Origin of the sequence: Shewanella glacialipiscicola, assembly GCF_023283485.1 — a bacterium.
GTDB lineage: Bacteria > Pseudomonadota > Gammaproteobacteria > Enterobacterales > Shewanellaceae > Shewanella > Shewanella glacialipiscicola.
The window spans coordinates 1-57671 of sequence record NZ_JAKILU010000012.1 but is presented as its reverse complement, the minus strand read 5'-3'; the positions used below and the strand labels follow the sequence as shown (position 1 = coordinate 57671).

At 44.1% G+C, this 57671-nt stretch carries 50 protein-coding genes, 2 tRNA genes and 1 pseudogene (1 of these 53 running past the window's edge); 31 read left to right on the top strand and 22 right to left on the bottom strand.

The window, feature by feature from the left end:
• The 6 genes from L2717_RS10905 to L2717_RS10880 form a co-directional block, all read left to right on the top strand.
• A protein-coding gene (locus tag L2717_RS10905; RefSeq protein ID WP_220773092.1) for a catalase crosses the window boundary here: on the top strand, nucleotides 1-894 show its 3' portion. 564 nt of this gene lie to the left of the window's left edge; only the last 894 of its 1458 coding nucleotides appear in the window; the start codon falls outside the window, past its left edge; the stop codon is at nucleotides 892-894.
• 512 nt (nucleotides 895-1406) lie between these two features.
• Complete coding sequence (locus L2717_RS10900; RefSeq protein WP_220773091.1) at nucleotides 1407-2402, top strand: permease; 996 nt, start codon at nucleotides 1407-1409, stop codon at nucleotides 2400-2402.
• A 9-nt stretch (nucleotides 2403-2411) separates the two neighbouring features.
• On the top strand, nucleotides 2412-2648 hold the full coding sequence (locus L2717_RS10895; RefSeq protein ID WP_220773090.1) for a thioredoxin family protein: 237 nt from the start codon (nucleotides 2412-2414) through the stop codon (nucleotides 2646-2648).
• Between the two features lie 290 nt (nucleotides 2649-2938).
• Nucleotides 2939-3697, top strand: coding sequence for a DUF2927 domain-containing protein (locus L2717_RS10890; protein ID WP_246611733.1), 759 nt, complete (start codon nucleotides 2939-2941; stop codon nucleotides 3695-3697).
• A gap of 117 nt (nucleotides 3698-3814) precedes the next feature.
• Nucleotides 3815-5257, top strand: a complete 1443-nt coding sequence (locus L2717_RS10885) for an MBL fold metallo-hydrolase RNA specificity domain-containing protein (protein WP_220773088.1) — start codon at nucleotides 3815-3817, stop codon at nucleotides 5255-5257.
• 269 nt (nucleotides 5258-5526) lie between these two features.
• Nucleotides 5527-6903: an alanine/glycine:cation symporter family protein gene (locus tag L2717_RS10880; RefSeq protein ID WP_220773087.1), complete on the top strand. Its 1377-nt coding sequence runs from the start codon at nucleotides 5527-5529 to the stop codon at nucleotides 6901-6903.
• An 85-nt stretch (nucleotides 6904-6988) separates the two neighbouring features.
• Here the strand turns inward: L2717_RS10880 and L2717_RS10875 are convergent, their stop codons facing one another.
• Together L2717_RS10875 and L2717_RS10870 are read right to left on the bottom strand one after the other, a co-directional pair.
• Nucleotides 6989-8344 (bottom strand): flavohemoglobin expression-modulating QEGLA motif protein, encoded by a 1356-nt coding sequence (locus L2717_RS10875; RefSeq protein ID WP_220773086.1) that lies wholly within the window; start codon nucleotides 8342-8344, stop codon nucleotides 6989-6991.
• A 469-nt stretch (nucleotides 8345-8813) separates the two neighbouring features.
• On the bottom strand, nucleotides 8814-8990 hold the full coding sequence (locus L2717_RS10870) for a PA3496 family putative envelope integrity protein (protein ID WP_220773085.1): 177 nt from the start codon (nucleotides 8988-8990) through the stop codon (nucleotides 8814-8816).
• Nucleotides 8991-9314: 324 nt separating this feature from the next.
• Here L2717_RS10870 and L2717_RS10865 point away from each other — a divergent pair, with 324 nt between their 5' ends.
• From L2717_RS10865 to rimK, 4 genes are all read left to right on the top strand, one after another.
• On the top strand, nucleotides 9315-11468 hold the full coding sequence (locus L2717_RS10865; protein WP_220773084.1) for a CHASE domain-containing sensor histidine kinase: 2154 nt from the start codon (nucleotides 9315-9317) through the stop codon (nucleotides 11466-11468).
• Nucleotides 11465-11899, top strand: a complete 435-nt coding sequence (locus L2717_RS10860) for a response regulator (protein ID WP_220773083.1) — start codon at nucleotides 11465-11467, stop codon at nucleotides 11897-11899. Before L2717_RS10865 ends, L2717_RS10860 begins: the two co-directional genes overlap by 4 nt.
• A 9-nt stretch (nucleotides 11900-11908) precedes the next feature.
• Nucleotides 11909-13642, top strand: a complete 1734-nt coding sequence (locus L2717_RS10855) for a putative bifunctional diguanylate cyclase/phosphodiesterase (protein ID WP_220773082.1) — start codon at nucleotides 11909-11911, stop codon at nucleotides 13640-13642.
• 160 nt (nucleotides 13643-13802) lie between these two features.
• The gene (gene rimK / locus L2717_RS10850; RefSeq protein WP_220773081.1) at nucleotides 13803-14708 is read left to right on the top strand and encodes a 30S ribosomal protein S6--L-glutamate ligase; all 906 of its coding nucleotides are present in this window, start codon (nucleotides 13803-13805) and stop codon (nucleotides 14706-14708) included.
• An 87-nt stretch (nucleotides 14709-14795) separates the two neighbouring features.
• On the opposite strand, the pseudogene L2717_RS10845 reads toward rimK, so the two are convergent.
• From L2717_RS10845 to L2717_RS10830, 4 genes and pseudogenes are all read right to left on the bottom strand, one after another.
• Nucleotides 14796-15487, bottom strand: a pseudogene (locus tag L2717_RS10845) (TorF family putative porin).
• Nucleotides 15488-15776: 289 nt separating this feature from the next.
• A complete protein-coding gene (locus L2717_RS10840; protein WP_220773078.1) occupies nucleotides 15777-16049 on the bottom strand; it encodes an HU family DNA-binding protein in 273 nt (90 codons plus the stop codon).
• Nucleotides 16050-16196: 147 nt separating this feature from the next.
• Entirely contained in the window at nucleotides 16197-16994 is a 798-nt protein-coding gene (locus L2717_RS10835) for a response regulator (RefSeq protein WP_220773077.1), read from the bottom strand.
• An 85-nt stretch (nucleotides 16995-17079) separates the two neighbouring features.
• Nucleotides 17080-17460 (bottom strand): hypothetical protein, encoded by a 381-nt coding sequence (locus L2717_RS10830; protein ID WP_220773076.1) that lies wholly within the window; start codon nucleotides 17458-17460, stop codon nucleotides 17080-17082.
• A gap of 129 nt (nucleotides 17461-17589) precedes the next feature.
• On the opposite strand from L2717_RS10830, the gene L2717_RS10825 reads away from it, so the two are divergent.
• Nucleotides 17590-18099 (top strand): DUF4240 domain-containing protein, encoded by a 510-nt coding sequence (locus L2717_RS10825; protein ID WP_220773075.1) that lies wholly within the window; start codon nucleotides 17590-17592, stop codon nucleotides 18097-18099.
• Nucleotides 18100-18112: 13 nt separating this feature from the next.
• Here L2717_RS10825 and L2717_RS10820 read toward each other — a convergent pair whose 3' ends face one another.
• Nucleotides 18113-18442 (bottom strand): hypothetical protein, encoded by a 330-nt coding sequence (locus L2717_RS10820; protein ID WP_220773074.1) that lies wholly within the window; start codon nucleotides 18440-18442, stop codon nucleotides 18113-18115.
• Between the two features lie 140 nt (nucleotides 18443-18582).
• Complete coding sequence (locus L2717_RS10815) at nucleotides 18583-18891, bottom strand: hypothetical protein (protein WP_220773073.1); 309 nt, start codon at nucleotides 18889-18891, stop codon at nucleotides 18583-18585.
• 275 nt (nucleotides 18892-19166) lie between these two features.
• Between L2717_RS10815 and L2717_RS10810 the strand changes: the two genes are divergently transcribed.
• Nucleotides 19167-19691, top strand: coding sequence for a DUF3016 domain-containing protein (locus L2717_RS10810; RefSeq protein ID WP_220773072.1), 525 nt, complete (start codon nucleotides 19167-19169; stop codon nucleotides 19689-19691).
• Nucleotides 19692-19959: 268 nt separating this feature from the next.
• Here the strand turns inward: L2717_RS10810 and L2717_RS10805 are convergent, their stop codons facing one another.
• Nucleotides 19960-20268, bottom strand: coding sequence for a prephenate dehydrogenase (locus tag L2717_RS10805; RefSeq protein WP_220773071.1), 309 nt, complete (start codon nucleotides 20266-20268; stop codon nucleotides 19960-19962).
• A gap of 48 nt (nucleotides 20269-20316) precedes the next feature.
• Here L2717_RS10805 and L2717_RS10800 point away from each other — a divergent pair, with 48 nt between their 5' ends.
• The gene (locus L2717_RS10800; RefSeq protein WP_220773070.1) at nucleotides 20317-21219 is read left to right on the top strand and encodes a TraB/GumN family protein; all 903 of its coding nucleotides are present in this window, start codon (nucleotides 20317-20319) and stop codon (nucleotides 21217-21219) included.
• A 17-nt stretch (nucleotides 21220-21236) separates the two neighbouring features.
• Here L2717_RS10800 and L2717_RS10795 read toward each other — a convergent pair whose 3' ends face one another.
• The gene (locus L2717_RS10795) at nucleotides 21237-22010 is read right to left on the bottom strand and encodes a methyltransferase domain-containing protein (RefSeq protein ID WP_220773069.1); all 774 of its coding nucleotides are present in this window, start codon (nucleotides 22008-22010) and stop codon (nucleotides 21237-21239) included.
• A gap of 414 nt (nucleotides 22011-22424) precedes the next feature.
• Between L2717_RS10795 and L2717_RS10790 the strand changes: the two genes are divergently transcribed.
• Both L2717_RS10790 and L2717_RS10785 read left to right on the top strand, forming a co-directional pair.
• Nucleotides 22425-23255, top strand: coding sequence for a MaoC/PaaZ C-terminal domain-containing protein (locus tag L2717_RS10790; protein WP_220773080.1), 831 nt, complete (start codon nucleotides 22425-22427; stop codon nucleotides 23253-23255).
• A 180-nt stretch (nucleotides 23256-23435) separates the two neighbouring features.
• Nucleotides 23436-23765 carry a hypothetical protein gene (locus L2717_RS10785; protein WP_220773068.1) on the top strand — a complete coding sequence of 110 codons (330 nt, stop codon included), beginning with the start codon at nucleotides 23436-23438 and terminating at the stop codon, nucleotides 23763-23765.
• A 110-nt stretch (nucleotides 23766-23875) separates the two neighbouring features.
• On the opposite strand, the gene L2717_RS18140 is transcribed toward L2717_RS10785, so the two are convergent.
• Complete coding sequence (locus tag L2717_RS18140) at nucleotides 23876-24001, bottom strand: hypothetical protein (RefSeq protein ID WP_263187660.1); 126 nt, start codon at nucleotides 23999-24001, stop codon at nucleotides 23876-23878.
• 299 nt (nucleotides 24002-24300) lie between these two features.
• On the opposite strand from L2717_RS18140, the gene L2717_RS10780 reads away from it, so the two are divergent.
• The 6 genes from L2717_RS10780 to rraB all read left to right on the top strand — a co-directional run bounded on the left by L2717_RS10780 (nucleotide 24301) and on the right by rraB (nucleotide 28913).
• The gene (locus L2717_RS10780) at nucleotides 24301-24591 is read left to right on the top strand and encodes an ABC-type zinc uptake system zinc chaperone (RefSeq protein WP_220773067.1); all 291 of its coding nucleotides are present in this window, start codon (nucleotides 24301-24303) and stop codon (nucleotides 24589-24591) included.
• Nucleotides 24592-24673: 82 nt separating this feature from the next.
• Complete coding sequence (locus L2717_RS10775; protein WP_220773066.1) at nucleotides 24674-25855, top strand: porin family protein; 1182 nt, start codon at nucleotides 24674-24676, stop codon at nucleotides 25853-25855.
• The gene (locus L2717_RS10770; RefSeq protein WP_220773065.1) at nucleotides 25839-26747 is read left to right on the top strand and encodes a metal ABC transporter solute-binding protein, Zn/Mn family; all 909 of its coding nucleotides are present in this window, start codon (nucleotides 25839-25841) and stop codon (nucleotides 26745-26747) included. The genes L2717_RS10775 and L2717_RS10770 overlap by 17 nt, the downstream gene beginning before the upstream one ends.
• A 4-nt stretch (nucleotides 26748-26751) precedes the next feature.
• Nucleotides 26752-27552, top strand: coding sequence for a metal ABC transporter permease (locus tag L2717_RS10765; RefSeq protein WP_220773064.1), 801 nt, complete (start codon nucleotides 26752-26754; stop codon nucleotides 27550-27552).
• 161 nt (nucleotides 27553-27713) lie between these two features.
• Nucleotides 27714-28457, top strand: coding sequence for a 1-acylglycerol-3-phosphate O-acyltransferase (locus L2717_RS10760; RefSeq protein WP_220773063.1), 744 nt, complete (start codon nucleotides 27714-27716; stop codon nucleotides 28455-28457).
• 42 nt (nucleotides 28458-28499) lie between these two features.
• On the top strand, nucleotides 28500-28913 hold the full coding sequence (gene rraB, locus L2717_RS10755; protein ID WP_220773062.1) for a ribonuclease E inhibitor RraB: 414 nt from the start codon (nucleotides 28500-28502) through the stop codon (nucleotides 28911-28913).
• Between the two features lie 80 nt (nucleotides 28914-28993).
• On the opposite strand, the gene L2717_RS10750 is transcribed toward rraB, so the two are convergent.
• The gene (locus L2717_RS10750) at nucleotides 28994-29959 is read right to left on the bottom strand and encodes a sensor domain-containing diguanylate cyclase (RefSeq protein ID WP_220773061.1); all 966 of its coding nucleotides are present in this window, start codon (nucleotides 29957-29959) and stop codon (nucleotides 28994-28996) included.
• A gap of 18 nt (nucleotides 29960-29977) precedes the next feature.
• A complete protein-coding gene (locus L2717_RS10745) occupies nucleotides 29978-30973 on the bottom strand; it encodes a response regulator (protein ID WP_220773060.1) in 996 nt (331 codons plus the stop codon).
• A gap of 592 nt (nucleotides 30974-31565) precedes the next feature.
• On the opposite strand from L2717_RS10745, the gene L2717_RS10740 reads away from it, so the two are divergent.
• Entirely contained in the window at nucleotides 31566-32372 is an 807-nt protein-coding gene (locus L2717_RS10740; RefSeq protein ID WP_220773059.1) for a crotonase/enoyl-CoA hydratase family protein, read from the top strand.
• 26 nt (nucleotides 32373-32398) lie between these two features.
• On the opposite strand, the gene L2717_RS10735 is transcribed toward L2717_RS10740, so the two are convergent.
• Together L2717_RS10735 and rapA are read right to left on the bottom strand one after the other, a co-directional pair.
• Nucleotides 32399-33319 (bottom strand): DUF3530 family protein, encoded by a 921-nt coding sequence (locus L2717_RS10735; protein ID WP_220773079.1) that lies wholly within the window; start codon nucleotides 33317-33319, stop codon nucleotides 32399-32401.
• 158 nt (nucleotides 33320-33477) lie between these two features.
• Nucleotides 33478-36384, bottom strand: a complete 2907-nt coding sequence (gene rapA, locus L2717_RS10730; RefSeq protein ID WP_220773058.1) for an RNA polymerase-associated protein RapA — start codon at nucleotides 36382-36384, stop codon at nucleotides 33478-33480.
• 403 nt (nucleotides 36385-36787) lie between these two features.
• Here rapA and L2717_RS10725 point away from each other — a divergent pair, with 403 nt between their 5' ends.
• From L2717_RS10725 to L2717_RS10715, 3 genes are all read left to right on the top strand, one after another.
• Nucleotides 36788-38182: a PhoH family protein gene (locus L2717_RS10725; protein WP_220773057.1), complete on the top strand. Its 1395-nt coding sequence runs from the start codon at nucleotides 36788-36790 to the stop codon at nucleotides 38180-38182.
• A 214-nt stretch (nucleotides 38183-38396) separates the two neighbouring features.
• Entirely contained in the window at nucleotides 38397-42113 is a 3717-nt protein-coding gene (locus L2717_RS10720) for a response regulator (RefSeq protein WP_220773056.1), read from the top strand.
• 84 nt (nucleotides 42114-42197) lie between these two features.
• Nucleotides 42198-44600 carry a zinc-dependent metalloprotease gene (locus tag L2717_RS10715; RefSeq protein ID WP_220773055.1) on the top strand — a complete coding sequence of 801 codons (2403 nt, stop codon included), beginning with the start codon at nucleotides 42198-42200 and terminating at the stop codon, nucleotides 44598-44600.
• A 61-nt stretch (nucleotides 44601-44661) separates the two neighbouring features.
• Here L2717_RS10715 and L2717_RS10710 read toward each other — a convergent pair whose 3' ends face one another.
• Nucleotides 44662-46470 (bottom strand): protein kinase domain-containing protein, encoded by a 1809-nt coding sequence (locus L2717_RS10710; protein WP_220773054.1) that lies wholly within the window; start codon nucleotides 46468-46470, stop codon nucleotides 44662-44664.
• Between the two features lie 250 nt (nucleotides 46471-46720).
• Here L2717_RS10710 and L2717_RS10705 point away from each other — a divergent pair, with 250 nt between their 5' ends.
• Together L2717_RS10705 and L2717_RS10700 are read left to right on the top strand one after the other, a co-directional pair.
• The gene (locus L2717_RS10705) at nucleotides 46721-47062 is read left to right on the top strand and encodes a hypothetical protein (RefSeq protein WP_220773053.1); all 342 of its coding nucleotides are present in this window, start codon (nucleotides 46721-46723) and stop codon (nucleotides 47060-47062) included.
• Nucleotides 47063-47163: 101 nt separating this feature from the next.
• Nucleotides 47164-47820, top strand: a complete 657-nt coding sequence (locus L2717_RS10700; RefSeq protein ID WP_220773052.1) for a thiopurine S-methyltransferase — start codon at nucleotides 47164-47166, stop codon at nucleotides 47818-47820.
• 732 nt (nucleotides 47821-48552) lie between these two features.
• On the opposite strand, the gene L2717_RS10695 is transcribed toward L2717_RS10700, so the two are convergent.
• Nucleotides 48553-48744, bottom strand: a complete 192-nt coding sequence (locus L2717_RS10695; protein ID WP_076498521.1) for a bacterioferritin-associated ferredoxin — start codon at nucleotides 48742-48744, stop codon at nucleotides 48553-48555.
• A gap of 196 nt (nucleotides 48745-48940) precedes the next feature.
• Nucleotides 48941-49876 carry a D-2-hydroxyacid dehydrogenase gene (locus L2717_RS10690; protein WP_220773051.1) on the bottom strand — a complete coding sequence of 312 codons (936 nt, stop codon included), beginning with the start codon at nucleotides 49874-49876 and terminating at the stop codon, nucleotides 48941-48943.
• A gap of 93 nt (nucleotides 49877-49969) precedes the next feature.
• On the opposite strand from L2717_RS10690, the gene L2717_RS10685 reads away from it, so the two are divergent.
• Complete coding sequence (locus L2717_RS10685; RefSeq protein WP_248938045.1) at nucleotides 49970-50305, top strand: DUF3392 domain-containing protein; 336 nt, start codon at nucleotides 49970-49972, stop codon at nucleotides 50303-50305.
• Nucleotides 50306-50316: 11 nt separating this feature from the next.
• Here L2717_RS10685 and L2717_RS10680 read toward each other — a convergent pair whose 3' ends face one another.
• The 4 genes from L2717_RS10680 to rsgA form a co-directional block, all read right to left on the bottom strand.
• Nucleotides 50317-51039 (bottom strand): glycerophosphodiester phosphodiesterase, encoded by a 723-nt coding sequence (locus L2717_RS10680; RefSeq protein WP_220774732.1) that lies wholly within the window; start codon nucleotides 51037-51039, stop codon nucleotides 50317-50319.
• A 14-nt stretch (nucleotides 51040-51053) separates the two neighbouring features.
• Nucleotides 51054-54257, bottom strand: a complete 3204-nt coding sequence (locus L2717_RS10675) for a mechanosensitive ion channel domain-containing protein (RefSeq protein ID WP_220774734.1) — start codon at nucleotides 54255-54257, stop codon at nucleotides 51054-51056.
• A 256-nt stretch (nucleotides 54258-54513) separates the two neighbouring features.
• Nucleotides 54514-55386, bottom strand: a complete 873-nt coding sequence (gene asd / locus L2717_RS10670) for an archaetidylserine decarboxylase (protein WP_220774731.1) — start codon at nucleotides 55384-55386, stop codon at nucleotides 54514-54516.
• Between the two features lie 62 nt (nucleotides 55387-55448).
• The gene (rsgA, locus tag L2717_RS10665) at nucleotides 55449-56513 is read right to left on the bottom strand and encodes a small ribosomal subunit biogenesis GTPase RsgA (protein ID WP_220774730.1); all 1065 of its coding nucleotides are present in this window, start codon (nucleotides 56511-56513) and stop codon (nucleotides 55449-55451) included.
• 112 nt (nucleotides 56514-56625) lie between these two features.
• Here rsgA and orn point away from each other — a divergent pair, with 112 nt between their 5' ends.
• The 3 genes from orn (at nucleotide 56626) to L2717_RS10650 (ending at nucleotide 57567) form a co-directional block, all read left to right on the top strand.
• Entirely contained in the window at nucleotides 56626-57171 is a 546-nt protein-coding gene (gene orn / locus L2717_RS10660; RefSeq protein WP_076498504.1) for an oligoribonuclease, read from the top strand.
• A 202-nt stretch (nucleotides 57172-57373) separates the two neighbouring features.
• Nucleotides 57374-57449 (top strand) — tRNA-Gly (locus tag L2717_RS10655).
• Nucleotides 57450-57491: 42 nt separating this feature from the next.
• Nucleotides 57492-57567 (top strand) — tRNA-Gly (locus L2717_RS10650).
• Nucleotides 57568-57671 lie beyond the last annotated feature (104 nt).

Here is a 57671-nt window from a genome sequence, read left to right as displayed (position 1 = left end):
TATCGCCATATGCATGGTTTTGGCTCGCATACTTTTAGCTTTATCAATGCTAGTAATGAGCGTTTTTGGGTTAAGTTCCATTGGCGCACTCAGCAAGGCATTAAAAATATGACCGATGCTGAAGCCACAAAAGCGGTGGGTGAGTGTCGTGAAACCCATCAACGCGATTTATATGAAGCGATTGAGCGCGGCGAATTTCCGAAATGGACTTTGTATGTACAAGTCATGCCAGAGAAAGATGCGGCTACCGTACCATACAACCCATTTGATTTAACCAAGGTGTGGCCACACGGCGATTACCCTTTAATTGAGGTCGGTGAAATCGAGTTTAACCGTAACCCAGATAACTATTTTGCTGAAGTTGAACAAGCCGCATTTAACCCCGCTAACATTGTACCAGGCATCGGTTTTTCGCCCGATAAAATGCTGCAAGGGCGTTTGTTCTCTTATGGCGATGCCCAGCGTTATCGTTTGGGTGTAAACCATCATTTAGTACCTGTTAATGCGGCTCGTTGCCCTGTTAGTAGCTATCACCGTGATGGTGCTATGCGTGTCGATGGCAACCACGGCAGTACACTGGGTTACGAGCCTAATAGTTATGGTGAATGGCAAGAACAACCGGATTTTAGCGAGCCACCGCTGGAGTTGTCGGGTGCTGCTGCTCACTGGGATCACCGTGAGGATGCGGATTATTACTCGCAGCCTGGTGCGTTGTTCCGCTTAATGTCGCCAGAACAGCAGCAAGTATTGTTTGATAATACGGCTCGCTCTATTGGTGATGCACCAAGAGAAATTCAAATCCGTCATATTGGCAACTGTTTTAAAGCAGACCCCGCCTACGGTAAGGGTATCGCTAAAGCGCTAGGTATTCCGCTAAGTGACATACCGAAGTAAATACGCTGAAACGGCTAACCGGGCTGCATATCGCAGACGGTTAGCTGCACCATAAGTTGGCTTATTTATCCTGCAATGGCGAGCTTTGCCGTTTTCGTCATGTTGATATGTTATTTACCTTACTGCTAGCCAAATTATCCGCAAATAGAATGAAGCGCACTATGACGATTGCTGCGTAGCTGTTATTTTTTTAAGCTAAAGCTTTATCTATAATTAACGGATTGCACTGCCTCACAATCTCAATTTATCCATTCCACACAGCCTAAACTGACCCATTCCATATTGGTAGTGGTGAGCATAGCCCATCCCTCTCATTTTTTGAGCTTGTCGTCTCAGTCGCTATTTGTTTATTTGGTTAAATTCTGAGAGCAGCCTAAGTGACTGTGCTTAGATGATTGGGTAAGAATAAGAGATAAGGTGACTGCGATACCTTCAGTACGTTACACAGCGCACTCTGATAGGGTTAATCCTAAATTATAGTGAAGTAAGTTAATATTTTATTAGGGATCAACATGTTTCAGATATTTACTGAATTTGCGACTTGGCTAGTGTATGGCGTGTTTGGTCTCGAGGCCGATTCAGCCTTGGGCGGCGCAGTACATTTTTTTGTTGAAGATGTCAGTAAAATTTTTGTATTACTGGTGATGATGATTTATTTCATTGCACTACTACGTGCTTCCCTAGATGTTGAGCGCGTTCGGGATTATTTAGCCAGTAAGAATAGGAGTGTAGGTTATTTATTGGGGTCGACCTTTGGCGCGATTACCCCTTTTTGTTCTTGCTCGAGCATCCCGGTCTTTTTAGGTTTTACTTCGGCTGGCATTCCCCTTGGTATTACGATGGCATTTTTGATCACATCGCCTTTGATCAATGAAGTCGCCGTATTACTGCTTATGAGTTTGTTAGGCTGGAAGTTTACCTTGCTATATGTTGTCGTTGGTATGACAGTGGGCATAGTCAGCGGGCTGTTGTTAGATGCGATGAAGGCTGAGCGTTGGTTACAATCCTTCGCTGCAGAGGCCCTAGTCCGTGGACGGCAGATGGCGTTATCGAACGATGCCGCTATTCCAGGCCGTGTTTTATCCTTTTCTGAGCGTCATGCCTTTGCTAAAACGGAGGCAATTGAGATTTTTAGTCGCGTATGGAAGTGGGTCGTTATCGGCGTAGGTCTTGGCGCTGCCTTGCATGGTTTTGTACCAGAGGGCTGGGTCGAAACCCATTTAGGTCAAGGTCAGTGGTGGTCTGTACCTGTGGCAGTGCTAATCGGTATTCCTTTGTATTCTAATGCAACGGGTATAATTCCTGTGATGGAAAGCTTGTTGGCAAATGGCTTACCCATTGGTACCACGCTGGCATTTTGTATGAGTACCGTCGCAGCCAGTTTCCCTGAATTTGTTTTACTTAAACAAGTCATGCAGTGGCGCCTTTTGGCGGTGCTGTTGGTTGTACTATTAACGGCATTTACGTTAGTAGGTTGGATTTTTAATTTTGCAGCACCGTATTTATAAGGAAGTAACATGAAAAAAATCAAAGTATTAGGTAGCGGCTGTGCTAAGTGTAGCCAAACTGCCGAGATGATTGCAGACATATCAGAAGAAATGGGCATAGATGTCATCGTAAAAAAAGACACGGATCCTCAAAGTTTATTGAAATTTCACGTTATGAAAACTCCTGCGGTAATCATTGATGATGAGCTCATCCACAGTGGATCAGTACCGACCCGTGATGAAGTTGAAGGATGGTTAAGGGACTAAGTTTTTAATTGTTAAGCGCTAAGGCGCATTACTGGTCCATTTGCCATACAGTGATAGTGTTAGTAAAAATAGAGGCTAACAATATACGCCATTGTCGGTCTCCATTTTTTGGCAATGGCGCTATTACCGCATAAGTCAAAATTAATTGCCATAAAATGAAAAAATCATAATTTAACATCAATTTATTGGGACTTAACTAGGATGAATATTCGAGGGCGGCCTTGAGGATATTGTTAAATTTAGGCCTATATCTAAGCTTTTATTTAAGCATATGTTGCTCAACGCTATCTGTGTTTGCGGCACAAACCACGCCTGCTTTAAGTCATATTGCTAAGCCTGCGGCTTGGCAAAGCTCACTCTACATCCGCCAAGCGTTCAGTGAAGTCGCGCTTAAAAATGAGTATGACAAGGCTAAACATCGGATACGTAAATGGTACATACCTGTGCGAGTGTTTATTGAACATCAAGTGGGCGATAGGGCGCTGCACACACAATTGGTGCAGATGCAGCTAACGCATTTAGCCGAGATTACGGGTCATGATATGCAGCTGGTGGATACGCTAGCTGATGCGAATCTCCATTTAGTATTTACCCGTCAATCCTTGTGGGCAAGTGAGGTGATGCGCTTGATGGGAGTCAACTCGGCGCAAAATGTTCATGGCTCTGTTTGTATGGGTAAGTTCGCCCTTAACTCAAAGAGTGAAATTGAACGTGCATGGGTCATTATTCCCGTTGATCAAGCGCAAATGCACGGTAAGTTAGTGGCTTGCGTGGTTGAAGAAATAACCCAAGTGCTCGGACTGCCTAATGATTCCGAAAAAGTGTTCCCCTCTATCTTTAATGATAAAACCCCGCAAGATTTACTCACTGGTCTCGATTTAATTCTGCTTAAACTACTCTATAACTCGAGTATTCGCGCGGGAATGACTGCTGCTGAGATCGAGTCCCCAGTGCAACATTTACTGAAGCAATGGCAAGGCGATGGCACGATTGCGAATGCCGATAAAATAGTGCGCCAAGGTCAGTTATACCCTTTGCTAGGTTATTGATGCTTGAGCGTTACTGCTAAAGTTGTCATTGTCTTCACGCGGCCAATTAATCCTTTTTGTTTTAGGAATAAGGGCATAGTCTATCTTTATACAAGGTAAACAAGTCGGAGTGACACCATGCGAATGACATTGCAGTTTTTAGGGGCGACAGAGGAAGTGACGGGCTCGTGTCATTTACTTTCGGTCGACCATGAACACTTATTGCTTGATTGTGGTTTGATCCAAGGCGGTAAAGCGGACGAACTGCGTAACCATGAACCCTTCGCTTTTAATCCTGAGTCTATATCTGCCGTGGTACTCAGCCACGCCCATATCGATCATTCAGGGCGTTTACCCCTTTTAGTTAAATCGGGTTTTGATGGCCCCATTTATACCCATAAAGCTACCGCTGAACTGTGTGCCATCATGCTCAAAGATGCCGCCATGCTACAGACCCGTGATACTGAAAGGGTCAATAAAAAGCGCGCTAAGCATGATCTTGATCCTTTAGATCCTTTGTTCACCGTTGAAGATGCCGAACAAGCCATAAAACAATTTGTACCATTGGAGTATGGCGAAGTGACTCGGGTTATCCCGCATGTGGATATTTGTCTCTCGGATGCAGGGCACATTTTAGGTTCAGCTTTAGTTGAGCTGTGGTTAGGCGAAGGTAAGTCACAGAAGAAAGTAGTCTTCAGTGGCGATCTTGGTCGTGCAGGCATGCCTATTTTACGTAATCCGACTTTAGTGGATACGGCGGATTTAGTCTTAATGGAAAGCACCTACGGCAACCGTTTTCATCGCAGTTGGACTGAGACCTTAGCTGAGCTAAAAGGCATTTTCGCTAAGACAGTTAACGAAAGCCAAGGCAATATCTTGCTACCGGCTTTTTCAGTTGGACGAGCGCAGGAGTTATTATATCTTTTTCATTTATATGCAAAAGAATGGGATTTGGGGCGTTGGAAAATTTGCTTAGATAGCCCTATGGCCATTGAGGCGACTCGGGTTTATGTTAATAATTATCCGCTGATGGATGAGGACTTTAAACGTTTTACTCGTCAGCATCCTGGGCAACATCCCTTGCTGTCGAATATCGAGTTTATTCAGACGACCGAAGAGTCGATGGCATTGAATGACATACACAAAGGATTAATTATTATCGCGGGCAGCGGCATGTGTAACGGTGGGCGTATTCGTAGCCACTTAGAGCACAATCTGTGGCGCCCAGAGTGCGATGTGATTATCTGTGGTTATCAAGCTATTGGAACACCGGGACGGACTTTAGTCGACGGTGCGAAGGAGTTAACCATCCATGGCAACAGTATTACAGTGGCCGCTAAGTTACATACCGTAGGCGGGTTATCTGCCCATGCGGATCAAGCGGAATTATTACGCTGGTATCGACATTTTGAAGGCCAACCACCGCTGATTTTAGTCCACGGAGAACCCGAGGCGCAGCGTGGATTAGTCGAGGTCATTAATCAAGATCCGAATACAAAACCGCAAGCGACTGCTATTGCCACTCATGGCGATAAACTAGATTTAACTGCACTACCTAAGTTAGTGTGGAAACCCGCCTAAGTTTATCTGTCTTATCGACAACGCCTTACCGGATACGGTAGGGCTTTTTTATTTGTGCTGTAAATCAATATCTCACCGCGTAATCGCAACGCTGCTTTAAAATTCTTATGGCATAAAGTATCTCGATATTTATAATTCTGATTGTTAGTAATTTGTTGTAATTTAAGCTTGGGCTGTTAAATTATATTTTGGTAAATGGTATTAGGCTGCGTCTCTAATGCGGTATAGCCAGTTAAATAATAACAATAACAAGTCATTATGAGGTTTGAATGGAAGCAATTACGGAATTTGTTGGCCTAGTTAATGGCTTTGTCTGGGGTACACCTATGTTGGTGATGATCTTAGGCGTGGGTTTATTCCTTTCCCTCGGGCTGAGATTAATGCCCATTCTGAAATTAGGCACAGGCTTTAAGTTACTTTGGTCTGGGCGTCTTCCCGATAAAGATAAAACAGTAAAAGGGGACGTGAGCCCGTTTAATGCGTTGATGACATCGCTTTCTGCCACTATTGGTACGGGTAACATTGCAGGGGTTGCTACTGCTATATTTGTCGGTGGCCCAGGTGCCTTATTCTGGATGTGGTGCACCGCGTTGGTGGGGATGGCGACTAAATATTCTGAGGCTGTGCTGGCAGTTAAATTCCGTGAGGTCGATGCTCAGGGAAACCATGTCGGCGGCCCTATGTATTACATTAAAAATGGTCTCGGCAAGAAGTGGGCTTGGTTAGGCACACTGTTTGCGATTTTTGGCTCTCTTGCCGGATTTGGTATTGGCAATACGGTACAGGCTAACTCAGTTGCGGCGGCATTAAGCAGTAATTTTGGTGTTCCGGCTTGGGTATCTGGAGTGGTAATGATGCTGCTCGTGGGCGCAGTATTGATGGGAGGCATTAAGCGTATCGCTGAAGTTGCTGGTAAGTTAGTGCCATTTATGACGATTTTTTATATTACCGCGGGCTTAGGTGTATTAATCGTACATATTCAAGATATACCTGATGCATTTGCCTTAATTATTCACAGTGCTTTTAATCCCGTGGCTGCCCAAGGTGGCTTTGCGGGCGCAGCGGTATGGGCTGCGATCCGTTTTGGTGTGGCCCGTGGGGTGTTTTCGAATGAGGCGGGTTTGGGCAGTGCGCCGATAGCGCATGCCGCCGCGCAAACAAATAATCCAGTGGCGCAGGGGTTAGTGGCTATGCTCGGTACCTTTATTGATACCATAGTCGTTTGTTCTATTACAGGTTTGGCGATTGTGGTTTCTGGCTCTTGGACCTCGGGCGAAAATGGTGCTGCGCTAACTTCATACGCTTTCTCCCAAGCCTTGCCTATGGGTAATTATATCGTTGCCATCGCACTGTCTCTCTTTGCCTTCACGACTATTATCGGTTGGAGTTTTTACAGTGAGAAATGCGTGCAATATCTCTTTGGTATCAAAGCGGTAAAGCCCTTTAGATTACTGTGGACCATTGCCGTACCTTTAGGTGCAGTCAGTTCGCTAGACTTTGTGTGGTTACTGGCTGATACTTTAAACGCCATGATGGCGATTCCTAACTTAATCGCCTTGGCACTGTTAAGCCCAGTGGTCTTTGGTTTAACACGGGAATACTTCATTAAAAAGCGTGCTGATGAAGCAGCAAAGGCCCAATCTTAATCTGATAAATAAAGTTGAGTCACGTTATAAAAAAAAGCTCACCTAGTTGTGAGCTTTTTTCATTAAAATCAATAACATTTATATATTAATCCGAGTTATTGTCGAACTCAGTATCATCGTGTGGTTCAAAGGCTGGAACGACATTCGGCACGCCTTTAAATAGACGAGTAAAGTGGCGTTGTACGCCTTTCAAATCGATTCCAGCTAATCCTGAGGCGAAACCAAACCAAGCATAAAGGCCGCTAAAGTTATCAAACATAGGCGGTAGATATTTAGGTGGCGTTAAAATCCCCTCTTGGCAGGCTTGGTATAGCACTGGAATATCTTCGATAGCCAATTTACCTAAGAATAACATAGGGATGAGCTCTGGAAGACCTGAGGTGATAGCGCTACGGATAAAGTTAATGTTTTCCACATAGCCACGCACATAGGAAATATCCTTAGTAAAAAAGCTGCCTCCTTCCACCATACCACCGCGAAAGACCCTTTGCGTAACACGGTAACTATCGGTTTCGCTTAAGTTTAATTCTCTGAAATAATTGAAAACTTCAATAAAGTCAGCGCCATTTTCTGCCATATCGACAGCCGCGACTCGATCGCTAATTCGACGAGCTCGACCAGGATTTGAGCTGAGTGTCAGCATCTCAAGTAAAACCGCGAGGCCTTCTTGAGTCGCTGCAACGCGGGGAGAGCCCACACTCAACCAAGTGGCATGGGGCTGGGCTCGGCCATTGAGTGTTGTGCCAACATGTACCCAGCCTTCATGAACCTCGTATACATTCAGATCCGACTCGCTGAACATGGCTCTGCTATTGAGTTTAACGGTATCGCCACCGACGGCGGCATCAGAAACGATACCGTCACTGAGGCGCACGCACATATCATCGCTATGGAAGTATTTCTCTAAGCGTTGGCTGAGCACGTTAACGGCTTCTGGTGCACTGATGATTTTAGGGTGGTGTTTATTCATGTGTCTCGCCGCTGGCAGCGAGAAAATATAACTGAGCTTATCACCTAGTTGGCGCAGTGTGTGACGATCGCCGTGTAATCTGTGGCTCGCACTGCCATATAATTCTTGACTGAGTTTGCCAAATGTTGGCGTGCCTCTATTACCGAGCATATCCACTACAAGACGATATTGGTCGACGTTTGCGACTAATATTTTGCCGAGCTTATCGCGTTTACCCATGCGTCTATGGATATCTTGTTTTAAGGATATCAGTTCTGCTTGCGTTTTTACTGGGTCAAAAGGTAAGGCAATGTTTTGGTAGAAGTCTTGTTTGATAGCCGGTAATACAGTGCCTTTATTGGAGAGAAAACGTTCCTCCATTTCCCGTGGCCATTTAATGGCATCTAAGATTTTTATGGGGGTTTGGATACGAATTAATTCATCAGAAAAACGGCGTAAATCTTGTTGGTATTGGGCTAACGACTCAGACATTCCCGTATATCCTGCAGGTAGTTTCAGCTAAGAGAGATGTCGGCAATCATAGCGTTAAAGCTTATTTATTCATATTGATTAGCAGGTATGATTAGGAAATATCTCGTATACCCTTTTAATCATTATTTTCTTATATGCTTTATTGACTATTTTCAAGGTGTTATTTGGCAAAATGCAATATGTTTAGCCTACTTTCTGGATGATGTTAGCCAGCGTCGGTTTGTTTATGGGGTTAGGTGCAAATGTATATTTGGGCGCAAAGGCTGAATGGCTGTAGATTAAAACCCAAGCCTACAAGAAGAGTAAAAAAGCACAGTAACGTTAAAAGTGTAGTGTTGTATCGGGCTAGAGATGCAGGTTTAGCCGATTCAATCGACCATAATCCTGCATTTCAGGATAGGTAAATTCAATGAGTGGGCATGATAGTGGCTGTCCACTCAATCAGGGCAGTTAGTCAGAAAATATAAGGCTAGAAAAAATCGTCATCTCCTAATGCACGTTTTAACTCTGCTCGTTCGAGGTAATCCTCTAAACGTCTTTTGACCTCACGTCTATGCTGCATTGCTTCAGCAGCTTTGCCGTTTTTGGGGTTGGTCATTGCCTCAAGTTCAGTATCGTTGGGCACGACTTCAGTAATATGAGCCATAACGAATTCCTCTGGTTGTTCCTAACGACTTTCTATCTAAAAAGAGTGTGGCAGAAAAGCAAAAAATTTTACGACTATGGGTAAAATTTTCTTCCCGTGAGCGGAATGATTCAATTCACTGTGGTTTAGGGCTAGTCCGGGAAAAATATTCGATATTTGATTAATTTAGTTCTTGCTTACTTTGTGATTGAGAGCACATCAGTGACATAGCGGCCTTTGGGTTAATCCTGAGTTAAATAGTAGGATAAACTTGAATTTAGCGATAATTACTACAACACTGGTAGCTGTGCTAACTATTGATATATCGCTAAGGAATTGGCTCACATGGACAAGGATGTGTTTTCTAAATCTCCTGATGAATCTAACAATATTTACTCTAGCGTACTGAGTTCTAGCTGGTTGATGATAGTTGCGGCGATATTTTTCATGGGAATTTCTTGGTATGTGCTCGAGCAATATCTTAGAGATCGGGGAGAAGAGCGTTTCGAGAACAGTGTTCAAGAGCTAACGGAAGCGGTAAACCGCAGAATGCTGGCTTATGAGCAAGTACTGCGCGGTGGGGTTGGCCTGTTGTTATCATCGAGTGATGTGACTCGCAAAGAATGGCAAACCTATGTTGTTAATGCCAGGCTTTCTGATTATTACCCAGGATTTCAAGGGTTTGGCTATGCATTGTTGCTTAAGCCTGACACATTGAACACCCAAGTTAAACGTATTCAGACCGAAGACTATAAACATTACCAGGTGTATCCAGAAGGTCTGCGAGACCAGTATTGTGTGATCTTATACCTAGAGCCCTTTGATTGGTTGAATCAAAGGGCTCTAGGTTATGACATGTGCTCTGAGGCTAATAGGCGTAAAGCAATAGATCGCGCGATTGCTTCAGGGCAGCCAACGGTCTCGGGTAAAGTCACTTTGGTGCAAGATTCACTAGATAATACCCAAGCGGGTTTTTTGATGTATTTAGCACTTTATCAAGGCTTAGCAAGCACTGAGGCTGAACGTAAACAACACGTTAGAGGGCTCGTTTACGCGGCATTTAGGATGGAAGATCTAATGCAAGGGATTATGGGTGACCGTTTCTCTGGCCTTAAACTTGCCATTTATGAAAATGCACACGCCAGTGCCGATAGTTTAATGTTTGCTAGCAACAAGGTATTGCCCCAGCAGCAGGATGTGTTTTATTACTCACATAATGAAACTATCGGAGGGCAAGTTTGGCGTTTAGATATTTCATCCCAATCACGTTTTATTTCGCAATCAGAAGAATCCCAAGGCCTCTGGTTACAATTTATCGGTAGTGCCTTTATTTTAGCGTTGTTTTACTCTGTGCTCGTAATGGCACGTAATCGATATAAAGAGTCTCAGTTGACCTCTGAGTTAATCGCTAATGAGAAACGCTTTAGATTAGTGATTGAAGCCTCCCCCAGTGCGCTGCTGATGGTCGATAAAGCCGGATATATTACGTTAGTCAATACTCACGCCGAACGTTTATTTGGCTATGCCAGAGACGAGTTACTCGGTCGCTCAATCAATATGTTATTGCCCGAAGCGCTCCGCAATAGCCATCAGCAGCACATGAGCCACTACTTAGTGCAACCGATAGCTAAAAATATGTCGATGCGTGATGACTTATTTGGCTGCTGTAAGGATGGTAGTCGACTTGCCATTGAAGTGGGGCTGACACCTATCCATTTTAGTCAGGGTATTTCTATTCTTGCGACGATTAATAATGTGTCTGAACGTAAACGTATTGAAATTCAGCGAGCTGAGCATACGCAAGAACTGGAACGTATTAATCAAGAATTAGATCGATTTGCTTATATCGCCTCCCACGATTTGAAATCACCACTGAGAGGGATAGAGCAATTAACCTTGTGGTTGTCGGAGGATTTAGCCGATAACACCAGTGAGGATATCCATAAGTATCTTAGGCTTATTCAAAGCCGTATTCATCGAATGGTATTGTTACTCGATGGACTTTTGATGTTTTCACGCATTGGGCGTGTCGATAATGAAACGGTTGAAGTCAATAGTCGGCAGCTAATTGAAGATATGTTTGCGTTGGTTGCACCACCCAAAGGCTTCGAATTAGTCTTAAAGGGGGAGTTTCCACAGTTCTATTCTGTGGGAGTATTGCTAGAGTTAGTGCTACGAAACTTAATCAGTAATGCGATTAAGCACCATGACAGAGAAACTGGGGTGATAACTGTTTCATGCGAATCAATTGACGAATATTATTGGTTTAGTGTGAGTGATGATGGACCAGGTATATCAAGCTCTTATCACGATAAAGTCTTCCAAATGTTTCAAACGCTTAAACCGAGGGATGAGGTAGAAGGCAGTGGTCTTGGCTTATCGCTGGTGAAAAAAACGCTTGAGAGTATAGGCGGTAAGATCCAACTTCAATCGGAAGATCGGGGCTGTTGTTTTCGCTTTAGTTGGCCAAAGCAGATTAGCCGTAAGGAGGCGCTATGAGTGCAGTCAATCAATATCAGCAGGTTACTATTTTACTGGTTGATGATGATGATGTGGATTATATGGCTGTGCAGCGCGCAATGCAGCAGTTACGGCTACTTAACCCTATCGTACGGGCTCGAGATGGAATTGAGGCATTATCTATCCTTACGAGTGTTGATGGGATTAAAGGTCCTTACCTTATTTTACTGGATCTGAACATGCCCAGAATGAATGGTTTTGAGTTTCTTGAGCAAATACGTGCTGATCCAGCGCTCACTTCGGCGGTTGTTTTTATGCTGACGACGTCGAGTACCGATGAGGATAGGATGAAGGCATATAGTCATCATGTCGCGGGCTATATGGTTAAAACCAATATGAAAGACGGTTTTAACCACATTTTTAATATGCTCGAAGGCTACTGGCGTATCGTTGAGCTTCCATCTGCATAGGGTGAGTATATGGATTTACTACTAATCGATGATGATGAAGTCGATAGAACGGCGATTATCAGAGCACTCAGACAATCAAAGTTGACGTTTAACGTAGTCGAAGCAAATTGTGCATTCGATGGTTTGAGCTTAGCGTTAGAGCGTCATTTTGACGGCATTTTATTAGATTATTTATTGCCAGATGCGAATGGATTAGAAGTATTGATAAAACTCAATGCTATGACCCAAGACCAGACGGTTGTGGTTATGCTAAGTCGTTATGAAGATGAGAAACTGGCGCAGCGTTGTATTGAGTTGGGTGCACAGGACTTTTTACTCAAAGATGAAGTTAACTCACGGATATTGACACGCGCTATCCGCTACGCGAAACAACGATCTTCGATGGCATTAGCATTACGTAATAGCCATCAAAAGTTGAAAGAGCTCGCAGAACACGACTCCCTTACTAAGCTTGTTAATCGTTACGGTTTTGAACTATGTCTAAATCGTGCCATTGCTAGAGTAAAACGCAGCAATGATTTTTTAGCCGTAATTCTTCTAGATCTAGATGATTTTAAAGCGATTAATGACACATTAGGTCATCAAGTTGGAGATGTGCTTTTAGTCCAAGTGGCATCACGATTAAACGATTTATTACGTGATGGCGACATTATTGCCCGTTTAGGCGGCGATGAATTTGTCGTGTTAGTCACTGATAACGACCATCAATATTTTCCTATGATAGTGGCAAATCGCTTATTAAAAGCCTTCGAGGAAACCTTCTGTCTTGGCGATAATGATGTATTTATAGGCGCCAGTATTGGTGTGGCTTTTTATAATGAGGCGGCTTCAAACAGTGAGGAACTGATGAAGTGTGCTGATATTGCGATGTATCGCGCTAAAAAAATGGGGCGCAATCAAATCCAGTTTTACTCAGAAGCGTTAGATAAAGAAGTGCGATATCGTAATCATATCGAGTCAAGTTTGCGTATGGCCTTAAAGCGCAATGAGTTTAAGGTATTCTATCAAGTTCAAGTTAATGCCAAAACACACCAACTTGTGGGTATGGAAGCCCTGATCCGTTGGCAGCATCCTACAGATGGCATTATCGCCCCAGATCAATTTTTACCCATAGCCGTAGAGATAGGTTTAATGGCCGAAATTGGGGATTGGGTACTTGAGCAAGCTTGCGCTCAGGCGCAGCGTTGGCTAACGCAATTGCTGCCGACAGGACTTACATTTACTATCGCCGTTAATCTCTCGGCGTCTCAAATTGATAATGGGCGTCTATTTGATAAAATCGTGCACGCGTTGCAGCTTACAGGATTACCTCCCTGTGCATTAGAGCTCGAAATTACTGAAAATTGCCTTATTGAAGATCCCCATGAACACGCAAAAGAGCTCGATAAAATTGCTCAATTAGGAGTGCGTTTTGCCTTGGATGATTTTGGTACTGGCTTTTCATCTTTAGAGCACATCAAGCTATTTCCGATTAGCGTACTGAAAATAGATAAAAGTTTTATCGCAAGTTATGATAAAGATGAAAAAGATACCCGTTTGCTCACGGCGTTATTTAATTTCGCCCATGGTTTTAATGTGACATCGGTTGCCGAAGGCGTTGAGACAATGAAACAAGCTGAGTTTTGCACTTCTCGCCATTGCACTGTATTACAGGGGTATTTATTTTCGCCACCGCTCGATGCAATGACATTTGAGGCGAAATATATTTTACCTTTGTTAACCCCTACACAAGTGCGAATGTAAGGTACCTCGCAGTATTGTAATAGCATATTGATTTCATCTGGTTAGCAGTATTTTCTTGCTTTACACTCAGATATAGACAAATATCTGCCCCTTTTCTGTTGTGGCGTATTTGATACTACAGAACGATTTATCCACACACACTTACGTTGGTCACTCAGCCATGAAAATAGGCATTTTATCTCAATTTCCGCAGTTATATTCAACACAACGATTAGTGGAAGCATGTCAAAAACGCGGACATGAGGCGGTCGTGATCAATACACTGAACTGCTATATGAATATCAACTCCATTAAACCGAGTATTCATTATGAAGGTACTGAACTCGTTGGGTTTGATGCCATCATTCCGCGTATTCATGCCAGCGTAACTTTTTATGGTTGCGCTGTGGTACGTCAGTTCGAAATGATGGGCGTGTATGCGGCGAACGATTCTATTTCAATCGCACGTTCTCGGGATAAACTGCGGGCGCTGCAATTACTTTCTCGTAAAGGCATTGGCATGCCAGTGACGGGTTTTGCTAATAAACCTAATGATATCCCCGATCTCATCAATATGGTGGGCGGCGCTCCATTAGTGATTAAGCTGCTGGAAGGCACTCAAGGGATTGGAGTGGTATTAGCTGAGACGAAAACGGCTGCAGAGAGTGTGATAGAGGCATTCTTAGGGCTTAAAGCGAATATCTTAGTGCAAGAATACATTAAAGAATCCAATGGCAGTGATATTCGCTGTTTCGTCGTGGGGGATAAGGTCGTTGCTTCGATGAAGCGCCAAGGAGCAGAGGGCGATTTTCGCTCTAATCTGCATTTAGGTGGCTGTGGCGAGGTGGTTAAAATCACCGCGACAGAGCGTAAGATGGCGATTGCGGCAGTGAAAGCCATGGGCTTGGTTGTTGCGGGGGTGGATATTTTACGCTCTAACCGCGGCCCCTTAGTCTTAGAGGTTAATTCGGCGCCCGGTATCGAAGGTATTGAGCAAACTACAGGGATTTCGGTCACTGAGCCAATTGTTGAATATATTGAGAAAATGGTCGCAGCCCGTAAAACGAACAGGCCAATCATCGCCTAATCGATGATAGTTATAAAATAACGCCACCGCTTAAGGTGGCGTTTTTATTTATGCAGGTAGCCTATCCCGAGTTCAGGTTATTTAAGCCTAAAGATCAAAACTGTAGGAATAGCCGAGTACCAGTTTGGCATCATCATCGCTAAGATCGGTATCTGACACCATAAACGACACTGTGCCCATGCTGGTGTCTGCGCTGAGTGTGACGTTATACTCGGCATAATTATCTTCGCCAAACCAAGATTGAACAACATCACCGCTTGAGTAACCATAGTGCACCGATAAGCTTAGCTTCTCGGTAAGAGGCACAGAGACAGTTGCGGCAAGATAGCTGAGATCTTTATTATCTAAAGGCGCAGCTGCGACATCGTCACCGGCATTGATGACACGGGAGTAACCGAGTTCAAGCCACTTCCACGTTACTGCAGCATGGAGTTCACCAAAATCAATGCTGCCAGGAGCGTCTGGATAGGCGTAGTAGAGTAGCCAAAATCGTAGCTGATATCGTCGGTAATACTGCCGCCATAACCGGCGTAGAGATCCAGCTCGTAGCTAGTATCGTCGCCAAAGTCTACATTCGATACCCAAGTACCCGCATAAAATCCAGCATCATGGCTATAGTCAATACCCCCTTAGATTGCGACCGCGTCCTTGGTTTGGGTTGCACCGCGCCACAGGTAATTAGAGGTACCACCAATGTTGCCTGATACGGCTGCAAAGGCATTGCCAGCCAGTATCATTGCCGTCGATAAAGCCAAAACGCTATACTGTGATTTCTTCATGCTCATCCCCTCGATTGACTTATTTATCGATTCACCAGTGGCACACCTAAGTAAATAGTGGTCATTAGTGCATCTTGGTTATTTCTAAGACGGGATTTGCGAATCACATGCCATGATTACAATTTAATATAAAACAATAGATTAGATAATTATGGGTGGGTAAAATATGTTTGCTTGTCAGTTTATGAGGCAGAGGTGCACTTTTGTTGTGCGAAAAATGCTCAATACTTTATGGGGGTAAGGTAAAAAAAACGCCTCACTATGGAGGCGTTGTTTTAATATTGCTAACTTAATTTACGCTTTCTCGTAGGGTTTTACCCGCTTTAAACTTAGGTACAGTCGCTGCAGCGATTTGAATTTCTTTACCCGTTTGTGGGTTACGGCCAGTGCGAGCAGCACGAGTCGCTGTTTCAAAAGAACCAAAGCCTACGATGGAGATTTTGTCACCATTTTTCATTGATTCAGTAATTGCTGCTTCAAAAGACTTTAATGCACGTGCGGCTTCAACTTTCGTTAAATCGGCATTTTCTGCAATTTTGGCAATAAGTTCAGTTTTGTTCATTTTTATTGTCTCTTCTTTCCGTAGATTTATTTGAAATTAGCGTGCCTAACATGCCATAAGGTTTAACGCTTGGAAAGCCTTTTGCGTTTAGCGTGCAGTAGGATATTCGTAAAGCGCAGAATATTTACTCAGTTCGTGACTTAGGTTTTATTCTTCTAACAGTTGATAGAGCAATTTTTTAACTAACTTGGGTTCAAATGGCTTGTCGCATAAGGCATTAACACCTGCTTGGGATACATTACTCAGATGAGTGTCGTTGGCTTCAGACGAGACCATTAAGATAGGAATATGCGGTTGTAAGCTTTCATTGCGGATAAATTGAGTCAGAGCAAGGCCATCTACACTGGGCATATTGTAGTCGGTGATCACTAAGTCGAACATATTGTGCTTCATCAACTCAATGGCCTGCGCACCATCTTCAGCTTCGGTAATGAGTTTCATCCCTAAGTTAGTAATAGTGCGTTTAATTACGTTTCTTGCCATACGGCTATCATCAACAACTAATACACGTACATCCTGCACGTCAAAGTTACTGAGATCGAGTTCATCGTGGCTAAGCAGATCAATCGTCGCATTCAAAGCTGTACCTAAATTCTCTGCACTAAAAGGCTTAGGAAGAATTGCCACCACGCCCGATTGACGGAATATTTCAAGTTGTTCACGGCGACACTCGCTAGAGACCAACATAAACTGAATATCTTTACAGTCGGGGTTGGCTCTTAAATAGTCCAAGAGGTCTATGGCTGTGCCGTCATCAAAATGCATGGCGCTGGCGATGAGGTCGGGTTTATGACGAATAATAATCTCTTTCGCTGCTTCGATATTTTCTGCAGTTTGAATGCTGAGAATGCCTTCTTGTTGTAAACGTTGAATAATAATCCGACGTTGTGTCTCTGAAGGTTCGACCAAAAGAATAGAAAGTTCGCTGGGCAATAAATGGCTCATAGTTTACTTCATGTTACCAAGTTAAGAATCGCGGGTATTTTTAGGGGCATGTTGCTATTAATAACAGTTTAGCCACAAATGTCCATCACTGCGTTTGGCGGGTCAAATATTGACTCGTTACCTTAGAAAACGCTGCCCAATATTGTATGAGTAAAATCACAATCATGCTCACAGTCAGTGGCAATATGGGAATATTGTGGCCTGAAATAACCACTTTTACATCTTCTGGGGTAATACGATAGGCAATAAGGGCTGTTATCACCAAAGCGCAAAAGCCTAAGGTTTGCATGCCAATATAAATCTTCAGCATTAAGCTCGACCAAGGTGTGCGCATTAATATACCTATCAGCACAGGGAAAACGCCTAGGGTAAATAGATCAAAGGATTGCGTCATCACCGCCCGCAAAAGTGCAGCAATGCAACAGAGGCAATATAAAGCGATAAGTAACATAAGACGTTTAGGCATGGATCGATCTGCAGGCCAGTAACTAAGAAGATGAGCAAGTGTAAGAAATGCGCTTATCTGAGTCCAGCATAACCGTAATATCGTGTAGAATATGACTTTTTTTCGAAGGGCTCTAAATAGGTGAAGTGTATGACAGAAATTGAGTTTTGGGGTTTAGTCACGCGAACAGAAGCGGCGCAATCACAGGAGTCTTTGACTCAAGCATTAAAACAGAACCTCGTCGAGCTAAGTAATGAAGAGTTAAAAGCCTTTGATAAAATCTTTGGTCAGCAGATGCGCCGTAGCTATTTATGGTCGGTTTGGGGCGCGGCTTATATTATTACGGGGTGTGATTCTGAATATGCCTTTGCTGAGTTCAGATGTTTTTTAATTTCACTTGGCAAAGAAATCTACGATGGTGTAGTGAATCAGCCTGACACCTTAGCGCGTTTAGCCATTTGGCCAGAAAAAGATGCGTATGCGTACCCCTTTGTCGATGAGTATGATCTTATTGCGGGGCAATTGTACGAAGATAGAACCGGTGATGAGTTACCCTTTATGCCATCAGGTAAAGCGACACCCTTGGGGAAAAAATTTAGCACTAAGCCCAAGGATTTAAAGTTGCAATATCCTGAACTCAGTGCGCGTTTTCCTTTCTAATCAGCGAAATAAACTATGAGCGTAAGCAGGCATTCGTGCTGACATCGAAGGTCATGCCGTATTTAGGGCAGATACTTTGCATCAGTTTGTGCTCTTGTAGAGTAAGTTGTTGATTAAAATCTTGCTTGAGTTGCTCAGTCATTTGAGTTTCGGTGGTATTTTGTACTTGAGCCAATTTGTTAAAATGAGCGTTAACTGTTTGTTGTTGGTCCATGGTCAATGGTGCTGCAGAGCTTGAAAAGCTTAGGCTAGTTCCCATTGTCAGTAGCGCCAGTAAAGCCAGTTTACGTGACAATGAGTTGAATGAATTAGTTGCTGTTACGTTCGCTATTTTTACGTTCATAGGTGAGCTCCAAATTAACAATTACGTTTAATTCGTTAGTTCTAAATCGTGCATCCCTAGACGGTAAAGAAAACGAGTTGAGTTGTACTGTGAGGGGCTTAGCTTATTGTATAAATATTGAACCGATGCTGAATGCTTAGTTAGTGTTCATTCTTCATTTCTTCGCATTGAAATCCTTGCTTGCGACTTTCAAACTGGCACATAGAACCACATTCCCAAGGTGCATCGTCATAGACGGCGGATTGCTCGCGTGCAAAATCGCTACAGGCGTCATAGCTATCAAAGTTATCAGTTTTTTTATACTTTCCAGAGTTATAGCCATGGTTATAAATAAAGGCCGACCAAGTCTTAGGGCCTGTATCTTTGTCTGCTGGAGAGATAAACCAAATCGCACTGACGACACAGCTAAATAGGATAAGGATGAACACAGGTACCACTGGGAATTTCATGTTATTAAACAAGCTATGTGAACAATAGCGGAAGGATAACGTTTTTCTCTAGCTTATGCGCTAAAAATGATTACAAATTAGCAACTATATGCTTACCTATCACATCTCGATACAAAACGATACGTATAAAATAACGTCGATATACAATATTTACCCGTATATACAGAGTCTTATGCTGATTTTGCGGCATTAATATCACTTTTGCATTAAGCTCGAGTTCAGGTTAGATTTTGTACTGTAGTTCACAGAAAATTATTGAGGCCTTGGAGGCAAATATGAAAATTCAGTCCCTTATACTCGCAAGTGTGTTGAGTTGTAGCGCCGCTTGGGCGGCCGAAGAGGCGCCAGTGAACCCAGTTACTGAAGATGGTGTGGTTAAAATTATTTGGCAAAACCCTAAAGAGTTTCGCGATATAAAATCATCCGGTGAGATCCAATCCCGCTATGAGAAGCGTTTATTTGAAACCTTAACCAAAAACGTCAACAAAGAGGCATCAAAGATTTTAAAGCCTAATCAAAAGCTTGAAATGACGATGACTGATGTTGATCTTGCGGGTGATATGCGCCCCACTTTTGGTGCTACCACTGATGATTTACGCGTTATTAAAGATATCTATCCACCGCGTATGACTTTTTCCTATCAAATTTTAGAAAATGACAAAGTGATTATCGTAGGCGAAGAGAAATTATCAGATATGGGCTTTTTAGGTGGGATCCATTCGTCAACGGATAAACCTTTTGTTTACGAAACTAAGATGCTAACTGAATGGTTAAAGAAAACGATTGCCCCACAACTTTAATCACTCAGTCGGTCACTAAAGTTTAAGCACTTAAGGCCCCAGATTAATAATTTACTGACTCTCTAATAGGCTGAATTCGTTATTTACGGATTTAGCCTATTTTTTTACCTTCCACTTATAAGCTTCAAAGCCGTGGTTATTATTCTCTAATATATTGAATCGCGGTTGGAACTCTGGATTGATGGTCGCTTGAGAGAGGATATAGTGCGGCAATACGAGATAATAAAGGGCTGAAATTCATCGGTAAACTTCAGCCCTTTAGCTGTGTTTAGCTTTGTTTCTTAAAGGCTTGCAGCATTTGCAGCAATGCGCCGAGCTGGCGCACATAGGTTTCAAGTTCTTTAGTGTCCAGCGCCTCGTATTCTTCCATGCGAGTTAAATCATCGACCAACTCTTGTACATAGGGTAAAAAGCGATTGCTGGATGCGATAAAACCTTGTTCTGCCGTAAATATACTGGTGAAGTTTCCATGGCCAGATTTTTTTAGCTCATCTAACTTAGCGTCAGCGTCTATAGCTTGGCGATAGGCGATTTGAAGATTCTCTTTCAGTTGCTCTATAACCTTAGTGTGTGGCATAACAGCGTCTCATGGCAAAATTTGCAGGAATTATAAGGGGCAAAGGATATGGCAACAAGCCAATGGCGATTAATAGTATCAATCTGTTTATTAGCTTTTGTGAGCTTCAGTGCCAAAGTAGTCAGTGCTGAAACCGATAAGCCGCCGTTTTACCAAGTGCAATGGCAAGGTAAGACTGCGTATTTACTGGGTTCGATTCATATTGGTCGTGCCGATTTTTATCCTTTACCTGCTCAAATTGAAACCGCATTAAGCAAAGCTCGTGGCCTAGTCGTTGAAGTCGATATCAATAAAGCCGATAGCACAGCCTTGCTGCAACAATATGGCCGTGCCGATAAAACTAAGGGCTTAGATTGGCAGAGCCGAGATAAACAAACGGTACAGATCATGTCACGTTATTGCGCGGCTACGGCCAATGTTTGTCAGTCGATTCAATCCTTTGCACCTTGGTTACAAGCCACGCAAGTTAACCTAATGCGTTATAACACATTAGGTTACAGCACCGATTATGGTGTCGATATGCAGTTGATGGCCCGCCATGCGGCTTTGCCTGTGTATCAGTTAGAAACGGCAGAGTCGCAATTTCAGTTATTAGCGTCTTTTGATAGTCAAGAGCAGTGGTCTATGGTGCGCGAAGCCATTAGCGCCTCGGATGTAGACCTTTTATCGTTAATTACGGCTTGGCGCTCAGGTAATGAAACCGAGCTTGATAGCATAATGCAAGAGCAAATGGGCGGAGAGGGCGATACTCAAATGCTAGAAAAAATCCTTTGGCAGCGCAATCATGTAATGGCAGACGGCATTATAACATTAATGGGCTCGGCTGAAGTGGCTGTACCTTTATTTGTGGTGGTTGGCGCTGGGCATGTGGTGGGCGATAAAAGTGTGGTGCAACGGCTAAAGCAAGCAGGCGCTAAAGTTAGCGCCTGCTGGAAAGAGGCATGTGAGTAACCATTAAGGCAATAGTCTTAAACTGCTGGGCTTTGCCCTAAAAAGTGCACATATCGCCCGAGTGAAATATAGGGCTCGCGTTGTGAGTATTCGAGCTCCATTTGCAGTAGTTTTTGGTAATCGAAATCAGCAGGTTGGCTCTTTTTTAAATAGTCGTGGATCACGCGCACGCCCGACTGACTGATAAGTGACATGTGCCAGTCGCTAAACCAGTCTTTAACTTCTTGAATATAAAGGGGATGAGTTGGCGTAAGTTTGACTTTTTTCTTCACTTTTAAATCTGCAGCGACATAATCGAAGTTACCAGACACTAAAGCATGAAAGCGCATGGCCTCCTTGTTATAAAACATTAAAGAGAATAATCCGCCGGGTTTTAGCATAGTGAGTAACCCCGCCATAGTGGGTTTGGCATCGGTTAACCATTCGACAACGGCATGGCACAATATGATATCGAAATAGCCGTGGTTATCGACCGACAGTGCTTGGATAGGGGCGTGGATAAGCTGTATGGCTAATGGCGTTGGCGATGCCTCTATCTGCTCTTGTGCTTGTGCGAGCATTTCAGCAGATATGTCGCACAGTATAACCTCATGGCCGAGGCGAGCTAATTTTTGGCTAAAGTAGCCAAAACCGCCGCCCGCATCTAATACCCTGAGTTTTCTATTTCCCAGTTTTGCTAGCGCAGGTACGAGATCGCGCCATAATACAGCGGCACGAATTTCACCTTTTGGGGTACCATAAATGTTTTTCGCAAATTTTTGCGCGAGCTTATCAAAATTCTTATCTTGCACGTGATAACTAGGCTAAAGAGAGTGGAGCGATAGTGTGGCACAGACATCAATTTTTAGCACTCTGGAGATATTATTACCTAAAACAGTGGAATTAATAAGCGGCACTGATTGTTAAGTCATTGATTTTAAATTAAGTAGTTTTTGTCACAAAACTTAGAGATACACAGAACTCTGTCCTCTGGGTTATAATCGCCTCGTTTTGAACAAACCTGACTTAATCACTGTCCATTCGGAGAGTCAGCACCCGCCCTTACTAAGACGCAGCTTTGCCTATTTCACATTCGTTACCCGCTTGATTGAGCCGTTATTATACGTCTGTGCGGGGTGATTCATGGCTATATATTTTGTGCCAAGGGATAGTTAATTAAAAGGTACTCAGACTTGAATAATGCATATTGTGTTGAATTGAACGCGATGCCGTCGCTGTTTTCTCTTTATCGCAAAATTTTCTTTGGCCGTAAGCCGGGTTGGGATCAGCAACCGCTACCCTACATTAAGGTCACGACGTCACGTGTGAGTGTGTCTGAAGCTAAAGTCAGTCAATACGCGCAGGTTTGTGGTTTTAAGTTTGATGGTAAAGTCCTGCCGCCAACCTATCTTTACGTGATGGCATTTCGCCTACACGCGGTGATTTTCACCCACGATGGCATCACTTTTCCACTGCTTGGCATGATCCACTTAAAGAATCGTATTCAGGTGTATCGTCCCGTTACGGTTGACGAAATATTTTCCTTTGAATGTGCTCTTACAACGAGTCGTGAAACTGACTCAGGCCTAGAGTTTGAGTTTGTCTCTAAGGTATTTGTCGGGGAAGAACTCGTTTGGGAATCGCTATCAACCTACTTATATCGTATTGATGTTGCTGGGCGCCGCGTTCGTCCACCTAAAGCCATTGATATGGCATGGGAAACACCACAGAGTTGGCGTTTGAGTGAAGATTTAGGCCGTCGTTATGCTAAGGCATCTGGCGACTATAACTTAATCCATTTGCATCCAGTACTCTCAAAACGTTTTGGTTTTGATCGAGTTCTCGCCCATGGCATGTGGTCTAAAGCACGTTGTTTGGCGGAGTTAATGCCAAGTATTGGTGATCGTCCATTTACTGTCGATGTGACCTTTAAACTGCCGTTGTTAATGCCTGCCGATGTTGGCTTTGGCTATGAACAAACTGCCGATAAAATGATTTTTGAATTGCGCGACAGCAAAGGCCGTCGACCACATTTAAGTGGTGATGTGCAGTTTTAAATTACACTTGTCTAAGCAATATTCACAGAGTTACTGCGCCTTAGGGCGCTTTATTATTGAGCTTTTCGTCTTAGCCGCAATCAATTATATGTTTGTTTTTATGAGGATAACCCCTATTTTAGGGCGCATTCAAATAGGAAACGGTTAAACTTGTGCATCGTTATTTAGGAATTGTGTTTCATGTTGTGTTCCCATTGCCATCAATACATCAAAGTCAGTGATATCAGCCAGCAAAGGGGGAGTGGATTTGATGCAGAAGCGCGTTGTCCCCATTGCATGGCTTGGTTAGGTCGTAACCCTGTATTTGGTAAACTGAAGCTATTAGGATTTTATTTAAGTGTTTTTACGGCGATCTACAGTTACTTCGATGCTTCTATGCGCAATATTATGATCCCAGTGATGATTTTTTCGTTGATGCTGTTATTTATAAGCCATTTTATGGACCAGCTCGTCACTAAAGAAGCGCCAGAGCAAGTTGATGATAGTGATCAAAGGCAGAAGTATCGTTAGTTTTTAGATGTTAATTTTGTAAAAATTGCCGCTATTGAGCGCCTTGAAGGGCACTCAATATGATGTCAGTGGCGCTGCAGGAGTCAGTATTTAGCGCATTAGGTAGTGACTTACTGCACGACTTGTTCTTGGCCTGCTAATGAATGCTCAACGTAATAAATCCCACCAAAAATCACCACGCTGAAGATCACAATCCCTAAGATAAGCCCTAAGTTGTTACGTAAAAATGTTAGCATGAACGTTGCCTTTTGCTGGATAGAAGTGGCGCCATATCGAGCTCAACTTTTTCGTTATGCTCGCCGACATAAAAACTAAATACACTCTAGTTAAAAACTAAATACACTATAGTTATGCTCACTTAAGTTAATCTTAAATACACGCTTTTGCTAGGGTTTCAGTCGGGGCTTAGCTTGCATTTATGGCGAAGATTGAGCGCTGCACATATCTTGTAACTCTTTGCAAGGTGATTACCTTATTGCAACTTGCTATCGCCCTGACATAGACTTATGCCACTTTTTAACTATGGGGACGACTGGTGAGACTTAAAAGTCACATAAGACGCACGATTTCGATATGGCTTTCTGCCGTATTGATAATGCTATCTTTTGCCGCCTCAGCCCATAGTGTGACCCATCTTGATGATGGGGCTAAGACCCACTGTACGCTGTGCTTCCATCAGCATCAACTCAACAAGATTATCCCGACCCAAGCGCTAACGCTAAATTTAGTTATACAGCATTTCGATGTGGTCGAGTTTATTTTACCTCCTTCTACTTTTAAACACGTCAGTGTTTACCGCAGTCGCGCGCCTCCCTACGCTCTCTAAATCAACTTAAATATTTTAACTTATTGTATTTCTTGATGACTTTATATTAGTCGTCGAGTGCTAGTTGTATTTTGGAGATATCATGACTGTGTTAAATACCCGAGTTTCTTTGGTGGCTTTGGCGTGTGCGCTTATTTCGCCGAGCCTATGGGCTGAAGATTCGAGCCTTACTAACCCTGCTATCAGTGCCGTATTAAATGGTTACTATCAAACAGGTGAACGTCCATTAGCCGAAAGTCCAGATGGTTTTGGTTTAGGTGAGACTGAGCTAGCCTTAAGCGCCAATATCGACGATATATTTTACGGTAAAGTCACTGCAGTGGTTGAAATGCACGACGGTGATACCGAGCTGAATCTTGAGGAAGCTTTTATTCAAACCATGGCTATGCCAGCGGGGTTCTCTATTCGTGGTGGTCGTTTTTTATCGGACATTGGTTACCTCAATAACCAACATTTACACACAGATTCCTTCACCGATCGCCCTATTGCTTATCGTGCATTTTTAGGCGGCCATTATTTTGATGATGGTGTGCGTTTGAACTATGTCGCACCAACGGATTTGTATTGGACCATGGGTGTTGAAGCCTTTAAGGGCGAGAGTTTACGCGCCGCTGATGAGCATGGTGAGCGTGAGTTTAAAAATGTCGGTGTGTACACTTTGTATTCAAAAGTGGGTGGTGACATAGGCGATAATAGCTCATGGCAAGCGGGCTTGAGTTACTTACGTAACGAGAATGGCCAAGTAACTCCCCATGAAGAGCATGAAACCGAGGATGAACATGAAGCTGTTGAGGGGCATGATCATAGCCACGCTGCATCTTATACGGGGCAAAACACCTATGGTGCTGATTTTGTATATAAGTGGGCACCTAGCGGCAACTACAAATATCAAAATCTAAGCGTGAGCGGTGAGTATTTCCGCGTAAGTGATTTTACCCCGACCGACTTACATCCTGAGGATGCACCGAGCAAAGATTACCATCAAGGTTGGTATTTGAGCAGTGTGTACCAATTCACGCCTAGCTGGTCAGCGGGTGTGCGTTACGGTGAAGCTGATACGCAAGAGCTGCATGACGATCATTTTCATGAGCAAAAATTGAAGGAGTCAGAAGTGAGTTTGGCTTGGCATTCTAGCCATTTTTCAACGGTTCGTTTTCAGTATACTCATCAAAATGGTACTAATTTCGATGGCATAGAAGACGATAACATCTTTACCATTCAATATATTATGTCTCTGGGGGCTCACGGTGCGCATCAATTCTAATTTAGCTAAAGTGGCCGCAGTGGCCTTATCTATCACTTATACCGGTTTGGCTCACGCTGAACTGAATGTGTTTGCCTGCGAACCTGAATATGCGGCGTTAACGAAGGAGCTGGCTCCTACGGCCAATATCTATTCGGCGACGACGGCGTTTCAGGACCCACACCAAGTGCAGGCACGTCCGAGCTTGATCGCCAAAATGCGACAGGCGGATCTTGTCGTCTGCGCTGGTGCGGATTTAGAAGTGGGTTGGTTACCTATGCTGCAGATGAAGTCGGCAAACGCGAATGTGCGCTCGACTGATCAAGGCTTATTTTTTGCTGCCGATCAAATCGAGACTTTAGATAAATTGACTAGTGTCGATCGCAGCATGGGTGATGTGCATGCCCAAGGTAATCCACATCTTCATTTTGACCCGACCCGTCTGTTAAAAGTCGCTACGGCACTGAGCGCTAAGTTAACTCAAGTTGACCCTGCGAGTGCGGTAGATTATCAAAAAGCATTGGCAGATTTCACCACTCGCTGGCAAGCCGCAGTGCCGCGTTGGGAAGAGCAAGCCAAGGGATTACAAGGTAAAAAAGTGATCGCTTATCACTCTAGTTTCAAATACCTATTCAATTGGATTGGTATTGAGCAAGTGGCAGATTTAGAGCCGAAACCGGGTTTAGCGCCTACTAGCGGCCACTTAGCGAGTCTGCTGGCGCGCGCCGAGCAAGGGGATATTCTGGCGGTAGTCGTCGCCTCTTATCAAGATGAGCGCGGTGCAAAATGGCTCGGTGAAAAGGCTAATTTACCCGTAGTGATACTGCCTATGTCCGTGGGGGGCAACGATAGTAGCCAAGATCTATTTGGCCTCTATGACAGCGTGATTTCCCTCTTAAATGGAGTGAAATAAACCTATGCTTGATCTGGAACTGATGTCGATTCTGTTGCCTGCATTGGCGGCGGGGATTTTAGTGTTGTCGACGCATATTGTACTTGGCAGACAAGTACTTAAGCGTGGCATCATCTTTATCGATTTAGCGATAGCGCAAGTTGCCGCCTTAGGCGCGATTGTCGCTCACATGGACCACAGATTAGAAAACATGCCGTTTGCTAATGTGTGGATGCCAGCGCTGTTTGCCCTCGCAGGTGCAGGGTTTATTGCTTGGTTATCTAAGCGGATGGCGGGTGAGCTAGAGGCCATGATCGGCTGCTTTTATGTGTTGTCTGCGGTAGCGGCTATGTTGCTGCTGGCGAACGACCCACATGGCGCTGAGTTGTTAAAGCAATTGATGTCAGGCCAGATCCTGTGGGTGAGTTGGTCACAGCTGATTTTGCCAGCAGTGGTGTATTTACTGGTGCTATTGGCGATATACCTGCGCCCCCAAATGTTGGATGGTGCGGGGTTTTATTTGCTATTTGCGCTGGTTATTACTTTGTCGGTTGAATTAGTGGGCGTTTATCTGGTATTCAGTACCTTGATATTGCCCGCTTTAGCGCTGAACAAGTACCGTGGTAAAGGTCGGTTATTTTACGCTTACCTAGTGGGCTTGCTAGGCTATATTTTGGGGTTAGTCCTGTCTGCGACCTTAGATCTGCCTAGCGGTGCGGCAATTGTCGCTACGTTGGCCGTGAGCGCCTTAGTATTTCGTTTAGTATTAAGTCAAGTCGGGCCCCTGGCAACTGAATCTGACATTCAACCAAAGCACTACACTTAGATAAATATTGATATAAAAGCCCATCGATACACTGGATTTTCAGTATATAGATGGGCTTTTTTGCGTGCTTGTTAGCAAGTCAGCTTACAGATGTAAACAATATATTGAGTCCCAAAGCCATGGTGGCTATACTGTCGCCACTTTTATCGTCGGAGTTAATTGTGCTTTTAATCGTCAGATCATTGTTGTTGGCGGTATCCTTGTTGCTTGCGTTTATTTTCGGTGGCTTAGTGTGTGTATTAAGACCTCGCCATCGCGACAATGTACATATGTTCGCCAAGATTTTCTCATCGGTTGCACCGATCCTTGGGATCAAAGTCATAGTACGTCGACATAAAGATGTGCAGGATGGTCCTTATATTTTTTTAGCAAATCATCAGAATAATTTCGATCTTTTTACTCACACGACAGCGGTGCCTAAAGGTACGGTGAGTCTAGGTAAAAAAAGTTTATTGTGGATGCCCTTATTCGGCCAAATCTATTGGCTGTCAGGTAATATTCTTATTGACCGCAAAAACCGTCACAGTGCCTTTGATACGATGGCGAAGACGGTTGAAAAAATTAAACAGAAGAATTTATCGGTATGGATTTTTCCTGAAGGCACACGTTCTCGTGGTCGTGGTCTGTTACCTTTTAAAGCGGGCGCTTTTCATACTGCGATTGCTGCTGGAGTACCAGTGGTGCCAGTGGTGGCCTCATGTCAGAGCCATATTAAATTAAATCGTTGGAATAATGGTGTGGTGATTATCGATATGATGGCGCCAGTGCCTACCGCAGATATCGATAAAGCGGATGTGAAAAACTTTTCTGCGCAAATCCATGCCAGCATGTCGGCAAAATTTGCTGAGATAAATCAAGAGGCGGCTGCACTTATGGGTAAAACTCTTACGAGTGATGACGTATAATAGCCCCATTAGCGCCAGCGTTACCTTAACGGAGACAAATCCATGTCTATTGAAAGTCAGTTAAAAGCTCAACTTGCCGAGAATCGTGACATAGTACAATCCTTGTTTGATGATGGTTCTGATCCAGATGCTGAATATGTTATTGAGCATCATTTTTCTTCGACAAATTTTGATCGCCTTGAAAAAGCCGCAGTGGATGCATTCAAATTAGGCTTTGAGGTGAATGATGCCGAAGAAATGGATTTAGAAGACGGTTCTATTATCTTCTGTTTTGATGCGGTTGCGCATCATAAACTGGATATCGCATTACTCGATAAAGCCTCTGAGCAATTATTGCAATTAGCGATAAAACAGAAAGTCGATTACGACGGTTGGGGCACTTATTACGTCGGTGATGATATGGATGACGAAGATTATGAAGATGACGAAGAAGAGGATGATGGTTTCCCCCGTTAATTTTCTATCGTGTATTCGCCGCAGATTGTAAATAAAAATGCCCATCATTGATGGGCATTTTTATTAGGTATGTTTATGGGTTATTTGTTTGAAGTGTATAAAACACTGCAGTTTCGGCCCTTTTCCTTTGCTTCGTAGAGTGCTTTGTCGGCGCACGAGATCCAGTTAGAGCTACTGGTAATATGAGGGCCTATTTCACTCACGCCTAAACTGACGGTTATCGTGATTTTAAGGTTTTCATATACGATGACTGATGAGGCAATTTTCTCCCTGAGCCGCTCGGCAAACTTTATAGCATCAGTACCGCTGGTTTTGGGTAATATGACGGCGAACTCTTCTCCACCATAACGTCCAGCACAGTCGGTCTCACGTAATGATTGGCTGAGTAAGTGTGCAATATGCTGAATCACTTTGTCGCCAACTAAATGTCCATAGCTGTCGTTGATATGCTTGAAGTTATCAATATCTAGCAAAACTAAACTGGTGATATCTGAATAACGGGCATGTAAATCGTATTCATGATCTAAACATTCTTGCCAATGGCGGCGGTTATATAACTGAGTGAGACCATCGGTTTGACTTAGACGCTGGAGCTGCTCGTTAGCGGCTTTTAGTTGTAGCTTATTAATGGCGATGTCAGTGACGTCATAAATAATCACGCTGATATGGGTAATTTGCCCTGTGAGAGAGGCTAGCGGTAGCAAGGTCACATTTTGATACATGAAATCGGCACGGCCAGTAATCGGGCGATAATTTTTAAATTTAAAAACGTATGGGCGTTGTTCCCAGCTGATAAAGGCACGGTTTTTAAGCATGAAAACCGATTCCATTTTCTGCTTTAACCAAGTTTCTGGCAGATCAGGGAAGCGTGTAAATAGGTTTTGACCTTTGATCGAATTAGGGGAAACACCACTGTGATTCTCCATAAAACCATTCCACAGCTGGATATTGTAATGGCGATCTAATACCACTAATCCTACCTCTATGGTTTGCACCATATCAATAAGCCAGTGTAGTTCGTTCATTGCGCTTTGGTCATATGACATAAAGTAAAATCCAACTGATTAATCGAGTAAATAGCCGAGTTTATAGCTCAGTGTGGGAATGGAGTCTTCGGTAAAGAGCAGCAGCAAATCGCATTGAATATTATGATCTTCAATGCGGTAATTAATCTCCATTGCTAAAGTACGATGCCATTTTTCGGAATTATCGTGGATCAGCTCATTTACCGTGCATTGACGACCCAGCACAATAGGGTGATTTTGGCTGAATTTCATATCAAGCTGTTCAGAAATACCACTGAGGAAGGCGCCGATCAGTACGTTTCCGGTATCAATCAACACTTCTATTTCGGTATTCTGATCTTCAGGATTAGCCAGCCCCATCAGTTTTGCCATGTCTTTAAAGCTAGAGTCATGGAATAACAACAGTGCTTCACCCGCAATTCCCGCACCGATAAACCCTTGGCACAGCGCTGATACGGTTGTACTTTCTTCCGTAGACTTGAGCGCCATAGTGAGTTCACTCACTTCAAGTACGTTAACATTAGGGATGGGTAATAATACGAATACGTCGAGTAACTTAGCTAACAGATCGGCAGCGCGCCCCATGGCGACGTTCGCGATTTCTTGGCAGGCGTCGCGTAAATCCACTTTCATCATCGGGACTTCGTCGGCGATGTCTTTTTGTGTCAGAGTTAAGATACCGTAATCTTGTAAAATATTGCTAACGGCATCAGCACTAACGGGTTTTTGGATAAAATCTAATGCCCCCAAGGCTTTCACTCGCTCGTGGGCTTTTATTTGAATGTCACCAGAGACCACAATAATTAATGCGGGCAGATCCTGTTGTTGCACGATTTGTAATACTTCATAACCGTCCATCACGGGCATGTTGAGATCGAGAAATACCACTTCGCCTTTTCCGGCTCGAATGGCATCAAGGCCTTCGGCACCATTGGCCGCATAGGTGATTTCTACATCCCATTCTTTAGGGAGTGTGCGGGCCATTTGTTTGCGTGCCATGGCGGAATCGTCACAGATGAGTACAGGTATTGACATGCTGACTAGTGATCCTTAGTTGCCCATTTATTGAAGATAACACTTATTGTTCGGGTCTGACTGACGAATTGTATTCTTCGGGCAAGTCTGGTTGATATTTTTTATAGATAACTTATAGATATTATTGATTAACTTTATTTTATTAGCGGCATATTGCTTAACGGTTCACTAAATTAAATTCTGCTAAATGTTAAGTTTAACAGGATCATAGGCATTCAATGAGAAAATGCCGTTAATGAACTAAACGATAAATTCCTATTTTTCCATTTCACGCATACAACTGCATCGTTTATCGATTTATACATTAATAGTATCAATTACCCATCAATATGGACTGCTGGTGCTGTCAATCCTGATTATCTTTAGGGTTGTGGACAAACTGACTTTACCCGTTTAATAAGCCTACCCAGCAGAAAATATCGGCGGATGATCGTACTGGGTGGTGATAGCCTAGCATAATTTGCTTTTAAGCTATTTGTTAAGTTAACAAAATTTTGACTCAAGCCAAAAAACTGGCTCATGTTATATCTTTTAGTGAACTATTCCAAACGTGTTAACATTTATTCTGGACTGACCAGTAACGGAATATTTTATGAGTAGCCAAAGTGTGCAAGTTAACGTCGATGATGGTATCGCCTATGTGTTGTTAAATCGTCCCGAAAAAATGAATGCGATTAACTATGCCATGTTTAGCGAGCTCGATAGCGCAATTAAAAGTATCAAAGCTGATCCTACGGTGCGTGCGGTGATCCTTTCTGGTGCGGGAGGCCACTTTAGCTCAGGGCTGGATGTGAAAAGTGTGATGTCGGCACCGATGCAAGCGCTTAAGTTATTATTTAAACTTTTGCCCGGTAATGCGAACTTGGCGCAGCGGGTATCTTTAGGTTGGCAAACTCTACCAGTACCGGTTATCGCTGTACTTGAGGGGTGTTGTTATGGTGGTGGTATGCAAATCGCTTTAGGTGCCGATGTGCGTATCGCAAGTACAGATAGCAAGCTATCTATCATGGAAGCGAAATGGGGGCTCGTGCCCGATATGGCAGGGCTGGTCGCCTTACGGCAAATTATGCCTAAGGATCAAGCCATGCTATTGAGCCTTACGGCTAAAGTGCTCGAAAGCCACGAAGCGCTAACATTAGGACTGGTGACACAAGTGAGCGACACACCTATGGCGAGCGCGCAGCAATTGGCTATGCAACTGATGCAGACCTCTCCTGACGCCGCCGCAGCCATTAAACTCAGTATTAACCGCAGTTGGACGGCTTCTATTCGGAGCCTACTTTGCCGAGAGTCAATTAGCCAAATTCGGTTGTTGTTAGGCAAAAATAGTAAAATAGCGGCCACGCGCCAGCTTAAAGATCCGCAAAAACCTTATCAGGATCGCCAGTCAGGTTGGTAAAACCGTTTTGTTGATGTCGCCGATATTTACTGCGCGCCGCTCATGCGGGCGGCAAAGCCTTTAATCGTATTAAGGCAGTTTTGCCAAGCGCTTTCGTTGTCTAAATTAAGAGCTAACGTGGTTTGTCGATAATTGGGGCTTTCTAGCGTCACCGCCAATGTTTTACGATGGTTAGCTGTTTCTAATGAGGCAGGGTGTCCATCTGGTGATTGAATATCTAAAATCGGCATTGTAAGTTTGGCTAATAACTCGGGTAGTGCTTGATTACGTTGTTCATCTTCACGATAGGGATTGATGACGATCAATACATCAGGATTGGCAATTTTCTTTTGGCTTAATAGGCTAATCAGTAACCCAGCGCTTTGATCTGCGGTGATCAAAATGCGTTTCCCAGCATAGTCTGCCCCAATGGCATCTAATTGCGACATACTTTTAACGAGAAAATCTTCCTGCTCCTGTTGATGTTTATTGTTATCTTCAGGCTTAACTTTAAGACTCGCTTTGTTAGAAGGAGCGCTGAGCTGAGCCGCGCCAGCTGAGGTGACTTCGGTGGCATCAGTAGCAAAATTGGCAGTTGGCGGCTCAGTGGGCGGCGTTACACCTAAGCTTGCCCAACCCGCGGGGTTAATATTACGGCGCACGAAAGCCATCAGTCCTGGAGAATCTGCCGTACCGTTGGTGGCAGGCAGGATAATGGCCGCGCCGAGTTTCTTTTTCCCTTCCCACGGGCGAACTAATAAATCGTATTGTTTATTATCGATAGTAATTTGTTTGATTTCGCTAGCGGGTAAGTAGTTGTAATTAGTTTTTTTTGGCGTTTGTGTAGGTGTAGGAGGATTCTCTTTTTCTACAGTATTAACTGCAGGCGTAGTGGTATCTGCACTAAAGGACGGCAGAACCGTGATGCCAACAATACAGCTAAAGATAAAGCAGAGGATACGCACCATAGAATTGATAACCACCTGTGTAGTCTCATAAATTCACCCATCTTTGAGTATAACCTGAACGCTTCCTCTAGGGTTAATTTTCCTTATAAAGTCTGATGACTACCATAAAAAAGCCCAGCGCTGGGGCTGGGCAGATTATTGCAACTTACAGCTAGGGTTTATATGTGGCTGACGAGCACCATACGGATAGCATCGAGTTGTAACTGGCTGGCATCGAGATAAGTATTAAGCTCTTGCATCTGGTTGCGCAGGTATTCTAATTCTTCTTCACGGATATTAGGATTCACGGCTTTGAGTGACTCTAAACGGTCGAGCTCAGCGCTCAGTTGTTGAGTCATTTTCTCTCTCGCTTGAACAACCATTTCATCCACAACCACTTGTGCATATTCTTCACCCTTAGCAAACAGTGGGTGCAAAATAGGCTGAGAGGCGGTGACTAACTTGCCGCCGATATGACGATTGACCGCGCTCAGTTGTTTATCAAAACTGGCGTAATCCACCTTAGCCGACAGGTCGTTACCGTTTTTATCCATCAACACGCGGATTGGGGTCGGTGGCAAATAACGGTACAACTGGCTCGATTTAGGTGCAGAGGCATCAGCCATATAGATAAGTTCTAAGAACAAGGTGCCTGCTGGCAGTGCTTTATTCTTCAAAATGGCTACGCTGGTGGTACCCGTTTCTGAACCTGTGATCAAGTCGAGCCCTGTTTGCACCAATGGATGCTCTTGGGTGATCAACGCGATATCATCGCGGGACAAAGCGGTGTCGCGATCAAATGTCACTGTCATACCATCTTCTGGTAGGCCGGGATACGTCGGGAACATCATGTGCTCACTCGGGCGCAAAATGATCGAGTTTTCACCATTATCTTCTTGATCGACACCAATAATATCCCACAGTCGGATAACGGAACCGATTAAATGGGTGTCATCATCGTTCTGCACAAGACGGTTGACGATAGCCTGTGCCTTGTCGCCGCCGTGTGAGTTGATTTCAAGCAGCTTGTCGCGGCCTTGCTCCATTGCGTGTTTAAGTTCTTTATAACGACTCTGAGTATGATTGAGCAGGTTTGTTAGCTCGTCACTGTCATTACCTATCAGAACATTTAAGAGCTCTTCGGCAAATTCACGGTAAAGCACATGGCCACTCGGACAGGTGCGTTCGAAGGCATTAAGCCCTTGGTGATACCACTGCATCAAACGTTCTTGGGCTGTATCTTCAAGGTAAGGCAAATGAATTTGGATATCATTTTTCTGGCCGATACGATCTAAACGACCGATACGTTGTTCTAATAGATCGGGGTTTAGCGGCAGGTCGAACAGCACTAAGTGGCTGGCAAACTGGAAGTTGCGTCCTTCTGAGCCAATTTCAGAGCAAATCAGCGCCTGTGCGCCGCCTTCCTCTTGGGCAAAGTAAGCACCGGCTTTATCGCGCTCAATAATCGACATGCCTTCGTGGAATACCGTCGCTTGAATCCCTTCGCGGGTACGCAGGGCTTCTTCTAAGCTCAGCGCCGTTTCTGCTTGGCTGGCAATGATCAGTACTTTTTTGCTGCGGTGGGATTTTAAGAACTCGATTAACCAATCTACGCGAGGATCGAACTTCCACCAACTGGCGCTGTTATCTTCGAATTCTTGATATAGCTTTTCAGGGCTCAGGGCTTGCGCCGCTTTCGCTTCTAAAGATTTATGTCCGCCCATCATGCCACTGACGCGTGCGGCAGTTTGATATTGATCTGGCATAGCATGGGGATAAGCGTTAAATAAACGCTGCGGAAAACCTTTTACCGAGGCGCGGCTGTTGCGGTACAACACGCGGCCAGTGCCGTGACGGTCGAGTAATTGTTGTAGTAATTCGCTGCGAGCGGCTTGTTGAACCTCGCTATCGATGCCCTCAGCTTGGATCAAACGAATACTTGGGCTGATATCTTTTTCGCCGAGTAATTCGGTCAAGCTATTGATAGCAGCATCGGATAATTTAGCGTCACCTGCTAGCGCTTCGGCAGCAATGGCCACGTCTTTATAGCTGTCCTCTTCGGTTAAGAAGGCATCGTAATCGTAGAAACGATCTGGATCGAGCAGGCGTAAACGAGCAAAGTGGCTCTCATGGCCAAGTTGATCCGGTGTTGCGGTTAGCAGTAAAACGCCAGGGATCACTTCACTTAGTGCTTCAACCACTTGATAGGCGCGGCTGGGCGCTTCTTCTGTCCATTCTAAGTGGTGCGCTTCGTCAACGACTAATAGATCCCAATCGGCATCGAGGGCTTGGTCGAGGCGTTTTTTCTTACGCAGTAATTCCAGTGAACAAATAATTAACTGTTCGGTGTAGAAAGGATTGTCATTATCAGCATAGGCTTCAACGCAGCGGTCTTCATCAAACACAGAAAAACGCAGGTTAAAGCGGCGCAACATTTCCACTAACCACTGATGGCGCAGGGTATCAGGCACGATAATCAGAATACGTTCAGCGCGGCCGGTCAGCAGCTGTTGATGAATAATCAGACCTGCTTCAATGGTTTTACCTAGACCCACCTCATCGGCGAGTAATACGCGTGGCGCATAACGACGACCGACTTCATGGGCAATCCACATTTGGTGCGGAATAAGCCCAACACGTGGGCCTTGCAAGCCGAGTAAGTCTGATGAAGCCAATTTGTGACGCAGCATTTGGCATTGATAACGCACCCCAAAACGGTCGAGGCGATCAATTTGCCCGGCAAATAAACGATCTTGAGGTTTGTTGAAACGAATATTGTGGTTCAGCAGAGTTTCACGCAGAGTCACTTCTTCGCCAGTTTCACTGTGAATACCGTGATAAAGCACTATCCCGTCTTTCTCAGTCAATTCACTGACGACAAGACTCCAGCCTTCATGGCTTTCAACCGAATCGCCGGGATTGTATATAACGCGTGTCAGAGGGGCTTCTGCGCGGGAGAACATGCGGTTCTCACCGGTGGCAGGGAATAATACTGTGACCATACGGCCTTCTACTTGAACCACAGTTCCTAAACCAAGCTCTGACTCGGTATCACTTATCCAACGTTGACCTAAGGCGAACGGCATCTTTAATTCTCATTTCTAGGCGGACTCTAACAAAGGGCGCGTATGTTATACCAATACTCACGATATTTAAATCGCCCAATCACTTGTTAGAGCCTAATTTCCACTGTGATAGATTACAAATTGTACAAGCGACAAAGTTGTGGTGCAAGTTGAGGATATTGTCATGCTAGCGTCATATTTGCGGCGATACACTGCCTTGAGCTGCAGGCAAATAAAGGTGGTTATATTGTTATTGAGTCACTTTGGTGCCAATATCAATATAAGGTTTTAGGCGCTGATAACCGCTATCAACTTGAACCTTATTGTTATTTTTACCTTATGTTTTGCCAGTCATTGCAGCCGTGTTACTTTTATTGAGATTCAAAAGTTTGTTTAAACTTTACTGAAGCACTCTGGAGGCGCCATGGAACAAAACGACAGAAAGTTGTTTGTACTGGATACCAATGTGTTACTACATGAACCTTTGGCGATCTATTCATTTAAAGAGCACGATGTCGTCATTCCTATGACAGTGCTAGAAGAATTAGACCAGATTAAAGACAGAAAAAGTGATGTAAGCCGCGATGCTCGAGTCGCTATCAGAGCATTGGAGGACACCCTTGGCGGTGAAACTACCCCAGAGCAGATTATCAATGGGGTTCCCTTACCAAATCGTGAAAGCCATGCCGATGCCATCGGTTCGCTGTCTATCTTCCCCGACCATCTTGTTAGCTTCACCCTTGGCGCCTTGCCAGGTGACGGTAACGACAACCGCATTATCAATACTGTTTTACACCTGCAAAACCTACATCATCCTCGTATTGTTGTTTTAGTTACTAAAGATATCAATATGCGCCTTAAAGCCAAAGGCGCCGGTGTTCAATTGGTTGAAGATTATCGAACCGATCAACTGATTGATGACATTCGTTTCCTCAGTAAAGGTTTTTACCAGTTTGAGGGCAATTTTTGGGAGCACTTGAATAAGGTTTCTACTGAGCGTCAGGGGCGGCATACGGTACATGAAGTACCAATTACCGATCTTGAAAATGATCAGTTTTATATTAACCAATACCTTATCGATACCGAGTCTGATTTTTGCGGGCGAGTGATTGAACGCACTGCAACTCATCTGCATATTTTAGATTTAGGCCGCGAGCGGATAAACAACCTTGAAGCATGGGGGATTAAGCCTAAAAACGTCTACCAAGGTATGGCATTGCAAGCGCTGCTGGATCCCGATATCGATCTGGTGATCTTAACTGGTCCTGCCGGTTGCGGTAAAACCTTGCTCGCCATGGCGGCGGCGCTTGAGTTAGTGGTTGAGCGTAATCGCTACGATAAAGTGATCGTGACCCGTAACACTCCTGAAATTGCCGAATCTATCGGTTTTTTACCCGGCACCGAAGAGGAGAAAATGATGCCGTGGCTGGCCGCTATTACTGATACGCTTGAAGTGCTGCACAAGAATGATGTCAATCCCACGGGCAGCATGAATTACATTATGGAAAAAGCGAACATTCAGTTTAAGTCGATTAACTTTATGCGTGGGCGCTCAATCCAAAACTCCATCGTGTTACTGGATGAATGTCAAAACCTCACCGCTTCGCAGCTTAAAACCATGATCACCCGAATGGGCGAGGGCACAAAACTGATATGTTGCGGTAACTTAGCGCAAATTGACTCTAACTATTTAACGGCTGTCACCTCTGGATTAACTTATATTGTTGAGCGTTTTAAAGACTTTGAAGGCAGTGCCAACGTGTATTTGAACGGTGTGGTACGTTCACGCTTAGCCGAATATGCTGAAGAGCATCTCTAACGCGGGTGAGTTTTGTTTTGAGTAAATAATCAGGCCTCAGATATTGAGGCCTGATGTTTATTATGTAACAGATTTTTAATCGACTTATCAGTGGTATGAGTAGCCTTTATCGGGCAATTATTTTATGTGATTGACCGTTCCTTCCTGCTACTATAGGTGCTGATAGTTTTTGCCGTCGATGGCTTAAATTAAGCGCTGCAATCAAGGGTAGTGGATGAAATCGAGTGAGCCGGATCTCCAACTAAAATCGCCGATCCAGAAAAATTACAACCGTGCTGTTTTTTATACTTACATTGGCGTTATCGTCATGTCTTTGTTGACTGCGTGGATGTTTTTTGACCGCCAGAAAGCCCAGCAAATGGAGCAGCGTGAAGAACAAGTACAGCGACATGTACTGCAAATCGATTTGTTACTTGAATCGAGTATTCGGGCAGTAAAAAGCTTACGTGATGTTGCGGTGGATCATCTGCGTTTAGGTGAGCTCGTGCGTAAAGAACGCTTACCCCAATACGGTAAGTTTAATGAAAGTGGCCAATATTTTACCCTAGAACCCCGCTATGCTCAGAGCGGTAAACCTTTTACTAACATGGGACGGATCACGGGTGCCGGTTCCCTTGATGGCCGCAGTGATGGGTTTTATCAAGAACTTGAGATGTTATTTGAGCTGTCGCTGTCGTTCCCTGTCGCTAAGGAAGCCGCCCCAAAAGCCTCGGCAATTTATTATCTGTCTAAACGTAGGATCATGTCCTATTTCCCCTGGTCTGATGAAAATATACGTTTCAGGGATGAATACCTCAATAAGAAGCAGTTCCAATACGCCACTCCAGCAATGAACCCACAACGCAGTGTTTTTTGGAGCGAAGCCTATGTTGACTCCACCGGCAAAGGTTTGCTTACTACGCTAGGTGTGCCCATTTATTTAGAAGATGATTTTATCGGTTCAATCAATTTAGACATGACGTTGGCCTCCTTAGCGCGGCAAATTCGAGTTTACTTTAAGATGCCGGGTACAGTGATTTTACTCGACCAACAGAATAATATTTTATCCCACAGCGATTTTGATATTTCCGACATTAATCGGGTTTATCACATTAGTCAGCGCATCCCGTCTGAACTGCATTCGTTGCCAGAATCTGAACTGTTCGATGCCCACGACGGCATTATTCGTAATGGCTATTACATCCACTCGGTTGCCCTGCATAACGCACCTTGGCGTTTACTGTATTTACAGGATGAAGATGATTTATTCCAAGATTCTTGGGAGAAATTACAGTTGACGTTTATCTTGGTGGTGATCGCGCTATCTGTGTTAGTCACCATAGTGCATTGGCAGACTCGTCGCTCCTTTGTGAGTCCAGCATCACGCTTGTTATCGCACCTTGAAGGTTGTTCGCAAGAGCCACGTAAGCCTCCAGAGAAAATCACTCGTGGCTGGGAGCCTTGGTTCTTGTTAGTGAGTCGGATATTTGAGGAAAACAAGCAGTATACCCACCATTTAGCCGAGCAAAATAAGCGGCTCGATAAGTTAGTGGCACGTCGAACTGAACGCTTAAAAGATACTACGGAACGGCGTGAACGCGAATATGCGCTGTTGCGATCCTTACTCGATGCCATTCCTGAGGCGATTGTCTTTAAAGATAAAGAAGGCAACTATTTAGGCTGTAACAAAGCTGCTGAGCGGATGTTAGGTTATACCGAGAGCGAGATGATTGGTTTGTCGTCAGACGATTTAGCCTCACCGGAAATGGGTATACGTATCCGCGCCGAAGATAAACAAGTATTAAAAGATCGTGTGCCGCTGCGCTACCAAGAAAAAATAGAGCTCGCTGGTAAACCGTTGTTACTGGACACACTAAAGCTACCTTTCTATAACCGCCGTGGCGAGCTGCAAGGGCTGATTGCGGTATGGCGTGATGTCACCCGTGAATATGAAGCAGCCGAGCAGTTACGATTATCGGAAGAGCGTTACCACTTAGCCATGGATGCGGTAGAAGATGGCCTGTGGGATTGGTATTTAGACTCAGAACAAATTATTTGTAATCCTGCTTACTATTCTATGTTGGGTTATCAAACCAATGAGTTTCCGGCCTTATTGTCGGCAATTGATCAGCTAACTCATCCTGACGATCGTATTCGAGTGGAGGAATATCGGCGCGAGTATTTGCAAAATCCTATTGATGCCTACGAGATCGAGTTTCGGTTATTAGCAAAAAACGGTAGCTACCATTGGGTACTTTGTCGTGGCCGAGTGGTGGAGTTTACCAGCGATGGTCAGCCCAAGCGTATGCTGGGTACTCACAAGGATATTACCCGCCATAAGAGCAACGAAGTAGCGCTACTGGAAGCCAAGCAAGACGCTGAATTAGCTAACCTATATAAGAGTGAATTCTTGGCGAATATGAGCCATGAAATCCGCACGCCCATGAACGCTATTATCGGTATGTTGCAGTTGGCACAGCGCACTGCGTTAACGGCGCAGCAAAAGGATTACCTTGAAAAAGCTGGTTTTTCGGCACAATCGTTACTGCGGATCATCAATGATATTCTCGATTTTTCTAAAATCGAAGCGGGTAAGTTAGAGCTTGAATTAGTGCCATTCCCGCTAGATAAAGTGCTTGATCATGCACTGGATCTTAATGCGCTCAAAGCGCAGGAGCAAGGTGTGGAGTTACTGCTCTATGCGCCAGTCACCTCGGGGTTAATCCTTAAAGGTGACCCTCTGCGTTTAGGGCAAATCCTGATTAATCTTTTATCGAATGCGGTAAAGTTTACGCAATCGGGTGAGGTTGAGTTGGGGTGTGAAGATGTGGGTGAGCGTGACCATCGTATTACGCTCAAGTTCTGGGTACGTGATACTGGGATTGGGATTGACAAAGATCAGCAAGAAAAGTTATTTGATGCTTTTGCCCAAGCCGATGGTTCGACGACGCGTAAATACGGTGGCACGGGCTTAGGCTTGTCTATCAGTAAGCATCTGGTTTCTATGATGGGCGGCAAAATGCAAGTGCAGAGTGAGCTTGGAGTTGGTAGTACCTTCAGCTTTACCATCAGTTTTGAAATTGCTGAAGAAGCGACAGTTGAGCCTTTCGTTGTACCCGAAAAACTGAACAATTTACGTACGTTAGTGGTTGATGATAATCCGACCGCATTACAGATTTATTCAACCTTGATGCGGGATTTACATTTTGATGTCGATACCGCTACTAGCGGCGCTGAAGCCTTGGATAAACTGTCGCAGGCGCCTATAGATTTAATCTTACTCGATTGGATGATGCCCGAAATGGATGGCTGTGATGTGGTTAGCGCCATTGATACTATGTTGGCAGAAGGCATTTTAGCGAAACGGCCAGTCATTATCATGATGACGGCCTATGCGGCAGAACTTTTGCAGGATCAAGTGGATAATGCCAAGGTGTTTACGGTACTGCAAAAACCTTTTAAAGCCTCGAGCTTGTTCGATGAAATCATCGCCGCTTTTACTGACGAGCCGAAATTGAATCTGCTGCCGCCAGCAGATGTCACCGTGACAGAAGAAGGTGAGTACGCAGGATTAGTGCTGTTGGTAGAGGATAACTTTATTAACCAGCAAGTTGCGACAGAGCTTCTCAAAAGTGCCGGTTATGAAGTGGTGTTGGCTGGTAATGGCCAAGTTGCATTGGATATTGTCGATTCACGTCCGTTTGATGCTGTATTGATGGATATCCAGATGCCAGTGATGGATGGGCTTACTGCGGCCAGAGCTCTGCGCGAGCGTTTTAGTACCGATGAGCTGCCTATTATTGCCATGACGGCCCATGCCATGTCGGGCGACAGGGAAAAGAGTTTAGCTGCGGGGATGAACGCTCATATAACCAAGCCGATAGTGCTCAATGAATTATTTGAAACATTAAATCACTGGATTACACATAAAAATCAGCATCAGAATCGTTAATTTTTTTGCTCGGGGCCTGTGATGGCCCCGCGTTATTCCAATTGATCTTCATGAATAACGCAGCTAGCCGTATTAGGAGAAAAGATGAAACCTCAAAGTGTAGCCTTAGCCATCGCGTTGTTAGGATTTCCCGCCGTTACTGTGGCCGCTATTGCGCCTAGCGCTAAAATCATTCAGCAGAGCCAAGAAGTTAAGGGGTTTGTTAATCTCTATTACGAGCCGTCTCAAGGAGAGTTATATCTTGAGGTTAATCGCTTAAATCAGCCCTTTTTACTCGTCACTAGCCTGCCACAAGGTGTGGGTTCAAACGATATTGGCCTTGACCGTGGTCAACTTGGGCAAACTCGTATGGTGCAGTTTGAGCGCCAAGGCCCCTATATTGTTCTCAAGCAACTAAATAGCCAATATCGCGCTAATACTCTTGATGCTGCAGAGCAAAGAGCCGTTGCAGAAGCCTTTGCTGATTCTGTTTTATGGCAAGGCAAGGTCGTTGAGGGTCAATCTGTACTGGTTGCGATTAACGATCTGGTGCTCAGCGATTTACACGGTGTATCCTCCGTATTACAACAAACTGGGCAGGGGGATTATCAGCTTGATTTGGGCCGTTCGGTCATCTTACCAACAGGGATTAAATCCTTTGCAAAAAATGCCGACGTAGATGTTCAGCTCACCTTTAAAGCCGATGTTGCTGGGGAGCAAGTGGCGCAGGTAACACCCGATGGCAGGTTGATGTCCGTGCGGATGCGCTATTCTTTTGTTGAGCTTCCCGATGCGGGTTATCAGGCTCGGGCATATCATCCTATGAGCGGCTATCTATCCGATGAGTATCGCGATTACGCCACGCCTTTTGATCAACCCTTAGTGCAACGTTTTATCCTACGCCACCGTTTACAAAAGGTGCACCCTGGACCTGCGCCAAGTGAGGTGGTTAAACCGATTATTTATTATCTTGACTCTGGTGTGCCAGAACCTATTCGTTCGGCATTGCTCGATGGTGCGCGCTGGTGGGAGAGTGCTTTTACTCGTGCAGGATTTATCAACGGCTTCAAAGTGGAATTATTACCTAAAGATGCCGATCCACAGGATATTCGTTACAACATGATCCAATGGGTGCATAGGGCAACGCGGGGCTGGTCCTATGGCGTGGCGTTAACTGATCCGCGTACCGGTGAAATCATCAAAGGCCAAGTTACGCTCGGCAGCTTACGTGTACGTCAGGATTACTTAATTGCCAAAGGGTTAACGGCTGGCTGGCAGGATAGAATCGCAGCCGATAAAGCGGCAACAGCACTTTCCCTCGCGCGCATTCGCCAACTCGCAGCCCATGAGGTTGGTCATACTTTGGGGCTTGACCATAATTTTGCGGCTTCGAGTAATCAAGATGCTTCTGTGATGGATTATCCCCATCCTAAAATCCAGCTTAAGGGGGGCGATATTGATATTTCAGCACCTTACTCTACTGGCGTCGGCCTTTGGGATGATTTTGCTATCGCTTATGGTTATAGCGATGCGGGCGATGCACGCGCTCAACAAACACTACAAACTGAGTTGTTAGCCGATGTGGCGAAACGGGGCTTACGTTATATCGGCGAAGCTGACTCCCGGCAAAAGGATGCCAGTCAAGCTTATGCCAGTTTGTGGGACAGTGGTGATGATGCGATAACCCAACTGACTAAACTCGATAATATTCGTACAAAGGCGATAGCGGGGTTCTCCAATGCCGCATTATTACCTAATGAGCCACTGGGCGAGTTAGCTGATACCTTTGCACCGATTTATTTACTCACGCGCTATCAAATCGATGCGGTTGCTAAGTTTATTGGCGGGACTGACTATAACTACCAATCTATTGGTGAGGGGAGTCGCTGGAGTTATATTGCACCGCCGTTGCAGCTTGCGGGATTAGATGCTTTGCTTAAAACCTTAGATGCGGCGAGTTTAACGGTACCGCAAACTTTGCTCGATAATTTAGTGCCAAAGGCGGGTAATTATCATGCTACACGTGAATCCTTTGATTCTGGTTTAGGAACGGTTACCGATCCTTTAGGCATGGCAGAAGTGTTTAGTCGTTATACCGTTAGTCTACTATTGACGCCTAAGCGTTTGAACCGTGTTGGCCAAGCAGCCATGGCGGATAACGAGCAGTTATCTGTGACTACCTTACTCGATAAATTATTTGCAGCGACCTTATATCAAGAGGGTAAGCTTGGTCTGGTTGAGGGTGTGTGGATGCGAGTTAATGCCGTAGTGGTTGATGAAGTCCTTGCTGCGCTACACGATAAGAATACGTCACCTGAGGTCAGGGCGGTTATTTACGACCGTATTCAATTTGTGATTAAGCAACTAAAGGCGAGAGCAAACCGTGCCAATGTCAGTCTTGCGGCGCATTATAATGGGCTGCAACTGGGGTTAGCGGCGGGATTAACCGATGCTCAGTTTAAGCTTATTCCTAAGCCATTAGTCTTACCGCCAGGATCGCCAATTTAAGGTGATAATATTGAGCTATTTGCTGAATACGGCATCTTAAGATGGTTTAGACATTGGCGCCCTAGGCGCCTATTTCTTTTGGATTTCGTGGGTAAAAGTGTTCGGCTTTACGCTCTAGATGGGTAAAGCGGCGGGTATTTTTGTAGGGTAATTTCATAAACCCCGATACTCCGTGGCCTTGAATTTTACCCACATGATGCAAGATACGATCGAGACTTGCGCGAAATGCCGCCTGTTTACGCGGGTTAAGCAGTTTTAAGTAACTGTGGATTTTTAAGTGATTGGGCAGCGCTTCAAAAATGATACAACCCGTATGGTGAATTTGGTTAATACGGGCTAATTCTTCCATGATTTCATGGGGCAGTTCGAGGTTTTCATCGGGATCTTTACCGTCTTCGAAGTATGAGTGTAAGCGCGATTTGTCTTCTAAAGTGGGGACGTCGCCCACTTCAAATGGTAATTGTAAATCAGCGCTGGCGCTAAAGGGCTCACTGGTATCGGCGCGTTCGATGTGTAACGTGTCTTTGGCGTTAAAAAAACAGGCCTTAAACACGCCGATACGCTTAATTCCCCGCGCTAAATCCACCATGTTATTGACAGCAATGATTAACGCACCTTTTTGATTTGCATCGTAAATCGCAAGATTAGAGTCGATAAATACCCCAGTTGTTTGCCAATGGATTGCAAGCCCACCCACTATGGGATACTGCGCTAACCTGCCCACCGCTGCGATAAAGCCTTTTTCGGTATCGCCCATGCCCGCGAGGAAGTTACGGTAATATTTCTCGAGCTGAATATCGTCCATTTTCGCGATAGGATCTTGGCCGTTATGCTCCCTCAAAAAGGATTTACGTGAACTGTAGCTGACGGTTTCAACATCTTTATCGCGCGATTGTACCCAAACCGGAATATCGGCCAATAACTCCACTTTGGGTAGCGTGGGTAAATGTAATCTGTGGCTGTGGCGCATGCTTTTTAAAAAGTAATCACCTGCGGTATTACGCTGCTCAGGATCTGTACTGAGCATGCCTTCTAAGGTGCGGGCTAATTCTATGGGTAAACCAATACTGGTGGGCGAGATCACCTGCGCGCCAAAACGGCTAGCTTGTCCTGAGGCAAGGGAATACAGCGTCGCGGCAACACCTTGCTCGTCAAAACGTGGACTGGAGAGTGCACCGTTAAGTTGCTCTTCGCCAATAAAGTACACATCACCCATGCGCGCATTAGTATGCTGTTGATCGCTCGACATTAATGCCATTACATTGTCTTCAACGGGGTTGTTATGCTCATCCCGCTGCGCAAAGACAGCAGAGCCCCAATCGATTAACGATAAATGCTGCTGTTCAATATCGTAAACCAGATTCGAGGGTTTTATATCGCCGTGCACTAAAGGTTTACCCGTACGCAGGTAATACAAAATATCGGCAAGCTGGCGGGCAATATTCATGATCATTGCGGTAGGTAGTGCGCCCATTTTGCGGCATAGTTGGTCGAGATCCTCCCCCTTAGCACGCTCCATCACTAATATGCCCTGTTTGCCAACACGTTCAAATTTAATCGCGCCAGGCACATTAGGGTGCTTTAGCAATGACAACATAAAGGCTTCTTCTTCGAGCCGGTCTTGAACATGTTGCGGTAGCGTTATCCGTGAAAACTTAAAAACATGGGCATCGCCCGCTTGATTGATGCCCGCAAATACAAAACCGTAGGCACCTTTGCCGATTAATTCAATCTCGACATAACCGAGTTTACTCAGTTGCTGTTTACACAGACGGATCCACGCCTTGTGCTTACGGGCATCATTGGCCTTGAGCAAGTAAATGGATTGCTCTTCGGAAATATAAAAATGCTGCAGCTGAGGTGTTTGCAAATTGTGCTCCTTGTTTTGTTCATTTAACCAGTAAGCGGGGGCGATAATCAAATCAAGGGTGAGTTTTAGTTAAGAATTTTTTAGTCGCTTTAAGACTTAGGTTTCATCGTGTCTTACCTATACGATCATTTCGTCACTGACTTTGACTTACATCAAGTTAAATCCTCTCGACTATAGGTAATCTTTGGATATCGAACAGGATAAGTATTTGTTAATTAACCGACAGAAAAAGTGTAGCTAAGGAGGGCGTATGCCCACCCAATATAAAGCCTTGTTGATTGAGTTATTAGACTATCCGCGTAAGCGAATTTTACAGTCAATGGAAGTCACCCATTGTCCGCATGCGGTATTTTTTAATGATCGTGACGAACAATGTTTAACCTGCCATCAGGGGATGGAATGTATCTGGATGAATCAGAATGATGAGCTAGTGGACGTGAATGAAAAATCAGTCGCAGAGCTAAAACAGCAGCTATTAATAGCGGTAGATTTTATTGATTCATCTTTAAGTCCGCATCATCTATCACGTCGTCAATGTCAATGTGATAACTGCGTTTGGCTGCGTAAAGTGCAAGCTACGTTAGATCAGTAACTTAGTCTTTACATTGTTGTATCGGTCGAATCGCAAGGAGCTTTGCATCGACTTAAAAATGCCATTAAAGTAAGGGTCACTTTAGCGAATAGAGATAGACCATGGAACCCGGTTTTTGGCATGAAAAATGGAATCTGCAACATATAGGTTTTCATCAGCAAGACATCAATCCTTTCCTTGTCCAGTATTGGCAGAAGCTCTTGCTGCCGGCGGACGCTCAAGTGTTTGTGCCCTTATGTGGCAAGTCGCTAGACATGTGCTTTTTAGCCGAGCAAGGGCATCAAGTGATTGGCTGTGAGCTAAATGAACTGGCTGTGCAGCAGTTTTTTACTGATAACCAGCTTGAGCTTACGCAAACGGCAGTTGGTGAACACCAACATTATCAAACAGAGCAGATCAGCGTGTATCAAGGTGACATTTTCACTTTGCCTAAGACTATCACACAAGAGGTGATGGCTTTTTATGATCGTGCTGCTCTCATTGCTTGGCCAGAAAACATGCGCGCGCATTATGCTAAGCAGTTGGCAAACTTATTACCATGCGGCAGCATAGGTTTATTAGTGACCTTAGATTATCCACAAGCAGCCTTAAATGGTCCGCCGTTTGCAGTATCGCCGACTTGGGTTGAACAGCATCTGAGTGATGACTTTGATATCGAGGTGTTAGCATCACAAGATGTGTTAGCGGAAAATCCTCGATTTATTAAAAAAGCAGTACCTTGGCTAAATGAGGCCGCTTATTTGTTGAAGCGTAAATAACCTGAACTCGATGTATGGACTCCTTTTGTTTTGGTCGACACCAACTTACGACTGTAGGTTGGTAGAGTCCATACATCGAATTCAGGTTAAATAATGACTTTTATCCTATAGCAGCAGTGAAATATCCCCATTGAATTTATGCTAGATAATACCAGTCGTATTAAATATCTGTTCATTCAGCGGGAGTTCAACGCGCTTTAGACAAGGCGAAGGATTGAAGACATAGTGGTGCTCTGTCGAAAGCCTTAAACGCAGTATAAAGCGCGTTGCCATGCAGTTAAATCAGCCGCCCTTTGGGAGGCTGACAGTCATCCCACTCCCGTTGCATTGACTTAAAAGGGAATAACCATTTCTGCGTCAATGCGCCTCGGATTGAAATACTTGTGAGGCTCTGAACTGATTAGATATTTAATGTGATTGGTATAATCTAGGTTGGTGGGGATTATTATTTTGTATCAGCAGGTTAAGTTTTATGGTCTTTTGGCGGCTATCAGTGTCCCATTTTATCTTTAGGATTGAATGCAAGATAGAACTATTGGGAAGCGAAAATACGGGGGCGAATAAGGACAAGACGAGGTGGAGATAAAAAATTTACTGTTATTTTTAACGTAACAGTCTTTTATGTAATAGCCTTTAATTTAATTGGTTTTAATCTAACTTATGCGGCCTGTGCAAGCGTTTTTCTTCGCTTATGAATAACTTTGCGGTTAGTGCTTTTAGTGCCAATTTTGCTTAGGCGACTTCATAGTAATTGGGTTCAAGTTCTAATTGGTTCTGGATAATCTGCACCGCCATTCTGGCGCACTTACCACATTGGTCGGCCACACCTAAGCGCTTTTTGACGTCAGCAAGAGAGCTATCGCCTTGGCTTACTGCGTTTTTAATTTGTGTATCTGTGATTGCATGGCAAAGACAAACGTACATTTTTTAGCCTCCCAAATGAATTGCTTTAATTCTAAATGAAAACGCTTATCAAATGCAATACACCTGTGGTTATTATTTGAATAAACCCGCTTAATTATTATTCGATGGCAGTTTTCCCTAACTGCCATCGCTCGGCTTTTTATTGGTGCATCGTAGTGGTCACAACTTAACCAATAAGCATCTAAGGTGAGTTACTCTAATAACCTTTATTAAAATCAATGATATTGAGTAATGGCTTTCCAGCTAAGTAGCTGTGATAGTTTTGGCTAAATAGAGTCACGATTTGTTCTGGCTGGCTTGGTGCCGAAATATGCGGAGTGATAATGGCATTTTCCCGCTCCCAAATAGCATGGCTATTGGGTAATGGCTCTTGAGTAAAAACATCAATAATCGCTTGTTGAGTGGGATTAACGATAAGTTGGCTATTGAGCGCGTCAAGATCAAGTGCATCACCGCGGCCGACGTTAAACAAAATGGCATCTGGCTTTAACATTGCCAACATATCAACGTTGAGGACATTACGGGTTGCTGGCGTGCTGGGCAATAAATTAACCACCACATCGGCCTTTGTCAGGGCTTCTCCTAATGTTGGCATCGTTTCGATGACATCAAAACCGTCAACCGTATTACCAGTGCTATTGATACCCGTGACATGCATGCCAAAGTGTTGTGCAGTTTTCGCTAAATGCTGAGCTATTGACCCAGTTCCCAGCAAAAGAAAGCGCATGCTTTGTAAGCTAGTGTGGCGTGGCAGTGGCTCAACCTGCCAGTATTTTTGCCGTTGTTGCTGCCGATAAAAATCGTGGCCGCGGATGTGCGCGAGTAAATAACCGAACACATACTCGCTCATCAATGGGCCGAAAATGCCTTTAATATTGGTCAGTTGGTAGTCTTTTCTCCCCCCTGGACTCATCAGGGCATCTATGCCCGCAAAACTGGACTGTAACCATTGCAGATTTTTTGCATGAGGTAATAATGGTGCTGCTAGTTTGGGTTCAGCTAACCAAATATCGGCCTCTGTTAAGTTTTTGGGATCATCGTTGAGTAGCACTAAGTTTGGGAGTACCAGCGCCTCAATTAAGTCGCGGTATTGTTGATTTGCCTTTGTGAGTAAGAGTAACTTGTGCCCCATGGCGTCTCCATTTATGCTTAGTTATTGTTATTTTTCAATGCACTGCTTCGGCTATTAACTTGGCTTACGCGGTATTTTTTAGGTTAATTTATTATGTTTGATCAGTTAGTCGCCATTATTGCCCAATTGGGAAACATGCTGCGCCCTTGGGCATTTGATATTGCTACCGCTATGGTGGTATGTCTCATTTTGGTCTTTTCAGCAGACGTCAATCGTCTCTTAAGACGCCATTTATTGGGGCATTCTTTTGTGTTGCGGACCTTTGTTTTTATTATTATTAATGCTTTTGGTTACGGCTTATTGATTGTTAAAGCCACCCCTTGGGTAGCAAGACACATAGTGGCTATGCCATCCCATTGGATGTTTCTGTTGATTATGACGATGTTTATTTTTATCGGCTATTGGGCTCAGCGAAATAATCAGTCTTAATCAACCACACTTTATTCAAAGTAACCAAGGTAATCGGTGGTGATTACTTGAGTTAAAGCCTGCATGGCGCGATCGGGATAATTGCTGAACACACCATCAACGCCCATTTTTTTAAGGGCATGAATATCATCGGCATGATCGACGGTATACACATAAACTTTGGCGCCGCGCTGGTGTGCATCATCAACTAACGCTTGATTGATGAAACTCACATCTAAATTCAAGGAATAGGCATCAAGCTGGCTGACAACGGCGGCACCCTCGAGTGGAATACTGGCGAGCAGCGGCGCGACTAAAGCGTTTGGGAGTGCTTGTTTAAACTCACGTAGATAAGGATGATTAAAAGAAGAGATCAGTAACTGTTCTTCGGTAAAACCCAGTTGTTTTAAAGCCTTCGGATATAAATCGATTAACGGCATGACGGTATTTATGCCTTTTAATTCAATATTGACTATACAGCGTCCTGCAATTAATTCTAGCACCTGCCATAGGGTGGGTATTGGCTCACCTTTTACATTAATGCCTGCCAGATAATCCTTACTCACTAAATGGATAATCCCCGAGCCTGAGCTTTTGCTATCGAGTCGCCGATCGTGAAACACCACCAGCTCACCTTCGACATTATGCACATCGAGCTCAACCGCTGGCGCGCCTAATTGCAACGCTTTTTCCATAGCAGCTAACGTATTTTCGGTCTGATAACCGCTGGCGCCACGGTGGGCAAAAATGAGCATATTGTGTAATCCTATTAGCTTCTGATAATACTTTTTGGCTCGCTATTTTGACTATTTTTAATATAGATTTCCATCTGCGGATAGGCGAGCTCAAGATTGTTTTCTTTGAGTTTTTTAGTCACTCGTTTGTGTAAATCATGGCGAAGTGGCCAGCGTGATGGCATATCTTTTGCGTAAGCACGGATTTCATAATCTTGAGTATGTTTACCAAAACCGGCAAACCACACTTCGGGCTCTGGGGTTGCCAGTGCATCTTCACATTCTTGCACTGCTTGATACAGCGTTGCCTCGACTTTGGCAGGATCAGAATCGCGCGCAACGGATACGTAAACAATGACGCGCGTAATCGGATCGGACAATGACCAGTTAATTAATTGTTCCGTAATAAAGGCCTTGTTTGGAATGATAATTTCTTTTCTATCCCAATCAATGATGGTTGTTGCCCGTATTTGAATTTTACTCACAGTCCCGGTTAAATCACGAATTGTCACGGTATCGCCAATACGTACTGGTTTTTCAAATAAAATAATTAAGCCCGAGATAAAGTTGGCAAAAATCTCTTGTAAACCAAAACCTAAACCGAGCGAGAGTGCGGCAATCAGCCATTGCAGTTTAGACCATTCCATCCCGAGATTAGAGAAGCCGATTAATAGCCCTAAAAAGACCACTAGATAACGGCTTACTGTGGTAATCGCAAACCCCGTACCGGGTGATAGGTCCAATCTTTGTAGGATCATCAGTTCAAGTAAACCGGGTAAATTGGTGGCAATCATCATTGAAAAACCGACCACAATAAGCCCAAACATCAAGGATTTCATGGTGATAGGTAATTGTTGTTCTAAGCCATTCACACTGGTATTGGTTGTCCACAACGTAATACCGTCGAGAAAGGTAAATAACGCCGTATGGGTTTGCGTCCATAGGCCAATTAAACTGGCTAAAAAGGCCAATAATAATAGCGAACGCACTAGCCCAAGTGACTGGCTCGAAATGGTTTCGAGATCTACTACCGGCTCTTCATAGGTATCGAGTCCATCGGTTGATAGATGGTGTGTTTCGCCTTTTTCCCTTTGTGCTAAGCGTTCAGCCCGTTTCGCTTTGGCGCGATCGAAAGCAATACGGCGGCGTTCAATTAACATCCAGCGTTTAATGAGCTGATATAGCAACAAGAAGCCTAGACCCAGCACGATAGATAATTGCAGCTGGAGCAGCATTTGGAAGGCGGTAAAGTAATACCCTTTAAACGCGAGTACTGCACTGAGTAAGGGAACTGAGATTAACAAAAACCAGAGCATTTTTTGGATAAGCTTTTTATTTTTATCGTCTTTTTGTGGAGCAGTATTTTTACGACTGAGAATTAAAGTGTCTTTATAAAATAAAAATAAAACAATACAAAACACAATAAATGCGCCGCGACCAATACTATTACGTATCAATGATGCATCCAGTATTTCGGTAAAGCCCATCAAGCCTAACAATGGGCTGGCTACCAACACAAAGTGCCTGAATCTAAATTGCCCCGCTTGGATAAGTTTTGATGGACGTTTGAAATGGCCGACCAGCACACCTTTGTCGAGTGTGAGAATAAAGATAAAACGATATAAAAGGTAGACTAAGCCAATGGCCAGTATGCCCATGCCTACGGCCTGCACAAAATTACGATCAGAGTGGTAAAAAATTAAACCCGCCAAAATCACAGGGGTAGGTTTGATTAATGCGTAACCTAAGCTGCAAGCAAGGGCTTTGAGCGTGTAAATGAACTTATCTTGGGTTACGTTACCGACATAGGTGGTATAGTGATTTAATAAGCTATTGAATTTAGGCGTAATAAGGTCTTGTACGACTAAGCATAATACCAGCAATATAACCCACCAATACCAATAATCATTTTGTTCGTCCCACGCTTTACCCAATTCATCCCACTGTGCCTGTCTCACCAGCCATACTGTGCTGCGCTCGAGATCCGTAAGCCATAACTTACTAATGCTAGCGGCATTAGGGACCCAGAATAAATGTTCATTAAGGGTATTTTTTAGGGTGAGGTGCTGTTGACTTAATTGCTGATAGTTAACTCTTAACTTGCCTAATTCACTCAGGTATTGGTCATAGCTTTGCATCAACTGGGTAATTAAACTTTGCTGCGAATGCAGTAGTTTAATTTGTTGTTCATTGTATAAACCGGGATGTTCTAGTTCTTGCTCATTGAGTGCTTGCTGTTGCTCTAAATGGTATCTATCTAAACGGGCATCGGCGATGAGCGTCTGAAGCTTTTCATGATTTGGGGGTTTAGGCAGTGATTGTAATATCTGCAAAAAACGCTCACCAAAGGCGGAGTTCATTTTGACCCATGTAATTTGTTCTTGGATATTGGCGAGCTGTTTTGCTTGAGATTGATATTGGGTTTCAGCTTGTTCTTGCTGTTCGACGACATTATTAATCTGCAAGGTTAATGTTTGCAGCTTCTGGCCATAAATTTGATTGGTATCGGCAATGTTGCGGGTAATAGGATCGATAACTTTATCAGTATTGACGATGTTTTTGGCCAAGGTCGCATCGGTGTTTTGCTGGCGTTGTTTATTGATCGCTTTATTGATGGTTTCAATGAAAGCTTCTTGTTGTATCAGTTGTTGACGCACTAGTTGTAGTTGTAATTGCGTCAGCTCAATGCGCTTCTGGCTACTGGCTAGCTCAGCTTCATTGGTGGTTAGGCTTTGTTCAAAGAACAGCCGCTGTGTTTGTTGTAATTCACCGGTTGGTGTATCTAATGGCGCGAGTTCAGCTTTTTTATTCTGAGCCACATTTTGTCTTGCACTGGTAATGACGGCTGGCAGCTCATTCTGGCGTTGTAGTAAATCGTTAACTTGTCGAACTAAGCTCGATTCGCTTTCTTTAAGCTCAGATAGGCGAAGATAGGCCATAGAAGCCTGCTGGCTGAGATCGGTGCCTTTTTCCAAGGACAGCGGTTTGTAAGCTTCTTTTAGTGCTTTATCAGTGTTTTTTTTATGTTTTTCAAAATCGATTTGTGCCTGTTGGAAGCTGGTTGCGCTGGCAGCGAGCTTCTCAATGTTAATTTTTAGATCGTTTATTTGCTCATCAATGGTGAGATTTTGTTGTTGATCTTGCTTGTTTATGCCAAGACGTTTGTCCAACTGCAATGGGGAGTTGGCGAGAACGGAAAATGAGAAAAAAACAATAACGAACAATAAAATACGTGGCATATAGGCTAAAATATTTAGAGGCAAAAGACGTACCATATTAGCCAAGTTGCGTTGAGATTGGTATGTTTCAGGCGTTCTTTTTTTGTCGGTGTAATGGGTGGGGTTTGAATATGGTGGTCGCGGCTCTGGATGCGTCTATGTATGCTCGCAACTATGCCTGATAATGCCGCCCAATAAGCCGTACTGCTAAATAGCAGTACGGCTAGATGTTAGTCAACTCATCGTCAATGTTGGCGTAAATGTAAGCATGCTTAATTTACTTTTTTGTATCTCTAAGATTGGCGAACGCTTGACCCATACGAGTTACCGCTTCGGCTTCAACACCTTCTGCAAAAGTTTGGATAGTGTCTTTAGCAAACAACATCACCACTGTGCTGCCTAATTTGAAACGGCCCATCTCTTCGCCTTTATCTAAGGTGATGGCATCAGGCCCTTGAGTTGGGTATTTCCAGGTAAATACTTGTTTACCTGTAGGTGGTGTTATGGTTCCTGCCCATACGGTCTCGATACTGGCGACAATCGTTGCGCCAACCAATACCATAGCCAGTGGTCCTAATTCGGTTTCAAAAATCGCTACCACCCGTTCATTGCGGGCAAATAAACCAGGAACGTGTTTAGCGGTAAGCGGATTAACTGAAAACAACTCCCCAGGAACATAAGTCATTTTGGATAAGGTGCCTTTAATCGGCATGTGAATACGGTGATAATCTTTCGGTGCTAGATAAATAGTCGCAAAATCACCGCCTTCAAAGCGCTTTGCATCATCGGCTTGATCGCCAAGCAGTGTTAACGATGAATAATGATGGCCTTTTGCTTGAAAAATACGGCCGTCTTTGATTGGGCCTAATTGACTAACTGCACCATCGACGGGGTGCACCATAATATCGGCATCTAGATCTAACGGACGAATCCCGGGTTTGAGTGCGCGGGTAAAAAAGGCATTAAAGCTTTTATAGGCTTCGGGTTCACTTTGCGCCGCTTCGCTCATATCAATTTTATATTGTTTGATAAACCACTTGATGGCAGCAGTGGTCAAAGCGCCCGCTTCGGCGGCGGCGAATTTGCCCACTAAACGAGATAATAAGTGTTTTGGCAGCATGTACTGCAAGGCTATTTTGAGGTTATCCAATGTTAATTCCTTTTCTTACTGCTCAATCTTTACTGAGAGCATTATTATTTATCAATCAGTTATTATTCATCCGCTGCCGTACGGAAATGGCGAGCATGACGTTGTTCATCTAAACTAGCGATTATTTTGTGGTAATTATTAAAGCGATCAGCGCTGATTTTACCTTCGCTCAGCGCAGCTTGCAGTGCACAGCCGGGATCGTCACCGTGTTTGCAATCGCGGAATTTACACGCGCCAAGATATTCACGAAATTCGATAAAACACCAACCCACACGTTGTGCTGGAAGATGCCAGAGGGCGAACTCGCGCACGCCAGGGGAGTCAATCAAGTCGCCACCGCTGGGTAAATGTAATAGTTTGGCTGTGGTTGTGGTGTGTTGACCTAAACCTGAATTGTCTGATACATCACCGATAACCAGCTCAGCATCGGGTAATAAGGCATTGATGATCGATGACTTACCTACACCCGATTGGCCGGCAAATACACTCACTTTATCTTTAAGTATGCCTTTAATGGTATCAATACCATCACCTAGCTTACTGCTGACCTTATATACCGGATAGCCAATATCTTTATAGCGTTGTAGTGCTTCATCTATGGCCTGCGCCTCATCGGGATTGAGTAAGTCAATTTTATTTAAAATGATGATAGGCGGAATATCGGTATCTTCGGCGGCAACTAGATAACGATCGATGATCTGGGTAGTAAAACTCGGTAATACTGACGACACAATCAAAATCTGGTCGATATTCGATGCGATGATTTTTACGCCATCGTATAAATCGGGTCGTGTAAGTGATGAGCGACGTGGGTGAACCGCTTCAACAATACCTGCGATACCGCTATTGGCTTGGCTTTCAATGGCTAAGCGTACAATCACTTTATCGCCAGTGACTAAGCTGGTAACGGCACGGCGAATATTACAGCGCACTATTTGGCCGCTTTCGGTTTCGATGTCGGCATGTTGGCCAAAACGCGAAATTACCGTACCGGGCTGTTCTTGTCCCAGTGAACTATCTTGTAGCTCCGGCGTATTTTTTTCGCCCGTATCACGAGCGAGTCGCTTCTCGTGATTAGCACGCATACGGCGTAATTGACCTTGGCTTAGGGGTTTCTTTTTAGTCACTGATTCGTCTTCGTCAATTAGGTGATTTTTTGTGTTGCAAAAAAGCAGTATGATACACACTCTTGAATAAAAAAGCCTGAATTTAGGCTAACTGACATGATAAGGCTGATTTATGACGGCAAATGTAAATAATCTCATTTGGATTGATTTAGAAATGACAGGGTTAGAGCCCGACGTCGACAGGATCATTGAAATTGCCACTTTAGTGACAGATCAAGAACTCAATATTATTGGTCAAGGTCCAGTTATTGCCATTCATCAATCAGATGAGGCGCTTGCGGCTATGGATGATTGGAACCAGAAACATCATGGTGAATCTGGACTCATTGACCGCGTTCGTGCCAGCCAAGAAACTGAAGCGCAAGCCGTCGCAAAGACTATTGCCTTTTTAGAGCAGTATGTGCCTAAGGGTGCATCTCCAATGTGTGGTAACAGTATTGGCCAAGATAGACGCTTCTTAAATCGTTACATGCGCGAGCTAGAGGATTATTTCCACTATCGCAATGTAGATGTCAGCACGATTAAAGAGCTTGTGAAGCGTTGGAGCCCAGAAACGATGGCGGGCCTTAAGAAGCAAAACACTCATCAAGCATTGCAGGATATCCAAGAGTCGATTGCCGAATTGCAGTATTATCGCAGTAAAGTATTTAAAATTTGACCGATCAGTAGATAAATATGCAAGAAGGGGTTGCAGCCGCATGAATTTTTCATATAATGCGGCCTCAACTTTTTGGTGCGAACGAGATGTTCTGCTCATTTAGATTGAATGCGACATTAGCTTAGTTGGCAAAGGTTGGAATACGATACCTTTGTTAATGTTGAAGGCAAATGTAGCAGCGATAGCTCTTAATGAAAAAAATGCGACATTAGCTCAGTTGGTAGAGCGATACCTTGCCAAGGTATAGGTCATCGGTTCGAACCCGATATGTCGCTCCAAATTAAAATTTAGTGATTTACCAAATCATTAATACAAATTATGCGACATTAGCTCAGTTGGTAGAGCGATACCTTGCCAAGGTATAGGTCATCGGTTCGAACCCGATATGTCGCTCCAAATTAAAATTTAATGATTTACCAAATCATTAATACAAATTATGCGACATTAGCTCAGTTGGTAGAGCGATACCTTGCCAAGGTATAGGTCATCGGTTCGAACCC

What these genes read in the sequence shown, in the direction of transcription:
- L2717_RS10675 (WP_220774734.1), bottom strand. Translation starts at nt 54,257, where the DNA reads ATGCCACGTATTTTATTGTTCGTTATTGTTTTTTTCTCATTTTCCGTT.
- L2717_RS10825 (WP_220773075.1), top strand. Translation starts at nt 17,590, where the DNA reads ATGACAGAAATTGAGTTTTGGGGTTTAGTCACGCGAACAGAAGCGGCG.
- L2717_RS10800 (WP_220773070.1), top strand. Translation starts at nt 20,317, where the DNA reads ATGGCAACAAGCCAATGGCGATTAATAGTATCAATCTGTTTATTAGCT.
- rimK (WP_220773081.1), top strand. Translation starts at nt 13,803, where the DNA reads ATGAAAATAGGCATTTTATCTCAATTTCCGCAGTTATATTCAACACAA.
- L2717_RS10885 (WP_220773088.1), top strand. Translation starts at nt 3,815, where the DNA reads ATGCGAATGACATTGCAGTTTTTAGGGGCGACAGAGGAAGTGACGGGC.
- L2717_RS10830 (WP_220773076.1), bottom strand. Translation starts at nt 17,460, where the DNA reads ATGCCTAAACGTCTTATGTTACTTATCGCTTTATATTGCCTCTGTTGC.
- L2717_RS10785 (WP_220773068.1), top strand. Translation starts at nt 23,436, where the DNA reads ATGTTGTGTTCCCATTGCCATCAATACATCAAAGTCAGTGATATCAGC.
- L2717_RS10895 (WP_220773090.1), top strand. Translation starts at nt 2,412, where the DNA reads ATGAAAAAAATCAAAGTATTAGGTAGCGGCTGTGCTAAGTGTAGCCAA.
- L2717_RS10700 (WP_220773052.1), top strand. Translation starts at nt 47,164, where the DNA reads ATGGAACCCGGTTTTTGGCATGAAAAATGGAATCTGCAACATATAGGT.
- L2717_RS10685 (WP_248938045.1), top strand. Translation starts at nt 49,970, where the DNA reads ATGTTTGATCAGTTAGTCGCCATTATTGCCCAATTGGGAAACATGCTG.
- L2717_RS10775 (WP_220773066.1), top strand. Translation starts at nt 24,674, where the DNA reads ATGACTGTGTTAAATACCCGAGTTTCTTTGGTGGCTTTGGCGTGTGCG.
- L2717_RS10705 (WP_220773053.1), top strand. Translation starts at nt 46,721, where the DNA reads ATGCCCACCCAATATAAAGCCTTGTTGATTGAGTTATTAGACTATCCG.
- L2717_RS10860 (WP_220773083.1), top strand. Translation starts at nt 11,465, where the DNA reads ATGAGTGCAGTCAATCAATATCAGCAGGTTACTATTTTACTGGTTGAT.
- L2717_RS10820 (WP_220773074.1), bottom strand. Translation starts at nt 18,442, where the DNA reads ATGAACGTAAAAATAGCGAACGTAACAGCAACTAATTCATTCAACTCA.
- orn (WP_076498504.1), top strand. Translation starts at nt 56,626, where the DNA reads ATGACGGCAAATGTAAATAATCTCATTTGGATTGATTTAGAAATGACA.
- L2717_RS10810 (WP_220773072.1), top strand. Translation starts at nt 19,167, where the DNA reads ATGAAAATTCAGTCCCTTATACTCGCAAGTGTGTTGAGTTGTAGCGCC.
- L2717_RS10870 (WP_220773085.1), bottom strand. Translation starts at nt 8,990, where the DNA reads ATGGCTCATATTACTGAAGTCGTGCCCAACGATACTGAACTTGAGGCA.
- L2717_RS10750 (WP_220773061.1), bottom strand. Translation starts at nt 29,959, where the DNA reads ATGTCATATGACCAAAGCGCAATGAACGAACTACACTGGCTTATTGAT.
- L2717_RS10715 (WP_220773055.1), top strand. Translation starts at nt 42,198, where the DNA reads ATGAAACCTCAAAGTGTAGCCTTAGCCATCGCGTTGTTAGGATTTCCC.
- L2717_RS10865 (WP_220773084.1), top strand. Translation starts at nt 9,315, where the DNA reads ATGGACAAGGATGTGTTTTCTAAATCTCCTGATGAATCTAACAATATT.
- L2717_RS10740 (WP_220773059.1), top strand. Translation starts at nt 31,566, where the DNA reads ATGAGTAGCCAAAGTGTGCAAGTTAACGTCGATGATGGTATCGCCTAT.
- L2717_RS10745 (WP_220773060.1), bottom strand. Translation starts at nt 30,973, where the DNA reads ATGTCAATACCTGTACTCATCTGTGACGATTCCGCCATGGCACGCAAA.
- L2717_RS10900 (WP_220773091.1), top strand. Translation starts at nt 1,407, where the DNA reads ATGTTTCAGATATTTACTGAATTTGCGACTTGGCTAGTGTATGGCGTG.
- L2717_RS10790 (WP_220773080.1), top strand. Translation starts at nt 22,425, where the DNA reads ATGCCGTCGCTGTTTTCTCTTTATCGCAAAATTTTCTTTGGCCGTAAG.
- L2717_RS10840 (WP_220773078.1), bottom strand. Translation starts at nt 16,049, where the DNA reads ATGAACAAAACTGAACTTATTGCCAAAATTGCAGAAAATGCCGATTTA.
- L2717_RS10725 (WP_220773057.1), top strand. Translation starts at nt 36,788, where the DNA reads ATGGAACAAAACGACAGAAAGTTGTTTGTACTGGATACCAATGTGTTA.
- L2717_RS10815 (WP_220773073.1), bottom strand. Translation starts at nt 18,891, where the DNA reads ATGAAATTCCCAGTGGTACCTGTGTTCATCCTTATCCTATTTAGCTGT.
- L2717_RS10805 (WP_220773071.1), bottom strand. Translation starts at nt 20,268, where the DNA reads ATGCCACACACTAAGGTTATAGAGCAACTGAAAGAGAATCTTCAAATC.
- L2717_RS10695 (WP_076498521.1), bottom strand. Translation starts at nt 48,744, where the DNA reads ATGTACGTTTGTCTTTGCCATGCAATCACAGATACACAAATTAAAAAC.
- L2717_RS10680 (WP_220774732.1), bottom strand. Translation starts at nt 51,039, where the DNA reads ATGCTCATTTTTGCCCACCGTGGCGCCAGCGGTTATCAGACCGAAAAT.
- L2717_RS10735 (WP_220773079.1), bottom strand. Translation starts at nt 33,319, where the DNA reads ATGGTGCGTATCCTCTGCTTTATCTTTAGCTGTATTGTTGGCATCACG.
- L2717_RS10855 (WP_220773082.1), top strand. Translation starts at nt 11,909, where the DNA reads ATGGATTTACTACTAATCGATGATGATGAAGTCGATAGAACGGCGATT.
- rraB (WP_220773062.1), top strand. Translation starts at nt 28,500, where the DNA reads ATGTCTATTGAAAGTCAGTTAAAAGCTCAACTTGCCGAGAATCGTGAC.
- L2717_RS10835 (WP_220773077.1), bottom strand. Translation starts at nt 16,994, where the DNA reads ATGAGCCATTTATTGCCCAGCGAACTTTCTATTCTTTTGGTCGAACCT.
- L2717_RS10690 (WP_220773051.1), bottom strand. Translation starts at nt 49,876, where the DNA reads ATGGGGCACAAGTTACTCTTACTCACAAAGGCAAATCAACAATACCGC.
- L2717_RS18140 (WP_263187660.1), bottom strand. Translation starts at nt 24,001, where the DNA reads ATGCTAACATTTTTACGTAACAACTTAGGGCTTATCTTAGGGATTGTG.
- L2717_RS10875 (WP_220773086.1), bottom strand. Translation starts at nt 8,344, where the DNA reads ATGTCTGAGTCGTTAGCCCAATACCAACAAGATTTACGCCGTTTTTCT.
- rapA (WP_220773058.1), bottom strand. Translation starts at nt 36,384, where the DNA reads ATGCCGTTCGCCTTAGGTCAACGTTGGATAAGTGATACCGAGTCAGAG.
- L2717_RS10765 (WP_220773064.1), top strand. Translation starts at nt 26,752, where the DNA reads ATGCTTGATCTGGAACTGATGTCGATTCTGTTGCCTGCATTGGCGGCG.
- L2717_RS10720 (WP_220773056.1), top strand. Translation starts at nt 38,397, where the DNA reads ATGAAATCGAGTGAGCCGGATCTCCAACTAAAATCGCCGATCCAGAAA.
- L2717_RS10880 (WP_220773087.1), top strand. Translation starts at nt 5,527, where the DNA reads ATGGAAGCAATTACGGAATTTGTTGGCCTAGTTAATGGCTTTGTCTGG.